Here is a 57,671-nt window from a genome sequence, read left to right on the forward strand (position 1 = left end):
ATACACAAACGTATGCCGCTTTTTTCAAACTAATAAGAGTGCATTAACCAATATTTACACGCTCACGAAGTTCTTTACCAGGTTTGAAATGTGGAACGTATTTACCTTCCAATTCCACTTTATCGCCCGTTTTAGGGTTACGACCTACGCGAGGCTCGCGGTAATGAAGAGAAAAACTACCAAAGCCACGGATCTCGATACGGTCACCGCTCTCTAGTGTAGAGGCCATGTGCTCTAAAATATCTTTTACAGCATCCTCTACCTCTTTCGCTGATAAGTGTGTTTGCTCAGCGCAGAGTCTTTCAATCAGTTCAGACTTAGTCATAGTTGCCCTCTTTGAGTATCTTTATCACTTATTATAGTAAGTAATACTAATTCCAACAAACACTTGCTGACAATTCTAGACAAATTTTATGCAAAATGCGCAATGAAGAAATGCCTTTTATTAAGATAGTTTACTGTCATTAGTATTACTACTTAAATATGACCAAATATAAAAAAGGAGCCTTGCGGCTCCTTTTTTGCTTAAGCGAGTATATTATTCGCCTTTAGCAGCTTTGAAAGCGTCAGCCATTGCGTTACCGAATGCATTGTCATCTTGCTTGTTGATAGATGCCATTGCTTCTTGCTCGTCAGCTTCGTCTTTAGCTTTGATAGATAGGTTGATTACGCGGTTCTTACGGTCTACACCTGTGAACTTCGCTTCAACAACATCACCAGCGCTTAGGATTAGAGAAGCATCTTCTACGCGATCGCGTGATACTTCAGAAGCACGGATGTAACCTTCAACGCCTTCTGCGATTTCAACAGTAGCGCCTTTAGCGTCAACAGCAGTTACAGTAGCGTTAACTAGAACACCTTTCTTGTTGTCAGCAACGTAAGCATTGAATGGGTCATTTTCCATTTGCTTGATGCCTAGAGAGATGCGCTCACGCTCAGCGTCTACTGCTAGAACAACTGCAGAGATCTCGTCGCCTTTCTTGTACTCACGTACAGCTTCTTCGCCAGCAACATTCCAAGAAATGTCAGATAGGTGAACTAGACCGTCGATGCCGCCTTCTAGACCGATGAAGATACCGAAGTCAGTGATAGACTTGATCTTACCAGTAACTTTGTCGCCTTTAGCTTGTGCTTCAGCGAATGACTGCCATGGGTTAGCTTTACACTGTTTCAGACCTAGAGAGATACGACGACGTTCTTCGTCGATTTCAAGAACCATAACCTCAACTTCGTCGCCAACATTAACAACTTTAGAAGGGTGGATGTTCTTGTTAGTCCAATCCATTTCTGAAACGTGAACTAGACCTTCAACGCCTTCTTCGATTTCAACGAAGCAGCCGTAGTCAGTTAGGTTAGTTACGCGACCAGTTAGTTTGTGACCTTCTGGGTAACGCTTAGCGATTGCTACCCATGGATCTTCGCCTAGTTGCTTAAGACCTAGTGATACGCGAGTACGCTCACGGTCGAACTTAAGAACTTTAACTTGGATCTCGTCACCAACGTTAACGATTTCAGATGGGTGCTTAACGCGCTTCCAAGCCATATCAGTGATATGTAGAAGACCGTCAACGCCACCTAGGTCAACGAACGCACCGTAGTCAGTAAGGTTCTTAACGATACCTTTAACTTCAGAACCTTCTTGTAGAGTTTCTAGAAGCTCGTCACGCTCAACGCTGTTCTCTGATTCGATAACTGCACGACGTGAAACAACTACGTTGTTACGTTTTTGGTCAAGTTTGATAACTTTGAACTCTAGCTCTTTGTTTTCTAGGTGAGCAGTGTCGCGGATTGGACGTACGTCTACTAGAGAGCCAGGAAGGAAAGCACGGATACCGTTTAGTTCAACAGTGAAACCGCCTTTAACTTTACCGTTGATGATACCAACAACAGTTTCAGCTTCTTCGTAAGCTTTCTCAAGTACGATCCAAGCTTCGTGACGCTTAGCTTTCTCACGAGAAAGTTGAGTTTCACCGAAACCATCTTCAACAGCGTCTAGAGCTACGTCTACTTCAGCGCCAACTTCTACTTCAAGTTCGCCAGCAGCGTTCTTGAACTGTTCAGCAGGGATAGCAGATTCAGACTTAAGACCAGCGTCAACAAGAACGAAACCGTTCTCGATAGCTACTACAGTACCTTTAACGATGCTGCCTTGTTGGAATTCTGTTTCGTTTAGAAACTCTTCAAAGAGTTGAGCAAAAGATTCAGTCATTTAATTAATCTTCAATAAATTAAACTTCCACGGGTATCCTACCGCATGGGGTTATTAAATTCGCCAGTCATCATCCTTGCGACCAACGCTCTTAGCCTAGTCGAGTATTATTACTCAGCTAGCTTCGATTCGATATATTGTAGTGCCTTTTCTACTACTTCGTCGATACTCATCAACGTAGAATCTAGCACAAGCGCATCCTCAGCAGGGCGTAATGGCGCCACTGGGCGGTTACGATCTCGGTCGTCACGCTCTTGGATCTCGCTTAAAAGGTCAGCAAATCTAACATCTAACCCTTTCTCTTGCAACTGTTTAAGGCGTCGATTTGCACGCTCTTCAGCACTCGCATCAAGGAAGATTTTTGCTTGCGCACTCGGGAATACAATTGTGCCCATATCACGACCATCAGCAACCAGACCCGGAGCGGTCTCAAATGCACGCTGACGACGTAGTAATGCTTCACGAACACGTGGCAAAGCCGCAACTTTAGATGCTGCCATGCCTGTTTCTTCTTTGCGAAGCTCCCCTGACACGTCTTCGCCTTCTAGAATGACCTTAACTAAGTCACCTTCCGCGATAAATTGAACGTCTAGGTGGGTTGCTAGTGGGACAAGAGCATCTTCTGACTCGGTGTCGACACCGTGGTGAATCGCAGCGAGTGCAAGTACACGATAAATTGCGCCAGAATCTAAGAGTTGGAAACCCAACTTTTTCGCCAGCAACATACATAAAGTGCCTTTACCTGCACCACTAGGTCCATCTACGGTTACAACCGGAGTTTGAGAGGACATGTTCTTCTCCACCAATAGTTTCTTTTCAGCAATTTGCTCGGTTTTCGAGGCGCACATTATACGGGTAATCAGTCTTTGGAGCGAGGAAAAATGTCGTGTAAAGCATTACACCTAATGCGTAATTGGATTCATCAATAAACATAAAGTTCAACAAAAACGGCGAGGGCTTCCGCCCTCGCCGTTTTAAATGTCATGAACTTAAGCTCGATTAAACAATCGGCTTTTGACCACGCTCAGCTAACTTTAAAATCACACTATCAGCGACTTTACCCGCCACACCTGCTAGCTTGTCGGCCAGTTTTTTCTTTTGTACATAATGCACAGAAAGTACAGTTTTATCTTTGCATGCTGCAACAACGATATCATCAGATGTACTAATGTCATCCACCAAACCAAGCTCTTTCGCTTGTGTACCGAACCAGTGCTCACCAGTGGCTACTTTGTCTAGGTCCAAACTAGGACGACGCTCACGGATGAAGTCTTTAAACAAGACATGTGTTTCTTCAAGTTCTTGCTTAAACTTATCGCGCGCTTTATCGGTATTCTCACCGAACATCGTTAGCGTGCGTTTATATTCACCCGCTGTTAGTTGTTCGTACTCAATGTCATGTTTCTTCAACAGTTTGTTGAAGTTAGGAATTTGTGCGATAACGCCAATAGACCCCACAATTGCAAATGGTGCAGAAACAATCTTATCTGCTACACATGCCATCATGTAACCGCCACTTGCCGCAACTTTGTCAACAGAGATGGTCAGAGGAAGACCTGCAGCTTTGATTCGGTCCAGTTGAGAAGAGGCAAGGCCGTAACCATGAACCATACCACCGCCAGACTCTAAGCGAAGTAACACTTCATCACCTTCACGTGCGACAGCCAAAATAGCGGTGATTTCTTCACGTAGAGACGCGACTTCTTTTGCGTCTATGCTACCGTTGAAATCAAGAACAAATAGGTGTGGTTCACGCTTGCTATCTAATGAACCGTCTTTGCTCGCTTGTTTGATTTCTTTCTCGCGAGATTTGTTCTTCTCTTTTTCTTCTTTCTTGACGGCTTTATCTCGAGCCTTGATGAAAGCATCGTCATGCAAATGATGCTCTAACTGCTCAACAGATTGTTTGTGTTGCTCTGAAAGGTTGGTAATCTCTAACTCCCCTTTCGCCGCACCCGATTTGCCACCAGCCGATTTTGCAATAATGAGCAGAACAATTATCGCAGCAACCACCGTGATAATTTTGGCCAGAAACAGACCATAATCTAATAAAAATTCCAACGAGAGCTCCTTTATCTCATTTCAGATGACGTTAGTATGTTACGCAGAAACATCAGCGAGAAGGCAGCGCGGTTTGTAACCACTTGTTCTGATTGATAGCATACCTAACGAAAGTTCTGGAATTGGTATAACACATGAATTGGTGTATTGTAACCATCTTGTCACGATTACCAAGATTTTCCATTGAGAAACAGGCGTTTTTTAGCGTCAATTAACTATCATGGACCCTCTTACAATAATAAGGATTTATCGCCGTGAACTACTCCGTTTCAGCTGATGCTCTAAAAGGTAAAGTCATTCTTGTTACTGGCGCTGGTAATGGCATCGGCCGTCAAGCCGCGCTTTCTTATGCCGAGCACGGTGCAACTGTTATTCTCTTGGGTAGAAATGTGCAAAACCTTGAATCTATCTATGATGAGATTGAAGCTGCTGGCTATCCACAAGCAGCTATCATTCCATTGGATCTCAAGGGTGCAACTCAGCAGAATTACATTGATATGGCAGAGACAATCGAAGGACAGTTTGGTCGCTTGGATGGTCTATTACACAACGCAGGTGTCTTGAGTTCGCTGTGTCCATTTGATCAAATCAAAGAGGAAGACTTCGACGATATCATGCAGATCAACGTGAAAGCCGAAGTGCTAATGACTCAAGCACTACTGCCTGTGATGCGTAAATCAGAAGCTGGGCGTATTATCTTTACCTCTTCAACCGTCGGCCACTCTGGCCGCGCATTCTGGGGGCCATACGCTATCTCTAAATTTGCCGTAGAAGGCATGATGCAAGTTTTGGCTGACGAGCTGAGTGATACACCGATCCGCGTTAACGCAATTAACCCTGGTGCCACTCGTACTCGCATGCGTGAAAAAGCATATCCGGGTGAAGATGCGAATACTCTCAAAACGCCACTGGATATCATGCCGCTATATTTGCACTTAATGGATCCTGCGGTTACCGATGTGAACGGTCAGTGCATCGACGCTCAACCGAAGCGTAAATAACTCATTCAGGTTACCTCACATAATCGATTGAAAAGGCAGCAAACGCTGCCTTTTTTCATTTCTCTCTTCATAAAAATCTTGCGACTTTCTCCCACAGAAATATACTGTATATATATACAGGTATTTATTATGCAAGATATTATTCAGAACTTAAAAAGCCAACACCTTGTTTGGCAAGCAAATTTAACGAAAGCAGATCCTCAGCAGTTGCAGACTAGTTCCGGTTTTTCTGAATTAGATGATTTGCTCGGCGGAGGCTTTCCACCTCATGGCGTAGTGGAGATGGAATCTATTGGTAGTATTGGTGAATTGCGTTTGCTCGCTCCCTATTTAAAAGCCACTCAGACCAATGGTGTGACCGCATTTATTCAACCACCTGCGCTAGTGAATTCTCTGTTTTTACACTACATCGGGTTGGATATAAACCAAGTGTGGGTCGTTACTCCAACTCACCCCAAAGACGCTCTTTGGGCTGCAGAGCAATGTCTGAAAAGTGGGGTATGCAGTAATGTTTTGTTATGGCAAGAAGAGCTTGAAATACATCAAGTGAAACGCTTACAGGTAGCAAGTGAACAAGGGAGTTGCCCTCTCTTTATGCTTAAAACAGATACTATCAACCGCTTGTCTTTGCCTGTGTCACTCAGTTTAAAACTGAAAGGCGACGAGCAAGGGATTCATGTTGAAGTGCTGAAAAGGAAAGGAGGCTGGAATAGAGGTAGCGTTAGTATCGGATTCCAACACCATTACCCGCAACTGGTGAAACCATCATCTGAAACTGTGCACTCGACTGTGGTCAACTTCCCACTGGCGAACCAAGGTTAGTGATATGTCTCTGTGGATTTACTTGCACTTCCCTCGCCTGCAGCTAGACGCACTCTTTGGTGATAACCAAGAACAACCCGTGGTGATTGTCGAAAGCCAACGTTGCCAGATTATTCAATACAACGAGATTGCCGAACAACAAGGCATTAAGCCTGGTATGGGCTTAGGCAGTGCTGCGTCCTTGTGTCGAGATTTACAAGTGCATCCTTATCATCCACAAACCGAATTAAATAAATTACAAGAGGTAGCTCAGTGGTTGTATTTGATCACATCTGACGTTGTGTTGATGCCAAACCAAGGTATTTTACTGCGTGCTACTCCAATGCTCGCTCTGTATGAAGGGCTTGAAAACTATTGGAATAAAGTCAGAGCTCACTTATCGGAGCTGAAACTGAGTTTTCAATTCGGATGTGGTTTTTCGCCTTTTGCTGCCAAATTGATGGCAATATCAGGAGCGAACGTCATCAGTGAAGACAAATCTACCATACAAAAAGTCCTATCACCATTACCGTTAACACTGGCAGATTTATCAAGCGCTACAGTAGAGAAGTTACAACGTGTAGGCGTCACCACATTGCAAAACCTGCTTGAACTGCCATTGCAAGACATCGCACGACGCTTTGATATCGATTTGGTGAACTACGTTGGTCGACTGACTGGGCAGTTTAAACACCCTGTCGACCTTTATCACCCTACCGAATCCTTCCGAGTTTATTTAGAGCTGTTGTTTGAGATCGAAAACGTTCAGTGGATTGAAAAACCGTTGGCCAAATTACTTCGTCAACTCGAAACCTTTCTTAAATTAAGAGATAAGGTCGCTTTTGAACTGTGTTTAACACTCCACCAGCGTGAGAAACAAGAGCAACACCTTCAACTCACTTCTGCGCAAGGTGATTACCTATGTCAGCGTTGGCAACAGTTAGCGAGTTTAAGCTTAGAATCACTCTCGCTTAATGGCCCAGTCACAGGGCTAACGTTAAAAGTCATCCGTCAAGGTGAGCCTCTTAGTGCATCACGCGATCTCTTTGCTGGGCAGAAAGGAAACATGAATGCTTTAGAGCTGCTCTCTTTACTGCAAGCTAAATTGGGAAAAAGTGCCGTTTTAAAACCCAATATTGCTTGCGATCCTAGACCAGAAAAGGCCAGTCAGTATCGCCCTGCTGATGCTCCGGATGAAAAGGGGCACGCCATACCATCCATACTACGCCCCGCAATGCAATTACCGACTCCCATTGTATTGCAAGAGCAAGTTTCTTTGGTCCACGGACCTGAGCGAATAGTTTCTGGGTGGTGGGATGGTGATGAGATCATGCGTGATTACTACATTGCACACACCAAGCAAGGCCGCTGGTTATGGATATTTCGCGATCAGCACAAGCACTGGTTTCTTCATGGCTATTTTTGTTAAATCGACAGTTATTTTTGTTGGGTCATTATGAGTTACGCGGAACTATTTTGTCAGTCTAACTTCTCTTTTTTGACTGGGGCTTCTCATGCAGAAGAGCTGGTACTCCAAGCTGCTTTCTATCGCTATCAAGCTCTAGCTATAACGGATGAATGTTCAGTCGCGGGCGTTGTCAAAGCCCATGCGACCATCGAACAACATAAACTCGATATCAAACAAATCGTTGGAAGTATGTTTTGGTTAAATGATGAATGCCAAATCGTACTGCTTTGCCCTTGTCGCAAGGCTTATGCCGAGTTGTGTCGTATCATCACAAACGCAAGGAGACGCAGTGAAAAAGGCAACTATCAACTGTTCGAATGGGATTTGATGTCGGTTCGACATTGTTTGGTATTGTGGCTGCCCACACATCAAGAGAGTGATCACTATTGGGGGCGCTGGCTCAATCAACACCACGTTAATCGTTTGTGGGTAGCGATTCAGCGCCATTTGAGTAACAACGATACTGAGTACATTGCGCACTGCGAGCAGTTAGCACATGAATTTCAATTACCTATAACTGCCTGCGGAGGCGTTCTCATGCATGATGTTGAACGCTTGCCATTACAGCATGTACTTACTGCTATAAAGCATGGGTGTAGCGTCGATAAACTCGGTTTTGACCGTATTTCGAATACTGAGCGAGCGCTTCGTCCTTTTAAAAAGTTGATTCGGATTTACAAACCAGAATGGCTGGAAGAAAGTACTTACATCGCCGATTTATGCGAGTTTAAGCTCTCCGATTTAAAATACGAATATCCTACCGAGCTGATCCCAGATGGTTATACACCCGACTCTTACTTACGTATGTTGGTCGAACGCGGTAAAAAGCTGCGTTTTCCTGAAGGCGTGCCAGCAGAAGTCAATCAAACCATCGAGAATGAACTGGCGCTTATTCAAGAGCTGAAATACCACTACTACTTCCTTACTATTCACGACATCGTAATGTTCGCGAAACAGCAAGGCATTCTTTACCAAGGGCGAGGTTCCGCTGCAAACTCTGTGGTGTGTTATTGCCTGGAAATTACCGCCGTCGATCCTCGACAAATCGCTGTCTTATTCGAACGATTTATCAGTAAAGAACGTAAGGAACCGCCGGATATTGATGTGGACTTTGAACACGAGCGCCGTGAAGAAGTTATCCAGTATATTTACAAAAAATATGGCCGTGAGCGTGCAGCACTTGCTGCAACAGTGATCAGCTATCGCTTTAAAAGTGCCGTGCGTGAAGTCGGTAAAGCACTAGGGATTGAAGAGACCCAATTAGATTTTTTCATTAAGAACGTTAATCGCCGAGATCGCAGCCAAGGCTGGCAAGCTCAAATTATTGAACTTGGCTTACAACCAGAATCTCTCAAAGGGCAGCAGTTTATCCAATTGGTCAACGAGATCATTGGCTTCCCACGCCATTTATCTCAGCACGTAGGTGGCTTTGTAATTTCATCTGGCCCTTTATATGAGTTGGTACCTGTTGAAAATGCCTCGATGGAAGATCGCACTATCATTCAATGGGATAAAGACGATTTAGAAAGCTTGAAGCTACTAAAAGTCGATGTACTCGCACTCGGCATGTTAAACGCCATCAAAAAGTGCTTTCAACTGGTCGAGAAACATCACCAGCGATCCCTCTCGATTTCCGAGATCACTCGCCGACAAGATGATCCACACGTGTACCGCATGATCCAAAAAGCTGACACGATAGGCGTATTCCAAATTGAATCTCGTGCACAAATGAGCATGCTTCCTCGCCTAAAGCCTGCTTGTTATTACGACTTAGTGATTCAAATTGCAATTGTTCGTCCAGGCCCTATTCAGGGTGATATGGTGCATCCTTTTTTAAAACGACGAGATCACAAAGAGCCTGTCAGTTATCCATCGGAAGAAGTAAAAAGCGTTCTGGAGCGGACTATGGGCGTCCCTATTTTCCAAGAGCAAGTCATCAAGCTAGCCATGGTAGCCGCAGGGTTTAGCGGCGGCGAGGCCGATCAACTCCGTCGAGCGATGGCATCATGGAAAAAGAATGGCGATCTCGCTAAATTCAGACCAAAACTGATCAATGGTATGCAAGAGAGAGGTTATGACTTAGCGTTTGCTGAGCGCATTTTCGATCAGATTTGCGGCTTTGGTGAGTACGGCTTCCCTGAAAGTCATTCAGCGTCTTTCGCAGTGCTGGCATATTGTTCTGCATGGTTAAAATATTATTACCCAGCCGAATTTTACACTGCATTATTGAACAGCCAACCAATGGGATTTTATAGCCCATCGCAATTAGTACAAGATGCTCGCCGACATGGCGTCGAAGTATTGCCGGTGTGCGTCAATCATTCAAAATATCAACATCATCTCGTCTCACGTCCGAATGGCAGGCTCGGCGTGCAACTTGGTTTTCGCTTGGTGAAAGGCTTTAACGCAGAAAGCGCACAAAGGCTTATTGAGCGCAAACCACTTAATGGTTACCGATCGATTCAAGAAGTAAAGCAGATATTAAGAAGCCGAAGTGACATTGAATTATTGGCTTCAGCCAATGCATTTCAGGCCTTATCGGGAAATCGTTATAACGCTCGCTGGGCAGCAATGGATTCCTTATCTGACCTACCATTGTTTCACAAGGTCGAAGAACCCAATGTTAGCTACCAGACTCAACCCTCTGAATATGAAAATTTAATTGAGGATTACGCAAGCACGGGACTATCTCTTAGCCGCCATCCAATTAAATTATTAGAAGAAACGGGCAAACTCCCTCACTTTACCCGCATGAGGCAACTGACAGAGAAACCGCATAAGTCACTGGTCACAGTGGTAGGTGTGGTAACAGGAAGACAATCTCCAGGCACCGCCGCTGGCGTGACATTTTTTACGTTAGAAGATGACACGGGCAACATTAATGTGGTCGTTTGGCAAGCGACAGCACGAGCCCAAAAGCAAGCGTATTTAGGCGCTAAAGTATTAATGGTGAAAGGCATTCTTGAAAAAGAGGGAGAAGTCACACACGTTATTGCTGGCAAGTTGATGGATTGCACGCACTACTTGAACAATCTACAAAGTAAATCTCGGGATTTCCATTAGTACAGAGGAATTAAGGAGAGAAATGTTAAAAATCAGAGAGAGGTGCGCTCCCTCTGATTTCACTAGATCTAATCATGCACTTTTAGAAAGCATCTGGCGTAACCGGTCTTGAGCAACTTCAACCAACAGATCTGGTTGGAATTTAGAGATAAAACGATCACAACCTACTTTTTGTACCATGGCTTCATTAAAACTACCGCTCAGAGAAGTGTTCAATGTGATAAACAACTTAGACATACGTGGATCTTGGCGCACTTCATGGGTCAGTTTATAACCGTCCATTTCAGGCATTTCAGCATCCGTAATCATCATCAATAGCTCTTTTTCTACATCTTTACCTTCATCACACCAACGTTTTAAAACCGTTAACGCTTCTAGCCCGTCACGACACTCGATGATATTCATACCTAATTGAGAAAGCGTATCGCGAACTTGATTACGAGCTGTAGAGGAATCATCCACAATCAGAACATTACGCCCGACCATTGCTTGGGCCAATTCTTGATCGAGAATGTCCTCCGAGATAGTCACGTCGTAATGCACGATCTCTGCTAAAACTTTTTCAACGTCAATAATTTCGACAATTTGAGAGGCATCCCCCTCTTTGATTTGCGTGATAGCCGTGAGGTAATTCGAGCGACCAGACGTGGAAGGAGGCGGCTGAATTTCAGTCCATGCCGTATTAATAATGTTTTTAACCGGACCGACTAAGAAGCCCTGCACCGTGCGGTTGTACTCTGTCACGATCAAATTTTCTTCTTCCGCTTCACCACGTAAAGCAGGAAAACCAATTGCGCCTCGTAAATCAATCACTGGTACCGCTTCACCTCGTAGAGAAGCAACCCCACGAATATTGTAGTGCGATCCTGGGAGCTTGGTTAACGGCGGAAGCTTGATGACCTCTTTCACTTTGAACACATTAATCGCAAATAATTGGCGACTATTTAAAGTGAACAGCAGAAGCTCTAGTCGATTTTCACCAACCAAGTTTGTACGCTGGTCAACCGTATTTAACACTCCGGACATACTACTACCTAAATTATGGATAATTCTTATTTTACTCGAAATCAGTACAGACACAGCAAGGTTATATAACCAAATAACCTTAAAATATTTGGCTTTTCGAGCACAGCTTTAAAGTACAACAGTTTTAGCGTATTACTTCTCTTTGCATCAGACGCAAAGTCACGCAGCACATTGAAAGCCATTTTGTTTATTTACTTGAGCTTTTTAGGAAATTACATGAATGGCGCAGATATAGCAATGCAACATAACTCAAATTCCCTTTCTAGTAATAGGCGATCAAAAAGGGTAAGCCGTTAAGTCTCACCCTAAATCACCTACAAATGCAGTCTCAACAGCCAGGCACATCATCATGTTAAAAAGTACTTAACCTTCCACAACCTTCATCAATAGTTGACCATCGTACAACGCTTGCTTAATCAACGCGGCACCAGGCATTGTGGCTTGCTTATAGAAACGAGACTCCACCAGCTCAAGATCTTGGTGATAAACAGGTAAACTCTGTTCTTCGATACAGCGACGAACCGCAGGATAAAGCACATCTTTTGCTTGGTTAATCACACCACCGATCAAGATTTTCTCAGGGTTAAATAAGTTGATCACAATAGCAATTGCAGAGCCTAAGTAGCGTCCAAGTTTTTCAATCACATCGACGGCCAAAGGATCACCGTTTGCAGCGGCTTCACAAATGCTCTCAATACTCATTTCCTCTTGTTTAGCAAGAATAGAGTCTTCGCCATCAGCGATTCGTCTTACGACTTCTTCACGAATTGCCTGAGAACTGGCAACGGTTTCCAAACAGCCTATATTGCCGCAATGACAACGTTTTCCATTTGGGTCAATTTGAATATGCCCGAGTTCACCAATGTTACCGTGACGGCCTTGCAAAACGCGCCCATCCAGAATGATGCCCGCACCTAAACCGTGGTGGATAGAGATAAGAACGGAGTTGTCATTATCTTGAGAATGACCAAAAAGCTTTTCTGCTAATGCCCAAGCTCGCGTGTCATTGGCAATGAAAACTGGCAAGCCCGTTGCTTTGTATATCTCTGGTCCAAGAGCAAGATTTTCGACATTGTAATGAGGCATCTGCAAAACGACACCTTGCTCTGAGTTCACGAGACCAGGCAGCGTAAGGGCAATACTGGTAACACGATCAAGTTGATCCGCGTAAGTCTGAAAGAATTCATCAATTTCGTAAAGCAGGCGCTCAAGCACATCGTCTTGATCAAGCTCGTGTATCTCGATTTTAGTATCGATTAGTACATCACCGCCTAACTCATGCAAAGCAATGGTTAAATAACCCCGCCCCAAACGCATTGACAAAAATTGCCAGCCTTCATTATTGACCTGCAAACCGACAGCAGGTCGACCACGACTCGTCGCTTCTTGTACTGTCGTTTCATGAATCAAGTGCGCTTCAATTAATTCTCGAGTGATTTTGGTGATACTAGCAGGAGCAAGCTCACTCTGCTTGGACAAATCAATTCGAGAAATAGGACCTTTTAGGTCAATTAGTTTATATACACGACCAGCATTGACCTGTTTGATATGATCAATATGGCCCGGTTGAGCCATGTACATCTTGCACTCCGAAATTCTATAACGGGACAATTTTTTTACTTTGCGAACTAATTGTGAAGTGAATTAATAAATCCCCGTGACAAGCATCACGTATAAACCTGTTTGTTTGTGTATTCAATCAAATAACGAAGAATCTACTCCTGTTAAATTGTTTGAAAAATAACTTATTTTTATTCACTAAATTATGAAGTAGTGCCTTTAAAGCAGCGTATTTTTATCAATAAGGCCATTGCCTGTCGAATATCTGTCTGTTTTACCGGGGTTACTCTTAATGTAAACATTCTGTGCATATACTTATATTCAAGTAGCTTTAAGGTGTGGGCTAAGCGAGGCTAACCTTGAGAGCGATTGCGTAAAGTAAGGATAGAGTTCAAGTTACCTGTACACACACATTCATCGGAGAATCTATGACTTCCAAATTAAGACGAACAAAAATTGTCACTACGCTGGGTCCTTCAACGGATAAGGACAATATACTTGAGGAGATCATCAAAGCCGGTGCAAACGTTGTCCGTATGAATTTTTCACATGGAACCAGTGAAGACCACATTCAACGTGCGAACAAAGTCCGTACCATTGCAGCAAGACTTGGGCGTCAGGTTGCAATTCTTGGTGACTTACAAGGCCCTAAAATCCGTGTATCAACGTTTAAAGACGGCCAAGTCATTTTGAATGTGGGCGATAAATTCACATTAGATAGTGATTTACCAAAAGGTGAAGGCAATCAAGAATCTGTAGGGTTAGATTATAAAGAACTACCGCAAGATGTTTCACCAAATGACATTTTATTACTCGATGATGGACGCGTTCAGCTGCAAGTTACCAAAGTAGAGGGTAATAAAGTTCATACCCGTGTGATTGTCGGTGGTCCACTGTCCAACAATAAAGGGATCAACAAAAAAGGCGGCGGATTGTCAGCCGATGCGCTCACAGAGAAAGATAAAGCCGACATTCTTACCGCCGCAGCAATTCAAGTAGACTACCTTGCTATTTCATTCCCGCGTAACGGCGAAGACATGCATTACGCTCGACGCTTAGCCAGAGATGCAGGCCTTGAAGCCATGTTAGTGGCTAAAGTCGAACGAGCAGAAACCGTCGCGACCAATGAGTCTATTGACGACATTATTCTCGCATCCGATGTAGTGATGGTTGCACGTGGTGACCTTGGTGTAGAAATCGGTGACCCTGAGCTCATAGGTGTCCAGAAAAAACTGATTCGCCGCGCACGCAGTTTAAACCGTATCGTGATTACTGCGACACAAATGATGGAGTCCATGATTACTAGCCCAATGCCAACGCGTGCTGAAGTGATGGATGTGGCCAATGCGGTTCTAGACGGCACTGACGCGGTGATGCTTTCTGGAGAGACCGCTGCAGGTAAATATCCTGTAGAAACGGTCAAATCCATGGCCGAAGTATGTGTGGGGGCAGAAAAAATGTCGGAGGCAAGTCTATCAACCTATCGCTTAGATAGAACCTTCGAAACCGCTGAAGAAACCATCGCAATGGCAACCATGTACTCTGCGAATCACATGGAAGGAATTAAAGCGATGATCTCGTTAACTGAGTCCGGCAGGACTGCGTTGATGATGTCTCGCTTAAGCTCTGGCTTGCCAATATTTGCCTTATCACGGAATGAATCGACACTAAATCGAGCAGCATTATACCGAGGCGTGACACCTGTATATTTCGAGTCAAAAAGTGATGCGGGTTTACCAACGGCTCAAGCAGCTATTACTAGCCTTAAAGAGCAAGGGTTCTTGCACAAAGGTGATTTAGTCATTATTACTCAAGGCGATGTAATGGATGTTGTTGGCTCAACCAACTGCATGCGCATTCTACAAGCGTAGTAGTTATACTTAACCGGAGTTAACCACAAGAACCCGCAAATAAGGCTCCGAAAATGGAGCCTTATTTATATGCTTTGTATATTGCGCACATCGTGAACGTAAGAAGGTTTATGCACTCTCTCTACCATCAATTTCAACATCCAGCTGGTCATAGAGTTGAACTAGGTTAAACCCAGCTTGAAGCCCAAGTTGATAGTCATGCTCTAGTGACTCTTGGTCACTTAACAAAGAAGAAGAACGAAGTCCCTCTTTAGGCGCAACTTGTAAAATAAAAGTGTCGTCAGGTGGAGCAGATATAAAGGCCTGAGTGAGCTCAAATGTTTGATAATGAATCATCAGCATGTCGGCTAAACCTGAATCAAAATTCTCACCAATCAGATGACTTAAACGATACAAGTTATCGGCACCGAACAACCAACGACCTCCATTTAACAGCATTTTCCCTGCAAGCTTCGATTGATGTGCTGCATTAATTTTTTGTTGGAAGAACGACGCCCAATCCAGCTTCCACTGATTCACTTTTTGCTGCCATGATTGCTGTACTGAGTTGATAGACTCTCGATACCATTCGACAGGCACATCCCCCACTTCACTTTGGGCTCTCGCTTCAATCTCTGAAAACGGCTCTGTGCGAATGACAATAATGTTGCGAGCATTCTGACGCCACGCTTCTTGAACAGGGATAGAGGCAGACACGCCGCCATCAACAAACTTATTGCCATTTACGTCGACAGGTCCGTGGTACAACTTGGGAATCGCACATGTCGCTAGCATAGTGTTAAACCACGAGTCATCCAAGATTGGTAGATATTGATCTGATAGCGTCTCTATATTCGTTACCGCAGCAAACGCTCCTCGTTTTCCCAATGCACTACGACCTAAATCAAGGTCAAGCTTGTATGGGAAATCTTGAATCCGTTCTAATGCCCACTCTAAACCTAAGTACTGCTGCTTTCGGATATAGCGAAACAGATTAAAAAATTCAGGAGACGTTGTCAGCTCGGTAATAAAAGCTTTGCCCATGCCATGTTGACGACACAAGTAAGAACATAAGTTAAGTGCTCCGGCAGAGGTGCCATAGAATTCATCGAAAGGATCGAAGTTGGAAAGTAAAAAGGCGTCTAAAACGCCAGCGGTAAAAATCCCTCTCTGCCCTCCACCTTGCGTGACTAAAGCAGTTTTACCATGCCTAAAGTGCTCATAAACTTTTACATCAAGCTCTGCATGGCTTTCTGTGATTATACCGCTGTTACGTATCATAGGCTCACGCCATTTTGTTAAAACGTTTGGTAAAAGTGGTTATCTTAAGCTGTTGTAATAGCAATGATGCCAAATGACAAAAGCACTGCAAAAACAGTCACCACAATGATTAATGCGGATTTTAGATCGTGTTCCATAGACACCTCCTTAATATGTAACAAATTAATAACACCGGTGTGAAATATGTTCAAGATTTGCTTAATTTAGTCGCGCAATTTTGACTAACCCATCACAATTAGCTTAGTCATAATAAGGAGATAGGGCATGAACCAAAAACTCAGCTGGCTAGTAGGAATCATGATGATGAGTACTGCTATCAATGCACAAGCGAATATCATCGTTACACCATACATAGGCTATACAGGAGGCGGCCAAGTAGAGGATGAAAGTGGTAATACATACGATCTCGACCCCGCAGTGAACTACGCTCTTTCAGTCGAGACTCCCTTAGAAAAAGGAAGGATCGGATTGTTTTACTCCAATCAATCGACGGAACTTGAAAAGCTGTCCAACTCAGCAGATATACATTATCTGCACTTCCAAAGCAGCATGTACTATCCTGTCGCAGAAAATTGGCAAACCTATATCGGTGTAGGTTTGGGCGCTTCTTATGCCGATGTGGATTGGGTAGACAAAAAATACGGATTTTCGGCTAGCGCTTTTGCAGGACTGGAATATGAATTTTCAAAGAACTTTGCATTAACAGCCCAACTGAGATGGTTAGGTACGGTCGTTGATAACGATACATCTGGCGCCTGTACTCTACCTAATGACGGCTCAAGCTGTATCATTAAGTTCGATACTGATTGGATGAACCAATTCCAATCAAATGTTTTAGTTTCCGCTTCTAATTTTTATGCATGTTCCTTTGTAGGACTCGTCACAAAGAACGCTGAACGAGTCCTGCACAGAGCCGATAAAGGATATCGTCTAAACACCATTGTTTGGCAAAGTAACGAAGCATCATCTAGATAGGTGCACAAAAGATAGCCGTACGCCCTAATTAATCAAAATAGTCTTAAACACCAAAGCAATTATTAGATCCCAGTCATTTATTCCAGACAAACAACCACCCAACCACACAAAACCACAATCAAACTCAAATTTAACAAGATTAAAACCATACAACGCATCTGAATTAACATTTAGATTCTATTGCGCTAAGTATTATTAGAAGTTAGTCTGATCAGTGAAAACAGATAAATATTTCAGTTTTATCAAACACACATTAAAATTTTAAGATTAATAATCTACTTTCTCTTACAGTAGACAGAATATAGCTCTATAAAATTATAAGAAGTTAGAATTAAGGATAGAAAAGCTGATGGATAACAGCGGTCCTTTCTTCCAACTGTTTGCGCAATTATTACTGTGTTACGTAGAGAGCTTCATTCCTCAGGGAGTCTTATAGGAGTCAAATATGAAGCGAGAACAATGGGGATCCCGGGCGGGATTCATCTTAGCAGCAGTTGGGTCTGCTATCGGTTTGGGAAACATTTGGCGTTTCCCATACATGGCCTATGAAAACGGTGGCGGCGCATTTTTTATTCCTTACATTTTTGCCATGATCACTGCCGGTATTCCATTTATGATCCTTGAGTTCAGTATGGGACAAAAATACCGAGGCTCGGCCCCAAAAACACTTGCGAAAATTCATTCTAAATTTGAATGGCTTGGCTGGTTCCAAGTTGGTGTGGCTGCAGTTATTGCCGTTTACTATGTGGCTGTTATCGGTTGGTCGATTTCTTACTTTGGGTTGTCGTTTACTCAAGGTTGGGGAACCGATACCAACGCATTTTTCTTTAGTGAATACCTAAAGCTAGGTGACAACTCACCAACAGACTTAGGCAGTATTCAATGGAAGATTGCTTTATCCATGGTGATTGCTTGGGCAATTACTTACACCGCTATTGCCAAAGGCGTGAAATCAGGAATTGAAAGAGCATCTAAAATTATGATGCCAATCCTATTCTTGATGGTGATTTTCTTAATCGGACGTATGATTTTCTTGCCAGGAGCTCTAGATGGCGTGAACTACATGTTCGAACCCGATTTCAGCAAAATTTGGGATGTGAAAGTATGGGCAGCGGCATATGGTCAGATCTTCTTTACGCTAAGTATCGGCTTCGCCATCATGCTAGCTTACTCTAGCTACCTACCAGAAAAGTCAGACATAACGAATAACGCGTTTATGACCGTGTTGATCAACTGTGGCTTCTCGATCCTAGCCGGCATCATGATCTTCTCAGTATTGGGTTACATGGCTCAAGAGCAAGGTAAGCCGTTAACAGAGGTGGTATCTGCAGGCGTTGGCTTGGCTTTTGTTACTTTACCTGCGGCAATTAACCTACTACCTGCCCCATATATTCTTGGTCCACTGTTCTTCTTTGCACTGGTGGTTGCTGGTCTAAGTTCGCATATTTCAATTATGGAAGCCGTAACTTCAGCCATTATCGACAAGCTGAAGTGGAGCCGTAAAAAAGCTGCAAATGTTGTGATTGGTATTGGCTTCGTTGTCTCTATGGCGTTTGCTACCAATGGCGGTCTGCTGCTACTCGATCTAGTAGACCACTTTGCAAACAACGTTGGCATCATGGTTGGTGGTCTGGTTGAGATTGTCTTGATGGCGTGGCTATTGAAGCGCGTGCCAGAAGTACGTAATTACGTTAACGAGCGCTCTGATTTCTCTGTTGGTCAATGGTTCGAGATCTGCTTACGCTTCGTTACACCAATCATGCTCGCCATTATCTTAGCGACCAAGCTATACGCCCTAACTACTGAAGGCTACGGTGGCTATGATCTAACTTTAGGCTGGGCACTTATCGCCGCACTCTTTATCTTTGGTCTAGTGATCAACGCAGTGAACCGCAAGGAGACAGCAAAATGACAATCAGCGCAATTATTATGATGGTTATTGGTTTAGGTATCACTTGGGGCGGCGCTGCCGTTTGCATCAAGCGAGCCATGGATAAACAATAGAACGTTAAGTTCCACATAAAAAACGCCGGTAGTTACCGGCGTTTTTTTATACATACATTAGTTCAATTCTAGAAACTGTACTTGATGCCAACGGCGCCGCCAAGTTGCAAGTCAGCACCTTTGTAAAGATCTAGCTCTGGGTGTATTTGACCATAAAGGTCCCAGCCGCGTGATAAATCCCAGTTCACGCCAAGTGGTACTCTCACACCAAACTCGTCATCCCATTCATACCAGCCACCAACGCCGACATACCAAGTCACAGGCATGTTTTGATCGAATGTTCCACGCTTAGCGATGTAATCAAACGCCATACCATCGTTTCCGATAATGCCACGATATTTGTTATCTAACTCTACAACAACACTTAATTGTTGATCGACAGCCATACCAACTGATAGATCCGTTGGTTCGCTTGCCGCCATTGCCGTACTAGAAACTAGTCCCAAAAATAAAATGAATTTGTTCTTCATACACGTTATCAATTATTCAAAAAAACATTATTCGCTATTCAAACATAATGGCATATCAATATGTCAACGATGGGTAAGCTCGATGTATGAAAAAGCTGACAAAAGTAAAGATGAGTTTAGGATCACACTAAAAAAGGAACTGTCAGTTAATAAAATAGGAACTAAAAAAGGAGGCCGAAGCCTCCTTTTATGCATTACTATGAATGACTGCGATTAACCGTGGTTACGAATCCACTCATCCATTTCAGTTTTTAGGTTATCAGACTTAGTACCGAAGATAGCCTGTACACCACCAGCTACAACTACAACACCAGCAGCGCCTAGTTGTTTTAGCTTGTCTTGGTCAACAGCAGCTGTATCTGCAACTGCTACACGTAGACGTGTGATACATGCATCTAGACCAGTAATGTTAGCTTTACCGCCAAACGCTGCAACCAGTTCACCGCCCATATCAGAGCCAGAAGTTACAGCTGCACTTTCCGTTTCATCTTCACGGCCAGGTGTTTTTAGGTCAAGCGCTGTGATTACACCACGGAACACTACGTAGTAAATTACTGCGTAAACTAGACCAACGGCAATCATTAGCACCATCTTCTGAGCGTTACCAGATAGAACTAGGAAGTCGATCAGACCGTGAGAGAAAGAAGTACCGTGTACAAAGCCTAGAGTGTTCGAAACGATGTATGCAGAACCAGCTAGTAGAGCGTGGATACCGTATAGTAGTGGAGCAACGAATAGGAATGAGAATTCGATTGGCTCAGTAATACCAGTTAGGAATGAAGTCAGTGCAGCTGACGCCATGATACCCATTACTTTTGCACGGTTTTCTGGTTTAGCACAATGAGCAATTGCGATTGCTGCAGCTGGTAGACCGAACATCTTGAACATGTAACCACCCGCTAGCTGACCGAAGCCATTACCAGCAGCACGAGATGCTTCATCAGCAACTAGGTAACAAGTTAGTACACCATTTTGAGCTTCACCGGCAGCGTTAACACAAGAACCTGCTTCGAAGAAGAACGGTACGTTCCATACGTGGTGTAGACCGAATGGGATTAGAGAACGCTCAACAACACCGTAGATACCGAATGCTAGCTGTGGGTTTTGGTGTGCAGCCCAATCAGAGAATGCAGAAATTGCACCGCCAATTGGTGGCCAGATAACAGAAAGGATAACACCTAGGATGATCGCAGCAAAACCAGTGATGATTGGCACTGCGCGCTTACCAGCGAAGAAGCCAAGGTACTCTGGAAGTTGGATTTTGAAGAAACGGTTGAATGCCCAAGCAGCCACACCACCGACAAGGATACCACCTAGTACACCTGTATCGATTTTCTCAACACCCATAACGCCCGCCATTACACCTAGCGTTGCCGTCATGATGCCGTAACCAACGATAGCTGCAAGACCTGCAACACCGTCGTTGTTAGTGAAGCCTAGAGCTACACCTACTGCAAATAGAAGTGCCATTTGGCCGAATACTGAACCACCAGCTTGTTCCATAAGATTAGAAACGATCTCTGGAATAAAGCTTAGATGGGCAGCACCCACACCTAATAAAATACCTGCAACTGGTAAAACTGATACTGGAAGCATCAGAGCCTTACCAACTTTTTGCAGGTTAGCAAAAAGGTTCTTAAACATGTTTATGCTCCTGATAAATTTATAAGTATTATTTGGGCACTAACGGCACACCCCCGTAGCCTAAAGGTTAGCACCCAATGAAAATGTAACCACAACTGCATTATATTTTCCGGCTCTAAATATATATTGATGACCCTCAAACTTTCCACACAGTTACGAAATTTAGTTTCAAAACAAGTCTTGGATCACACCCAAAAACAGCCGATGAAAAGGTTTGCATTGCACTTATGTTGCTGTTTCATAAAGAATTAATTATTTATATAATTAATTTTAAGGCGTAAATAAAATACGCCTCAATGTTATTTTTAGTAACAAAATTACATTTGTGATTTTTGAATGTTATTAAATCAACATTTTTAGTAAACATTAAACTCGTGAGCGTATCTGTTGTTTTTATCAACAAAAAAGGAGCCTAAGCTCCTTTTTTATGCTCTTATTATTTTTTTATCGCAAAAAAAGATTTCGGAAGTTTTCGGTGGTTTTTTGTGCCACTTCAGAAAGAGAGCACGATTTGAGTTGCGCAATATAAGAAGCGACTTCGACAACGTAAGCGGGTTGATTCTCTTTGCCACGATGAGGGACAGGAGCCAAGTAAGGAGAATCTGTCTCAATAAGAAGCTTCTCTAAAGGTAGAGTCTTCACCACTTCTTTTAACTCTGTAGCTTGACGGAAAGTAACAATCCCCGAGATAGAAATATAAAACCCCAGCTCCAGTGCAGCTTCAGCAAATGGAAGATCTTCTGTAAAACAGTGGATAACACCACCACATTTCTCTGCCCCACCCTTACGCAAAATATCTAGAGTATCCGCACGTGCGTTTCTGGTATGGATAATTAAAGGTTTGTTGAGCTCCACTGCAAGATCAACGTGTTGCTCAAAGCGCTCTTTCTGTAACGCGGCCGTTTCGGGCTTGTAATGATAATCTAAACCCGTTTCGCCAATAGCGACGACTTTTGCATTCGACGCATGGTGGCGCAATACGTCCATCGAAAAGTCGCTTTCAACATCAAGTGGGTGCACACCGCACGAAGCATAAACATTGTCATAAGGCTCGATCATTTCCATCATTTTCGGGAAAGAATCCAGCGTTACTCCAACAGAAAGTAGTTCAGTTACGTTTGCTTGTTTAGCTTTGTTAATAACGTCTTCCACATTGATGTGGAGATCGTCGTAATTCAATTTGTCTAAATGACAATGAGAATCTACGAACATAATGCCTCTCGTGATTCAATTAACCAATTCATTGATAGTAGCTCAAGGTTCAGGCCAGGAAAGGCTTGCACCTGAGCTTTCAGGTTCATCAGCGCCTTCGCTGATGAGTACAAACCGTTATAGTTGTCCGGTTGAAACTTTGTCGCGCCCGGAAGCATTTGAGCTTCTGATACACCAAACTGCGCTTTCTGAGCATCTGTCAGTAAATACCATGCCCAGTCTAGTGATTGCTCTGAGTGTTTAGCGATTAAAGAAGCACACTCAGAAACGTCTGAAACAGGCGAAGACATTGCCTTAATAAAACTGCGTTCAAAAGCCAAGTAAGCTTCGAGATCGCCATTATTTAACGCATCCAATGTTTTTATTGGAGAGCCCATATTCAGTTTTAAGGCATAAGTAGGAACTTGCTTCGCCCCTTGTTCGTGCATCCATTGCATCGCTTGTTCCGCTGACGGAGGCGCAACAACCCAGTGTTGGCAACGGCTACGAATCGTTGGGAGCAGACGCTCCTGATTGTGGGTAACGAGCAAAAACAAGCACTTTGCCCCAGGCTCTTCTAGCGTCTTTAACAGCGCATTCGATGCCGACTCGTTCATAGAGTCCGCCGGTTCTATTACAAATAGGCGGTAACCATTAAGCTGAGATGATTCCTGAGCAAGACGGTTACAAGCGCGAATTTGGTCCACCGTTATCGCCTTTCCTTCTTTCTCTGGCTTGATCCAGTGTAAATCAGGGTGGTTTTGAGATTGATTTAGCTGGCAGCTATGACAAAAACCGCATGCTTCACTCGCGTAATTTTGGCAAAGAAGTGCTTGGCTAAAAAACTCGATAAGTTTTTCGATGCCCAAGCCCTGCTCGCTTTGTAATAAAAGCGCACCTGGTATTCTGTCCGACTCTAACCCTACTTTGAGGTTATCCCATATTGGCTGTAGCCATGGATAATCATTTAACATGAGTCACCTAAATTTACGTTTCACTTATTGACGATCTAGCCACTCGTTTAGAGCGTCCCGAATATCACGCGACACGCCTTCAATCGTCTGTTCTGCGTTAATGATAACGATGGAAGGATCGGCATGAGCAATCTCCAAATAACGCTCACGTGTACGCTCGAAGAAACTAATATCCATCTTCTCTATACGATCTAACTCACCACGCCCACGTGCACGCTCAAGCCCAACACGAGGGTCAATATCCATATAGAGAGTGAGAGCAGGTTTAAAATCACCAAGCGTTGTATCCCGGAGATTTTTCATTAACGATGCGTCAATCTGACGGCCACCACCTTGATAAGCTTGCGACGACATATCGTGTCGGTCACCAACCACCCACTGACCGTTTTCCAAAGCTGGTTTGATCACGTTCTCAACCAACTGAACACGTGCAGCGTACAGAAGAAGCAACTCCGTCATGTCCTTAAGTTCTTCGCCTTCGTGCTCTTCTTTCACCAGAGCGCGCATTTTTTCTGCTAGCGGTGTGCCTCCTGGCTCACGGGTATTTACGATATCCTCAATACCGGCCGCTTTTAGCGTATCTAAAACGGTTTTAATCGCAGTGCTTTTACCCGCGCCTTCTAGGCCTTCAACGACAATAAAGTTTGCTTTCATCATTTGTTCTTTCTTAGTTCTCTTAAATAGGCACGAACAGCACGGTTGTGCTCAGCAAGGGATTTCGAGAATACATGTCCGCCCTTTCCACTTGCTACAAAATATAAATAGTTGCTGCTTTCTGGATTCAAAGCCGCTTCAATAGAAGCTTCACCAGCCATCGCAATCGGTGTTGGTGGCAAACCATTGATGGTATAGGTGTTATATGGTGTCGGCGTACGCAAATCTTTCTTACGAATGTTGCCATCGTAGGCGTCACCCATACCATAAATAACTGTCGGATCAGTTTGTAACCGCATACGTTTGTTCAATCGGTTGATAAACACAGAAGCGACGCGCTCACGCTCAGAATCAATAGCCGTCTCTTTCTCGATGATAGACGCGAGAATCAAGGCTTCATATTTATCCTGTAATGGCAGCTTTTCTTGACGAGCTTCCCAGCTAGCGTCCAGTATTTTATTGAGTTTTCGATGCGCTCGTTTTAATAACTGGCTTTCACTCGCACCCGCTGTGTAATGGTAGGTTTCTGCTAAAAACAACCCTTCTAGCTTTTCTCTCTCAATTCCGAGCTTCGCAGCCATTTCTTTTTCTGAAAGATCGGTTAAATCATGCTTTAAATAAGGAGCACTTTTTAGTTGATCTACCCATTCAGAAAAGCGGCTGCCTTCAACAAAAGTGATCGCAAACTGGTATTCTTTTCCAGTATTCAGATGCTCCAATGTTTGCGAAAGTGACATACCAGGCTCAAGTTGGTAAGTACCCGCTCGCACTTGCAACAATTCTGGATATAAGTGAGGAATTAAACGGATGTACTCCGATGTTTCAATCACCTCATCTTCAACTAAGGCGCGCATGACATGATGAAAGCTTGTACCACTTTCTACAGTAAACAGCTGAGGTTGTTCCAATAGAATAGGCTTTTCAACGTATTGTTTAGCCTGTGAAATTATATAAAAAACAGCTGCTGCGCCTATCACTGCGATCAGCACAACAAAAGCCAACAGTTTTTTAATCACGTAGTTAAATTCCCTTGCAGTCGTTGAGTCAATTTTCCTATAGGAAATATAGTCTTAGAGTTCGATGTCACTATGCTGCGAATAGGTGCGACACCTAATATTGAGTTACACATGAAAGCCTCGTCAGCACTAAGCAAATCTGGAAGTATAAAACGCCCCTCGATGACTTCAATATGACTTACTTTAAGTAACTCAAGCACCTTACGACGCATTACGCCCGTAACGCCTGATAAGGTCAGCTCCGGCGTAAATACTTTATTACCTTTAACCCAAAAAAGGTTGGCCATTGTAGTTTCAATGACATGGTTTTGCACATTTAACGTTATTGCATCTGCAAACTCTGTATTGTCGATTTCAGCCTTGGCTAGAATCTGCTCTAAACGGTTGTTGTGCTTATGTCCCGCAAGTAAAGGTTGAATCCCTAGACGAGTATTGCAAACGCCCAAGTCCACACCTTGTTCTTGCCAAGATGAATAATGAGAAGGAAACGCAAAATTGGAAATCGTCACGATAGGGCCTTCAATCCCATTAGGGCTATACCCTCGCCCGCCAATACCGCGGCTAACGTGAATCTTCACCCCCGCTCGTGCGTCAGATAAAACCGCTTTGCTTGCCCAATCATGCACAACTTTCCAGTCAGGTGAAGAGATCTTCAAAGCGTCAAGGCAAGCACTCATGCGCTCAGTATGTTCCTGCCAGTAAACCAACTCTCCATTTTGGGTCAGGATGGTGGTAAAGCCTCCATCACCGTATTGGAATGAGCGATCACCTAGCTCTACATGCGTTTGCGGAACTCCATTTACCCAAAACATTCACATACCTTCAAATTAGCAGACAACAAATAAAACAAAACGGCTCAATGCTAAGCATCGAGCCGTTAGAATACAAGTTTCGCTTGTCTAAATTAGGTTAGATAGTGTTACTCAGCGAACTTCTTGAAGATCAAAGAACCGTTTGTACCACCAAAGCCAAACGAGTTACAGATAGCGTACTCCATACCTTCAACTTTGCGCGCTGTATGCGGCACAAGGTCGATGTCTAGACCTTCTTCTGGATCATCAAGGTTAATGGTTGGCGGAACAATTTGGTCAACCAAAGACATAACCGTGATAATTGCTTCAACAGAGCCAGCAGCACCTAATAGGTGACCCGTCATCGACTTAGTTGAAGACACAAGAACTTGCTTCGCACCTTCTTCACCAAGAGCACGTTTCACGCCCTTGATTTCTGCAACATCACCAGCAGGAGTAGAAGTACCGTGAGCATTCACATAACCTACTTGAGTACCTGTGATGTTAGCGTCACGCATCGCCGCTTCCATCGCAAGTGCACCACCAGAGCCGTCTTCGCTTGGAGATGTCATGTGGTAAGCATCACCAGACATACCAAAACCAACCAGTTCTGCGTAAATCTTCGCGCCACGTGCTTTTGCGTGTTCGTACTCTTCAAGCACCATCATGCCAGCACCATCACCTAGAACAAAACCATCACGGCCTTTATCCCATGGGCGAGACGCTTTTTGAGGCTCTTCATTACGAGTAGATAGCGCTTTAGCTGCACCGAAGCCAGCCATGCCAAGAGGCGTAGAAGCTTTTTCTGCACCACCAGCAACCATCGCATCTGCATCGCCGTAGGCAATCATACGTGCTGCATGGCCGATATTATGCAGGCCAGTAGTACATGCGGTAGAAATCGCGATATTTGGACCACGAAGACCACGCATGATAGATAGGTTACCTGCAACCATGTTTACAATGGTCGAAGGAACAAAAAATGGGCTAACTTTGCGAGGGCCTTTGTCTACTAATGCAGTATGGCCAGTTTCGATAAGGTCAAGACCGCCAATGCCTGAGCCGATAGCAACACCAACTCGAGCCGCATTTTCTTCGGTAATTTGTAAGCCAGAGTTATCAAGAGCTTGAATACCCGCTGCAATGCCGTACTGGATGAAAAGGTCCATCTTACGAGCATCTTTTTTAGACATGTACTCTGTGCAATCGAAATCTTTAACAAGACCTGCAAAACGAGTTGAGAAGTTCGTAGTATCAAAGTGCTCGATATTTACGATACCACTTTGACCTTCTAGCAGGGCTTTCCAAGATGATTCTACTGTGTTGCCTACCGGTGACAACATACCCATGCCAGTGACAACTACACGACGCTTGGACACGATATAATTCTCCGGGAATTGAATATTTCTATGAGAGGATAGAAGAAGTTAGAAAGAACACAGGCGGTCTAGGAGACCGCCTGGGAGAGCTAATTACTGAGCGCTGTTTACGTAGTCGATTGCAGCTTGAACAGTAGTGATCTTCTCAGCTTCTTCGTCAGGAATCTCAGTGTCGAATTCCTCTTCTAGAGCCATAACTAGTTCTACAGTGTCTAGAGAATCAGCACCTAGATCGTCAACGAAAGAAGCTTCGTTTTTAACTTCTGCTTCGTCTACACCTAGCTGTTCAACAATGATTTTCTTTACGCGTTCTTCGATGTTGCTCATTTTTCTTTTCCTTTACAGATTTCGCCTAATGCGATGATTCCGTAGTTTATTCGAACTATTGAAAGTTGCAAGGGGGTCCTTGCTGGTCAAACCACAAAATTAGCGAATTTAACCGAATTTCAATACATTTTTGACTTAAATCATGCACAAATCTTGCGCATAAGCATGACAAGTTCATGACAGTTAACTGCAACTATAGGCTATTTTTCACAATGTAAAATAGCTTATTTTGCATAAACTGTCGCATTAAACCATGTACATGCCACCATTTACATGCAAAGTTTCACCAGTAATGTACGCTGCTTCAGGAGAAGCAAGGAAAACTACTGCTGATGCAATTTCACGTGGGTCACCTAAACGACCTGCTGGCACGTTCGACAATGTTGCCGCACGTTGGTCATCATTTAGTGCCTTAGTCATGTCAGTTTCGATGAAACCAGGAGCAACAGTGTTCACTGTTACACCACGAGACGCAACTTCACGAGCCATTGATTTAGTAAAACCAATCACGCCCGCTTTCGCTGCTGCGTAGTTAGTTTGACCAGCATTACCCATGGTACCAACAACAGAGCCTACGTTGATGATACGACCCGCACGTTTTTTCATCATACCGCGTAAAACCGCTTTAGACATGCGGTAGATTGGCGTTAGGTTGGTATCGATGATGTCGTTCCACTCATCATCTTTCATGCGCATCAATAGGTTGTCACGAGTAATACCAGCGTTATTCACCAGAATATCGATCACACCAAATTCTTCGTTGATCGTTTTTAATGTCGCTTCGATAGACTCGACATCAGTCACGTTAAGCGCTAAGCCTTTACCGTTATCACCAAGATACTCGCTGATAGCAGCCGCACCACTTTCAGAAGTAGCAGTACCGATAACCGTAGCACCTCGCTCGACAAGAAGTTCCGCGATCGCGCGGCCAATACCACGGCTTGCGCCGGTAACTAGCGCGATCTTACCTTCTAGATTCATCATGTTGTGTTTCCTTTTCTTATCGCAAATTTATCGCTTTATGGATTACTTCGCAGCGTCTAGCGATGCGATATCATTCACTGCTGCTGCAGTTAGCGTTTTCACGATACGTTTTGTTAGACCTGTTAAAACTTTACCAGGACCAAGCTCAAGAAGATTTTCTACGCCTTGTTCGTGCATCAGTTCAACTGTTTCAGTCCAACGAACTGGGCTATGTAGCTGACGAACAAGCGCATCTTTGATTTTTGCAGGATCTGTCTCAGCAACCACATCAACGTTGTTGATAACTGGCAGCTGTGGTGAGTTAAATTCGATAGACTCAAGAGCTACAGCAAGTTTTTCCGCTGCTGGCTTCATAAGTGCACAGTGTGAAGGTACTGAAACAGGAAGAGGAAGCGCACGCTTCGCACCAGCTTCTTTACATAGCGCACCAGCTCGCTCTACTGCGTCTTTGCTACCAGCGATAACGACTTGACCAGGCGAGTTAAAGTTTACTGGAGAGACCACTTCGCCTTGCGCTGCGTCTTCACACGCTTTTGCAATCGCATCATCAGCCAAACCGATAATCGCGTACATTGCGCCAGTACCAGCTGGTACTGCTTCTTGCATAAGTTGACCACGTAATTCAACCAGCTTGATGGCTTCTTTAAAGTCGATAACACCCGCACATACAAGTGCTGAGTACTCACCTAGGCTGTGACCGGCTAGGTTTGCTGGTTGCTCTAAGCCAAGTTCCTGCCATACACGCCAGATTGCAACAGATGAAGCTAGCAAAGCTGGTTGAGTACGGAAAGTCTCGTTTAAATCTTCTGCAGGTCCATTTTGAACAAGCGCCCATAGATCGTAACCTAGTGCGTCAGATGCTTCTGCAAATGTTTGTTTTACCACGTCATATTGTTCGCCTAGTTCTGCAAGCATACCTACAGCTTGAGAACCTTGACCTGGAAATACGATAGCAAACTTGCTCATGTTGTTTTCCTTTAAGCAAAGTAAAAAGAAATAAGATGCACCAAGTGCACCTTAAATTTTGAATTCTTGTGAAACTTAGAACTTCACAAGGGCCGAGCCCCAAGTGAATCCGCCGCCAAACGCTTCAAGAAGCAGAGTTTGACCGCGTTTAATACGACCATCACGTACCGCTTCATCTAGTGCTGTTGGCACAGTTGCAGCTGATGTGTTGCCGTGTTTATCAAGTGTAATCACGACTTGGTCTAGTGACATCGAAAGTTTCTTCGCTGTCGCTGAAATAATGCGGTAGTTCGCTTGGTGCGGCACTAGCCAGTCTAGTTCAGACTTATGCATGTTGTTGGCTTCAAGCGTATCTTTTACTAGTTTCGATAGCTGAGTTACAGCGACTTTGAATACTTCGTTCCCAGCCATATGAAGCCATTTATCCGCATCTTGCCCCCGCACAGGTACAGGTAGGCTTAGAAGCTCTCCGAATTGACCATCCGAGTATATGTGGGTAGAGATAATGCCAGGCTCTTGGCTAGCGCCTACGACAACGGCTCCGGCACCATCACCAAATAGGATGATGGTTGAACGGTCTGTCGGATCACACGTTTTAGACAAAGCATCTGAACCAATCACAAGTACGTTTTTGCACATACCAGATTTGATATGTTGGTCTGCAACAGATAATGCGTACACAAAACCAGAACAAGCAGCGGCTAAGTCAAAAGCTGGACAACCTTTAATGCCAAGCTTTGCCTGCACCTGACACGCAGATGAAGGGAAAGTATGGCTACTGCTCGTTGTGGCTACGATAATCAGGTCGATATCGTTTTTATCAATACCCGCCATATCGATAGCGTTTTCAGCTGCGTAGAATGCCATGTCTGCTACAGTTTCGTTTTCTGCAGCAATTCGACGCTCTTTAATACCCGTGCGAGCAACGATCCACTCATCACTTGTATCTACCATTTTCTCTAGATCTGCGTTTGTACGCACCTGAGATGGCAGGTAGCTGCCAGTACCTAAAATTTTGCTATACATGAAGACTAATAATGCCTCTCGAGTAAAACCGCTTCCAAACGATCGCTAATACGGCTTGGTACTTGTCGTTTGACCTCGTGTACTGCCTCGCCAAGTGCATTGACAATCGCAGATACATCCGCACTTCCATGGCTTTTTATGACAATGCCGCGCAATCCTAGCAAACTTGCGCCGTTATACTGGTCGGGGTTCAGTGTTTTTAGTTCATTAAACAGCCTAGAAAACAACTTTCTAGCTATCCAACCCTTTATCGTTGATGCCATTATGCTGGTTTTAATTTTTTCGATAAAAAGTTGAGCTGTTCCCTCACTGGCTTTTAAGCATACGTTGCCGACAAATCCATCACAAACAATGACGTCCGCAACATCATGCAAAATTTGATTACCTTCAATATAACCGACAAAGTTAATCGCATCGGTCTGAGAAAGCATTTCTGCGCAACGTTTGACTAAATCGTTACCTTTAATCTCTTCTGCGCCAATATTGAGTACAGCAACGCGAGGAGGACGACCCAAGTGTTCTTCAGCTAATGCACTGCCCATTACAGCAAATTGGAACAAGCTATCAGCATCGCACGATACATTCGCCCCCAGATCTAGCATCCAAGTGCGCTTTCCGGTAATCGTCGGTAAAGCGGAAACTAAAGCAGGACGTTCAATGCCAGGAAGTAACTTAAGAATGAAACGCGATAGTGCCATTAATGCACCGGTGTTGCCACCACTAACACAAGCATCCGCTTTCTGCTCAGAAACCAAATCGATAGCCATACGCATAGAACTATTTTGGCTATTACGTAACGCCAATGAAGGTTTTTCTGAGTTCGAGATAACTTTCTCGCTGTGAAGAATAGTCAAGCGGGAACTGGTCGAGGTACCGAGTTGAGATAATTGAGACGTGATCAGAGATTGATCACCAATAAGAATCACTTTTAGCTCTGGGAAATGAGACAGTGCCTGCACGGCGGCAGGCACTGTTACGCGTGGACCGAAATCCCCGCCCATTGCATCAAGTGCAACGGTAATACTTTGCAAAGGTTCAACCTTACTTGTTGATAACCTTTTGACCACGGTAGTAACCTTCAGCAGTTACATTGTGGCGTAGGTGAGTTTCACCAGAAGTCGCGTCTACAGATAGAGCAGCTGTAGTTAGCGCATCGTGTGAACGACGCATACCGCGCTTAGAACGAGTTTTACGGTTTTTCTGTACGGCCATTGACCCTACTCCTATACTATTGGGTTAAAAACCTGAAGAAGAATCGGCTACCACACCTATTACTTTTTCAGACTTTTCAAAACGTCGAATGGATTCGGTTTTTCTTCCTCAATTTCTTCAGGAATCTCACCAAAAACCATGTTATTTGAATCAACGCTACAATCCGCTTCATCGTGCATCGCAATTTGAGGTAATGCTAAGATGAACTCGTCTTCAACAAGTTGTATGAGGTCTAATTCACCATATTCATTTAGATCTACCAAATCATAAATTTCTGGTGCTTCCTGTTCTGTTTTCTCACCGTAGTAAGGAGTAGAAAGGAATTCAACTTCGCACTCATGTGCGAATACCTCATTACAACGCTGACACTCTAAATCGACTTCGATGTTAGCTTTACCAGAGATAACAACGAGTCGCTGTTCATCCATCCCAAATGACAATGAGACTTCTGCGTCGCGTTTTACGCCTTCAGTTGTTTCCACTAAGCGCTTGAAAAGACTAGCTTGGATGATGCCATCGTAATCCAATCGTTTCTGTGCAGCTTTAGCTGGGTCAACCGTTCGCGGTATTTTTACCTTTTGCATAGGGCGCGAATATTATCTTCCAAATCAAAATTAGTCAAAGAAAAAGGCAAAAAAGTTGTACTTTTTTACGCTTAACATACAGAGCATTAGCCAGAATCATTTTTGATCGATTATCCTATTGGAAATGCTCCCACGAATTGTAATTCAAAATGAAAAATTACCAACTGGTTTTAGCCTCAACTTCCCCTTTTCGTAAACAACTGCTTGAAAAGCTCTCACTACCATTCGTTTGTTTATCACCTGATTGCGATGAAACACCTTTTGACCAAGAAACGCCAACTGAACTTGTGCAGAGACTGGCCCAAGAGAAAGCAATATCTTGCCAGACGGATACAGCAAGTTTAGTTATCGGCAGTGACCAAGTTTGTGTCATTAATGGTGAAATCGTTGGCAAGCCTTTAAATAGAGATAACGCGATAAATCAACTTTTGGCTCAAAGTGGAAAAGTCATCACTTTCTATACTGGTCTTGCAGTACATAACACCGTCACAAACCATACAGAAGTCGGCTTTGATTCTTTCGAGGTGCACTTTAGAGATTTAACGCTTGAACAAATCGAACGCTACGTCGACAGGGAAGAACCTTTTTACTGCGCAGGCAGCTTTAAAGCCGAAGGCATGGGAATTTGTTTGTTTACGAAATTAGTTGGTAAAGACCCGAACACACTTGTCGGACTACCATTGATTGATTTGATTGATATGTTGCATGTTCAAGGACTCGATGTCCTTTAACCCAAATACGATAAAAGGGAGCCTGTGGCTCCCTTTTGCATCCGCGAGGAAAACATGGTTACGCGTTTCTTAAACCCGCCAACACTTTTTCTAGTTTCGGTTCCATCGGTGCGTTGATTTCCATCCACTCATCATTTGATGGGTGTTGGAACTTAATGTTTGCCGCGTGTAGGAACAAACGATCTAAACCAACTTGACCTGTATAAGCATCAAAGCGGCGATCACCGTAGCGATCATCCCAAGCGATTGGGTGACCAGTGTATTGCGTATGAACTCGGATTTGGTGAGTTCGACCAGTAATCGGACTCGCCTGAATCAATGTAGCTTGTTCGAACTTTTCCAAAATCTTAAAACGCGTTTCTGACGGCTTACCATTAGGGTTAACACGAACAATACTGTTCACTTCGTTTTTGAGCAGTGGCGCGTTCACAACCTTACAACTGCTTTTCCATTGCCCCATGACAAGAGCTAAGTAAAACTTCTTTACTGTCTTTTCACGAAACTGGGCTTGCAAGTGACGAAGTGCAGAACGCTTCTTAGCAACCAGCAAAATCCCTGAAGTATCACGGTCAATACGATGCACAAGTTCAAGAAAGCGAGCTTGAGGTCGCAGAGCCCTAAGCGCTTCAATCGCACCAAACTTTAAACCACTGCCACCATGCACAGCGGTGCCAGATGGTTTGTTTAGAATCAACATATGATCATCTTCGAAGATAATCATATTTTCCAACTCAGCGACTTTGTTAAGTTTCGTACTTGGTGCGACATCGTCATCTTTTTTCTCGACGGTCACCGGTGGAATACGAACGAGATCGCCTGCTTTTAACTTGTACTCTGCTTTTATACGCTTTTTATTTACGCGCACTTCGCCCTTACGCACAATTCGATAAATCATGCTTTTAGGAATGTCTTTTAATTGGTTGCGCAAAAAATTATCAATGCGCTGACCCGCCATATCTTCGTCAATGTCGACGAACTGGACTTTTGTTCTTATTTCGTTCATGAGCCGTATTGTAAACTCAATTTCGTGCGACTTCACATTATTCTTGTCGTAAAAGAAACACTCGGTGACACATACTGGTCTAAATTTCGCCAAGCTTTTGTTTAAATTATTAAAACTCTCAATCAAGTTCTCAATTTGTTTTCTGTCCTGAACAGTTTGCACATCTCAATTGCTTATGAAACAGCCAGTTATAAATTAGAAATTTTGAGTTTAGCGGCAAATTTTCTATCGTTTGCGTGAAAGCAGATTGCTGATAGCCACGCGCACTGCTATAGTTCACAGCTGCTAAGGAAGGTTTGGTTACATTTTATTCATTACCAATCATTTATCCTCAAGCAATGTGAGTAGATCGTTGAAGGTCGAGTGCAGCATTGGCGTGAGACACATCGAATTCAACACTCTTGCCACCCTACTCCTCGCATATTCACGTTGAGTACCTACCGCCCAAATAGCGGGTCACAAGTCTACGTTTCCAACAGAAACCACAAGAGGCTTGTGATGACTGAAGTGCCCGAGAGCATCCCCTTCCAGCCGGGAGGCTGCAAAATACAAGCCATGGGATCAGGCACCGTGAAAGAGCGAAAAAACAGTGGCAAGTCGACAAGAAAGATATAAAAGAAAAGACAACGAGAATTTTCAATGAAAAGAATGTTAATTAACGCAACTCAAAAAGAAGAGTTGCGTGTCGCTCTGGTTGATGGCCAGCGACTTTTCGATCTTGATATCGAGAGTCCAGGGCATGAATCTAAAAAAGCGAATATCTACAAAGGACGTATCACACGTATCGAACCAAGCTTAGAAGCCGCATTTGTTGATTACGGCGCCGAGCGTCACGGTTTCCTCCCTCTCAAAGAAATTGCCCGCGAATATTTCCCTGAAGGTTACACCTACCAAGGTCGTCCAAGCATCAAAGAAGTGCTAACGGAAGGCCAAGAAGTTATCGTTCAAGTGGAAAAAGAAGAACGTGGAAGCAAGGGCGCTGCTCTTACTACTTTCATTTCTCTTGCTGGTAGTTACCTTGTTCTGATGCCTAACAACCCTCGTGCTGGCGGTATTTCTCGTCGAATCGAAGGTGACGAGCGTACTCAACTAAAGGCCGCATTAAGTACTTTGGAACTGCCTCAGGGCATGGGCCTAATCGTACGTACTGCTGGCGTTGGCAAGAGTGCTGAAGAACTTGAGTGGGATTTGAATGTACTACTTAACCACTGGGGTGCAATCAAAGGTGCAGCGGACTCTAACCCTGCTCCATTCTTAATCCACCAAGAAAGTAACGTTATCGTTCGTGCAATCCGTGACTATTTGCGTCGTGATATTGGCGAAATCTTAATTGATAGCAACACCATCTACGAACGTGCAAAAGAGCACATTCAATTGGTGCGCCCTGATTTCCTTAACCGCGTTAAGAAATATGAAGGCGAAGTTCCACTATTCAGCCACTACCAAATCGAAAGCCAAATTGAATCGGCTTTCCAACGTGAAGTGCGTCTGCCATCTGGTGGTTCTATTGTTATTGACCCGACTGAAGCACTAACGTCTATCGATATCAACTCTGCTCGTGCAACCAAGGGCGGCGATATTGAAGAAACAGCTCTAAACACGAACCTAGAAGCAGCCGACGAAATTGCTCGCCAATTGCGTCTACGTGACTTAGGTGGCTTAGTGGTTATCGACTTTATCGATATGACCCCAGTTCGTCACCAACGAGAAGTAGAGAACCGTCTACGTGAAGCCGTTCGCCTTGACCGCGCTCGTGTACAAATCGGTCGTATTTCTCGCTTTGGTTTGTTGGAGATGTCACGCCAGCGCTTGAGCCCTTCTCTTGCAGAAGCAAGCCATCACATCTGTCCTCGCTGTAGCGGAACTGGTGTCGTTCGCGACAACGAATCTCTAGCACTTTCTGTACTTCGTTTAATTGAAGAGGAAGCGCTAAAAGACAATACAGCACAAGTACTTGCAGTCGTACCTGTGCCAATCGCCTCTTACTTATTGAACGAAAAACGTCGTTCAGTAAACCATATCGAACGCATTCAAGAAGTGAAAATTACGGTTGTTCCTAACTCTGATATGGAAACACCGCACTTTGAAGTTATCCGTGTTCGTGAAGGCGAAGAGTTCGATCTGATTTCTTACTTACTTCCTAAGAAACTGGAAGCAATGAAAGAAGCAGAAGGTAAAGAGCCAGCGGAAGTTGACGTAAAACCAAAACGAATTGAAGAGCCAGTTCTTAAAGGCTTTGCTGCTCCGTCTCAAACCGCACCTGCACCAGCAGCTAAACCAGCTCCTGAGGCGAAGAAGAAAGAACAAAACGTTGAACAAGAAGAGAAACCTGGATTGTTCAGCCGTCTGTTTAAAGCACTTGGTAGCTTCCTATTCGGTGGTTCTGAAGAAACAAAAGAAGAACAGAAACCTCAGGAAGAGAAAAAACCAAATCGCGATAATCGACGTAATAAGCGTGATCGCAACGATCGTCGTCGCAATAACAACCAGCGCGATAATCGTGATAATCGTGATAACCGCGACAATCGCGATAACCGACGTCGTCGTAAGCCTCGTGATGAGCAAGCGAATGAGCAAAACGAAGCTCAACAACAAACCAATAAACAGCAAAACCGCAACCAAAAGCGTAAGCCTAAAGCTCAACAAGCAGACAAAGCCCAAGAGCAAAAAGCAAATGCAAAAGTAGCGGAAAAAGGCCTGCAGCTAGCGGCGGAAGCTCGAACTGAAACAAAACCAGAAGAGAGCAAACCAAAGCAACAAAACGCGAAAGCAGAAAAAGTGAAGGAGCGTCGCCAACGTCGCAAACTGAACAAGTCTGTACGCGTTAAAGATCAAGAAGCGATTGAGAAGAAAGCCGAAGAAACAGCGGTTAAGACTCAAGAAACGGTTGAAACTAAAGTTGAAAAGCCAACAGAAGCAGCGGTAGAGGCACAGCAAGACAACAAGCAAGCAGAGTCTAAGCAACGTCGTAATCGTCGTTCGCCACGTCACCTGCGCGCAAGCGGCCAGCGTCGTCGCCGTGGCCGTGATCGCCGCCCGAACCCGTTCCGCCTACGTAAGGGAGGTGTCGCTTCTCCTGAAATGGCTATGGGTAAAGTAATGCCACGTTACATTCCGAAACCAGCACCTAAGAAGGAAGAGCGAGTTAAGGAAGAAGCTGTAGCAGCAGTACCTGCAATCCAAGGTGGCTTTGCTTGTCCAGAAATGGCAATGGGTAAAGTGATTATTCGTCGCGAGCAACCTGTCGTAACAGATGCGCCAGTTGTTGAACACAAGGTTCAAGAAACCGTTGAAGCGAAAGTGGAAGCTCCAGTAGTAGAAGCACCTGTTGTTGAAACAGTAATCGCAGAAAAAGCTGAATCGGCAGTAGTAGAAACAGCATCGGTAGAGCCTATCGTTGAAACTCCTGTAACTGAACATGCTGAACCGGTTGATGCCATTGTAGAAACGGCACCTGCTGAAGAGCCTATCGTTGAAGCAGCAAAAGAGATTGCAGCCGAAGCGCCAGTAGATAAACCAGAGCCTAAAGTCGAAGCCATTAAAGTTGCGGCTAAGCTAAACGCTAGCGCACCGATGACGAAAGCACCTGGCCCTCAAGAGCTACGCGAAATCACGGTTGCAGCAGCACCGTTCAAAACCGAACGTTACCAAGCTAAAGGTGCTGGTAGCCAAGTGGCTAAAAACCGTGCATCGGCAGAGATGACAAAGCCTAACTTTAACTAGGCTAAATCATTACGTTCAACTGCTTAACGGCATAAATAAATTAAAGGCTACCATCTGGTAGCCTTTTTTATCTTCATATTTGCCCAATAAATTGTTCATATAAATACCAATTCGTGATCACATTTGTACGCCATTATTCGTATCATTCTTGAACTTAATCACACTTTTCGGTAGCATGCGCCGACTCAAGTTTTCGACACCATTCTGATGCTGCTCTTTTAATACTACGGTTTACACTGCAATGTTTGATTAAAAATCAACCTTCCAGTGGCTTGTGCAAATACGAATATGTGTCGGGTTTAACTCATTGCAAAGAGAACTTAAAAACAAACATGTTCGAATTTCCCCAATTTTCTAAGCACTCCGTAAAAAATGATGTGCTATCAGGCCTAACCGTTGCGCTAGCATTGGTTCCTGAAGCTGTCGCATTTGCGTTCGTCGCAGGCGTAGATCCGATGGTCGGTCTTTACGCTGCATTCATCGTTGGTCTTATTACTTCCATTTTCGGTGGTCGTCCTGGCATGATCTCTGGTGCAACAGGTGCCATGGCAGTCGTAATGGTTTCGCTTGTCGCGACTCACGGTGTCCAGTACCTATTCGCAGCCATCATGCTCGCTGGTATTCTTCAAATTGCCGCTGGTATGTTTAAATTGGGTAAGTTCATCCGTATCGTACCTCACCCTGTGATGATCGGTTTTGTGAACGGTCTGGCTATTGTTATCTTCCTAGCTCAGTTGGGTCAGTTTAAAGCGCCAGACATCAACGGCATGCTTACTTGGCTACCACAAGACCAGATGCTGCTAATGCTTGGTTTGGTTGCGCTGACTATGGCAATCATTCACTTTCTACCAAAAATCACAACAGCTGTACCCTCTTCACTTGTTGCGATCGTAACGGTGACGGCTTTAGTGGTTGGCTTGGATCTGGAAACTCGAACTGTTGTTGACTTCCTGCGTACAATGTCTGGTGATGAAGCTGCAACACTCGCAGGTTCACTACCAACCTTCTCTATTCCTGCGGTACCATTTACACTAGAGACACTACAAATCATTCTTCCATACGCGATCATTCTCGCGGCCATTGGTCTAATTGAATCTCTACTAACACTGACAGTTTTAGATGAGATGACGAATACTCGTGGTCAATCTAACCGCGAATGTATCGGTCAAGGTATGGCAAACATGACGTGTTCTGTGTTTGGCGCAATGGGTGGTTGTGCGATGATTGGTCAGTCGATGATCAACGTAAACTCAGGTGGTCGCGGCCGTCTATCTGGTATCGTTGCGGCTATCGCTCTATTGATGTTTATCTTATTCGCTTCTTCGCTAATTGAAATGATCCCACTCGCTGCTCTGGTTGGTGTGATGTTCATGGTTGTCATTGGTACATTCGAATGGGCAACATTTAAGCTAGCACGCCGCGTACCGAAGCAAGACTTCTTCGTTATTGTTCTTGTGACCGTTGTTACTGTTCTTACTGACCTTGCTGTTGCCGTAGCGGTTGGTGTTATCGTTTCTGCATTAATGTTTGCATGGCAACACGCTAAGCACATCTATGCCGACACGTGCTTAAACGAGGAAGGTTCAAAAGAGTACAAGATTCACGGCCCTATTTTCTTTGGCTCTGCGGCTAACTTCCTGGAGTTGTTTAACGCGCCTGAAGATCCAAAAGATGTGATTGTCGATTTTGCAGACTCTCGCGTGACAGATCACTCTGCAATTGAAGCCATTGAAACACTGGCTGAGCGTTACAATGCTCAAGGTAAAACGCTGCACCTTCGTCACCTAAGCCCAGATTGTCGTAAACTTTTGGACAAAGCTGGCAGCTTGGTTGAAATTAACGTGAAGGAAGACCCAAGCTACAAAGTCGCAACCGACATACTAGCGGGTTAACACGAATAAAAAGGGATGAGCTGAGCTCATCCCTTTTTCTATTGTCTTCAAGTACGGTGATTATAGCTTCTTCAAAATTGCGTCTGATGCCTCTTCGATTAAATCAAGCACCAGTTCAAAGCCATCTTCCCCACCATAATATGGGTCCGGGACTTCGTCGTAAACTGACTCAGAATGACTTAAAAATAACGATACTTTGTGTCGATACTTCAACGGACAAATATCCAATAAATCGGCCAAATTTGCTTTATCTGCGGCTAATATAAGGTCAAACTTTTCAAAGTCATCAATGGTGACTTGGCGCGCTTGCATTCCTTTAAAAGAATAACCTCGCTGCTTTCCTGCTGCCATCGCTCTTGAATCCGGTCGGTTTCCTGCGTGGTAGCCAATTGTACCTGCCGAATCAACCTCTACTTCAACGCCTAGCTTTTGAGCTTTCGCTCTTAACACTGCCTCTCCAGTTGGTGACCGACAAATGTTTCCCATACAAACAACAAGTATTTTCTTCATTTTATTCCCTGAATTATCGGTGGTTTTTCTTCACGATATGTTGGTCTATCATAGCGAGATAAATCAATGAACCCAAATTAGCTTGGGCACAGCACGAAAAGGAATTAAGGAAGTATTATGTCTATCGAAGAAAATAAAGAAGCACGCCATAAAGCTCGCCAACAAAAAGTCAAAGAACAGGTAGACGCAAAAATCGCTGCTGCTCAAGAGGAAAAAGGTCTGCTACTGATCATTACCGGAAATGGTAAAGGTAAATCGACATCAGGATTCGGTACGATCGCACGCGCAGTGGGTCATGGTTTGAATTGTGCTGTCGCGCAGTTTATTAAAGGTACTTGGGACAACGGTGAGCGCAACCTACTTGAGAAACTCGGCGTTGAATTCCAAGTAATGGCGACCGGCTTTACATGGGAAACTCAAAACAAAGCCGCTGATACCGAAGCAGCGCAAGGCGTATGGCAAGAATGTAAACGCATGCTGCAAGACGACTCTATCGATGTCATCTTGTTTGACGAGCTAACTTATATGGTGAGCTACGGCTACATCGACTTAGACGAAGTGGTCGAAGCACTGAGCAACCGACCTAAAATGCAGTCGGTTATTATTACTGGGCGTGGCGCACATCGAACCCTGATTGAAATGGCCGATACCGTTTCTGAAGTGAAAAATGTAAAGCACGCATTTGAATCTGGCGTAAAAGCCCTCAAAGGCGTCGATTGGTAACACTCGCAGAGTAATTTAAAAAGGGTTGGCAAAATGCCAACCCTTTTGATTTTCACGCACGGTTAGTTGAAAAGATTCTTCAATAAACCATCGACCGCATCTTTGGTTTTCTCGTCTTTGATTTTGTCCGTTAGCTTCTCTACGCCACGATCGATTTCTTTCTGAGCTTTCTGCTTCAGAACATCATCGAATACGAGCTTGAATTTAGGTTCTGCCCACTTACCAGACACATTGATTGGAATCGTGATGTCTTTCAGCTCATCTATATCTTTACCGCCCTGGCCTTCTAGGCTACCTACAACTGACGTGCTGATAGTAAAGTCGACTGTTTCATTGATGTAGTTTGCGGTACCTTTACCACGAACACGTAACAATGGAGACTGAGCTTGCATATTATCCGTTGATACAACACCTTTGTTGAGTTTCAATGTCGCCGTCATCGCACTGAAGTCTGTTTTCTTAGCTTCATTGGTGCCTTCAACTTTTTGCCCTTTAAATTTCGCATAGTTTTCACGAATCAACTGAGCAACGTTGATGCCATTCACCGCACCGTCAGCAAAATTGATAACAACCGTACCAGATAGATACTTCTTGATACCGGTAGGCGTGAGACTCTTACCTGTAACATTCACATCAATGTTACCTGTCCCTTCAAGTTTGTCGTTTTCAGCAACGTCTATAAGTAGCGGTTGAACTTTCACGCCTTTGATTGACTTTTTAACACTGTAAGTCGCTGGTGATTGGCGTGCATCTAACTTCGCTGTCGCTGAGATTGAGCCTTGGTACAACTTCGAACTAAAAGATGTAAGCTCAAACACGCCACGATTTACAGTGAAGCTCGTTTTTACCGCTTCCATCTTCGCATTTGCCGCTTTGAATTTGTCGATAGTAATGTCACCCTTTACATCTAACGCTTTCAACGCAGACAAATCAGGCTCAACCTCAGGTCCGGCAGGAGCACTCTCGCCACCAGAAGCAGGCTTATTACCTTCGGCAGCTTGCTTATCTAACCCTAAGAACTCATCAAGATCGATATTGGGGCTATGGAGAGCAAAGCGTACTTTAGGAATATCACCGAGTGTCACATCTGCCTTACCATCTAGGGCGATAGCATTCGCTGTTAACTTCTCTAGAACAAAACTCAGATGGTTTTTCGTTAGGTCGAAAGACAGATCAGACACCATGTCGACTTTCATTGGGGACTGAGGTAAAGCATCACCCTCAAAAGTCGATTTAAGAGTTAACTTATCCAACTGTACTTTGCTGATAGCCTTGTCCACGCTAAGTTGACCAGCACCCTGCATATCTAACTTCATACCACCAGCGTCACCCTTAATGGCATAAGTCAGGTTATTTACTTTATCGAATTCAAACGTGTCTAAACCGATCGTTGCCGATTCAATTTTATTGGCAGGGTCAGAGTATGTCGCATCAAAGTTGATGTTCTTTAGCGCGTAGTTTGCCAAACCTTTTTCTAGCTTAAAGTCTGCCTGACCTTTCGCGGTGAACTTTTGGTCGTTCATTTCGCCCTTCACGCCAAAATCAGCCGTTGTCCAGTTGTCAAAAGCGAATTCGGAAAGGTTTAATGAAATATCATAAAGTTTGGTGTAACTACCGGCTTGCTTATCCTGCATTTCTAATGAACCGTTAGAAACCGTAACGCCAGCAAGATTAATACTCCAATCAGAACCAGAAGTTTGCGTTTCACCATTTTGCGTAGGCGCAGTATTGCTCTCTTGTTCTGCTTGTTGTGTTTGGGCTTTCGTCAATGCATCAATATTCTTGCTGCCATCTTTCTTGGTTTCAATGTAGAACTCAGCACCATCAAGCGTGACGTTTCCAATTTCAAGCTGTTGACTAAAAAGTGGCATAACAGAGATGTCTACACCAACGGTATCAACTTTGAATAAATTGGGTTTACTAAAGCCTTGCGGGTTTCGCAATTCTGTATGTCCCAACTCAAAGCCAATCGATGGGAAAAATTGCCAACTGATATCCCCTTCAATCACCAACTCTAATCCCGTTTGCTTTTGCGCTTGCTCAACAATAAGGGGTTTAAACTGATTCGGATTGACGAAGATGGTTAACGCTAAAATTGCGACCAAAATGACCACAATCGGTATTGCTAGAATTAAGAGCAGTTTCTTCATTTGTTTTTCCTTGCTCGAGTGTTTTTACAATTATAAGCGCAGACTCCATTTACCGCTGACAGTTCCACAAAAGCGTGAAAAATGTCTGGTTTTAACCTGCAACTGACTAATTTAAAAACAAAAAAAGAAGTGGCACTTAAGGTGCCACTTCTTCTCTTAAAAATAAAGCGATATAGCCGTCTATAGGCTTAAGCTTTCAAAAGTCTTGCAATGTGAGCTTTTAATACATCAATTGCGATACGGTTTTTACCACCGCGAGGAACAATAATGTCCGCATATTGCTTAGAAGGTTCGATAAACTGCATGAACATCGGACGTACTGTTTGTTGGTATTGCTTAAGAACAGACTCCATAGTTCGGCCTCGTTCTTCCACATCACGCTTAACACGGCGAAGCAAGCAAATATCTAACGGTGTGTCCATAAATACTGTCGCATGCATCAAATCACGAAGACGAGGGTCTGTAAGAAGAAGGATACCTTCTAGAATGATCACCTTTTTAGGTGTCATTGTGGTGGTGTTAATTGTTCTTGTGTGCTCAGTGTAGCTGTACTCAGGCACTTCTACTGCTTCACCACGTACCAATTTTTCTAGGTGCTCACACAGTAGGTCGTGGTCCAACGCACTCGGGTGATCGTAGTTCGTCTTTACTCGCTCTTCCATGCTTAGGTGGCTTTGGTCGTTGTAGTAACAATCTTCCGTGATGACACCGATTTGATGATCGCCTACTTTCGCGCGAAGCTCATTATAAATAGTGCTCGCGATCAGACTTTTTCCAGAAGCAGAAGCGCCAGCAATACCTACGATGACGCATTGATTATTATCAGACATTAGTTTGCACCCGATGATGATTTCTAGTCACATAAAAAGATAAACTGCCTGATTATAGGGAGTTCACCCCATAGTTACTAGTTGGAATTAGGGTTTAGTCATAAGTTTCTGCCTGCTCAGAGGATTAACCTCCGAGCAAACGTTAAAATGTGCAATTATCAACCAACAGGCATAGTAAACTTAGTTCACCATTGTAAAGCTAATCGCATCTGGTTTTGCTTTGCCTTGCCAAAACATCGTGCTACATACGCGATCGGCAAGTTGCTTATAATACCCTGCATGCTCACTTTCTGGGCGTCTTGCTACCGTTGGCACGCCAGCGTCAATATCTTCTCGCATAGAGATATGAAGCGGAACTTGTCCTAACAATGCTAAGCCAAATTCTTGCGACATTTTTTCAGCTCCGCCCATACCAAAAATATGCTCTTTCGCGCCACATTGACTACAAATGTGATAACTCATGTTTTCCACAACACCAATAACCGGGACATGGACTTTGTTAAACATTGCCGCTCCCTTCCTTGCATCGGCAAGGGCTAAATCTTGCGGTGTTGTGACTAGCACGCTACCTGTTACCGGAATTTGTTGTGACAGAGTCAATTGAATATCCCCCGTACCTGGCGGCATATCAATCACCAAATAATCCAAATCTGGCCAATCTGTTTCAGTTAATAACTGCGACAACGCTTTTGAAGCCATTGGACCGCGCCATATCGCCGCTTCTGATTTATCCACCAAATAACCGATAGAATGAGTATAGATGCCGTGAGCAAAAATGGGTTCCATCCACTTGCCATCACGAACTTCTGGTTTAGCATCTTCTTGCCCCAACATCATAGGTACAGACGGACCATAGATATCTGCATCCAACAATCCCACTTTCGCCCCAGATTGAGCAATCGCCAACGCTAAGTTAACTGCGGTAGTAGATTTACCAACGCCACCTTTCGCAGAACTGACGGCAACGATGTTCTTAACACCCTTAACCGAGTTAGCCACTTGAGTTTCTAAAGCTTTAACTCCAAGGCGAATATTAAATGGGAATTCAGCCACTTTACCCGAGGCTTGCTGCTGTTTAATCCAGTCATGCAGTACGGTTTGAAGCTCATTACTTGCGAATGGCAACGTTATATCAATAGAACCCTGTGTCGTAATCGAAATTGCGCCATGAATATCTGCCCAGTTTTCCACCAACTGTGGATGTTGGAATTGGTTAAACCAGTGACAAAAATCTTGTTTTGAAGTGAACTGATGCATAAGCCCTCCTTTTAGATGTCATGCTACCACCGTCCAGGCTCAACCAGAACCCCAAAAAAACTAAGGCATTCCGCAGTTTGACACCTTGGAGTTAGTCAGTTCATGGGGTAGTATTATCCATCAAAATTTATTTATACCTATCAAGAAAAGCGAATATTAAGTATGGCAAACGATCCAAAAAACTTTCCGTCAAGGAAAATGCTGGTAACTTGTGCCCTTCCGTACGCTAACGGTTCGATCCACCTTGGTCATATGCTTGAGCATATCCAAGCGGACATTTGGGTTCGTTACCAACGCCTACGCGGCAACACTGTAAACTTCATCTGTGCTGACGATGCTCACGGCACGCCAATCATGCTTAAAGCGCAACAGATGGGTATTACTCCTGAAGAAATGATTGCCGCAGTTAGCGAAGAGCACCAAAAAGACTTCGCTGGATTTGATATCAGCTTTGATAACTACCACAGCACACACTCAGATGAGAACCGTGAGCTAGCGTCACACATTTATCTTGAGTTGAAGAAAAATGGCTTTATCTCTAGCCGCACTATCTCTCAGCTGTTCGATCCAGAAAAAGAGATGTTCTTACCGGACCGTTTCGTAAAAGGTACCTGTCCAAAATGTAAGTCTGAAGACCAGTACGGTGACAACTGTGACAACTGTGGTGAGACTTACAGCCCAACAGAACTGATCAATCCTAAATCTGCGGTTTCTGGTGCGACGCCAGTAATGAAAGATTCAGAGCACTTCTTCTTCGACCTGCCTCAGTTTGAAAGCATGCTAAAAGAGTGGACTCGCTCTGGCTCGCTACAAGCTGAAACAGCGAACAAAATGCAAGAATGGTTCGAGTCTGGTTTGCAGCAATGGGATATCTCACGTGATGCACCATACTTTGGCTTCGAGATCCCTGGTGAGAAGAACAAATTCTTCTACGTATGGCTAGACGCGCCTATCGGCTACATGGGCTCTTTCAAAAATCTATGTGACAAGCGCGACGACCTAGATTTCGACGAGTATTGGAAAAAAGACAGCTCAGCAGAGCTGTACCACTTCATCGGTAAAGACATCGTTTACTTCCACAGCCTATTTTGGCCAGCAATGCTAGAAGGTTCTGGCTTCCGCAAGCCTAACAACGTATTCGTACACGGTTACGTAACCGTAAACGGCGCGAAAATGTCGAAGTCTAAAGGTACGTTCGTAAAAGCAAGCACTTACCTAGAGCACCTAGACCCTGAGTGTCTACGTTACTACTACGCTGCGAAGCTAAACAGCCGTATCGACGATCTAGATCTTAACCTTGAAGACTTCACTCAGCGCGTAAACGCTGACGTTGTTAACAAGATCGTTAACCTGGCATCTCGTAACGCAGGTTTCATCGCGAAACGTTTTGAAGGCAAACTGTCTGACAACTTTGCAGAGCCTGAACTTTACAACGAATTTGTTGCTGCTGCTGACCGTATCGCTGAGCTTTACGAAACGCGTGAGTTTGGTCGTGCAATCCGTGAAATCACGGCATTGGCAGACAAAGCTAACCAATACGTTGATGAAAAAGCACCGTGGGTTGTAGCAAAAGAAGAAGGCAAAGATCAGGAACTACAAGACATCTGTTCTGTCGGTATCAACCTGTTCCGCGTACTGATGACTTACCTGAAACCAGTAATGCCATCGCTAGCTGCGCGTACTGAAGCGTTCCTAAACCAAGAGCTAACTTGGGAAAACATCGCTGCTCCACTAACAGGCCACGAGATCACTAAGTTCAAAGCACTGTTCAACCGTATCGATCCGAAGAATGTTGAAGCGATGATCGAAGCGTCTAAAGAAGATGCGGCGGCAGAAATGGCGGCGAAAGAGAAAGCTGAAGCGGAAAAGAACAAGGCTAGCCAAACCGAGCTAGACAAAGAACCAATCGCTGAAGAGATTGAGTTCGACGCTTTTGCTGCAGTAGATATGCGTATCGCTCGTATCATCTCTTGTGAAGAAGTACCAAAAGCCAACAAACTGCTTAAGTTCCAATTGGACATCGGTGGTGAAACTCGTCAGGTATTCTCTGGCATCAAGTCAGCTTACAAACCTGAAGAGCTAGAAGGCAAGCTAACGGTAATGGTAGCAAACCTAAAACCTCGTAAGATGAAGTTTGGTATGTCTGAAGGTATGATCCTTGCGGCAGGCCCTGGTGGTAGCGACCTGTGGATCCTTGAGCCACACGAAGGCGCTCAACCAGGGATGCGTGTAATGTAAGTTGTAGCTTTACAATCAAATTTAAAAAGTCCTCGCCAGTTCAGCGGGGACTTTTTTGACTGAATTCACACTTTTGGGGAATTTGTGCACCAAACTTGTACAGCACCTCTCCCATCACAATCCTAAATTACTGTTTTAATAGAATTTAATTAGTGGCATCAAAACTGCAATCTTCCTTGCTAGGTCCAAACACTAACAAGGAGTTGGTTATGTTTGTTTTGATTTCCACATTATTATCTATCGCTATTTTAGCCGGAATATATCACTTATCTTCTAAACGAGAGCAGCAACACGCGCGTAAATATCAGCTGTTAACATTATTGCGAGATGTTGTTCATCTGCTGAGACGCCATCGAGCTGCGACGCACTACTCACTTCAATTTCAACAAAATAACGAACAAGAATTAGAAGTCCTTCATAACGATCTCACCAACAAGCTTCATCTTTTAGTCGAAACCTCACGGTTTGAAAACAAACCCATGTATCGCGTATTACAGATTAAAGTAGGGAAACTACTTGAACAATGGGATGACCATAGTGTTGCAAGAAACCAGATGGAGCATGGTAAGTTGATTCGTCATTGCTTGTTCTTGATGGATGAAGTAACCATCGCATGGCTAGCGGTTGAGCAAAGAGATGACTTGCATAATGAGTATCACATGAACTGGCAAAACATTATGGATAGCTTGGAGACCCTGACTCAGTTACGAATCAGCATTCAAGATTTAGGAGAACAAGGCGGAAATGAGCGTTTCAAAAACTATGCATCGGTCATGATGCGTAAGCTAAACCAACTAGCGGTTATCGCTCCACTTAGCATTACCTCTCCTGCTTCCACGCGCTCAATACAGACACTAAATGAATACGTGACAGGGAGTCATGTCGACTTAACAGAAGCAGAGCTTTATGGCGTCACATCGGACTTGTCATTGACCATCTTCAATACTTACGACCATGTCCTTTCAGATGTCGTAGAGTCATTATATCTACCGTTACCCAGACTCTCGCTAGCAGGATAAACGTTCCATGCCTTATTATTGGTGCTAGGTCCGTCGCCGACTTATAAATAAAAACAAAAAAACCGCAGGCCTAAGGCACTGCGGTTTTCGTTTATTCAACTTGTCAGCGCTTAGCTGTCGTCTTCCGTGAAGTTCGTTGGTAATTGCTTTTTCATTTCGTTCCAGATCAACGCACTTTCCATACCATAATGACGAATCACTACTGGTAGTTGCTCACGCTGGCCACTTTCACAAGTTTCGAGCAATTGATGGTAAAACTTCAGAGCTAGCTCACGAGAAGCTGGATTTGAGAAGTAGTAGCTACCGACACGATCGTAGAGCTTCTTCAAACCATTAAAGATCAAACCGTAAATTTGATTTCCTGAATGGAATGCTAGGCGCTGGAAAAGCATATAATCGTAAAAGTTGAACGTTTTAGCAATCAAGATTTCTTGACGCTTCGCTTCATCTTTCTCGTTATCTTCTTTCACATTCTGCAGAACTTTTTCGGCATACGGCGAGGAAGCGATGAATTCGTCCCAGGAAGCCGCATTCATTAAAGCTTCACAAGATTCGATTACGTTCTTAATTGTACGCTCAGAGCTCTCTTTGTTCGCTTTAAATGCATAGCGCATAAAGATAGGACTGATGTTAGTACGTGCCGCAAGCAGATCTTCTACAATGTTTGTCGCATTATCAACGTCTAGCGTCATTAAAGTATCCAAAATATGCAGACCAGAGGTCTCCATAAATTGGTTAACTTTCGTAGGTTTGCCGTGCTGGATAGTCAGCCATCCATCACGGGCTAGTCGTTGAAGAACCTCTCTTAAAGTCGTTCGAGTAACACCAATCAGTTCGGACAGCTCGCGCTCAGCAGGTAAAATTGAGCCTGGAGGAAAACGGCCGTTCCAAATGCTCTCGATAATATATTTTTCTGCGAATCCCGCAGGGCTTTTCGCCTTTATGACCATTCTACTTTTTATCCAATATTGATTTCTGAGGGTCGATACTACTCATCATACCACTACTTAGCGGTTTGAGAAAATTTACGATCAATAGTGAAAACGACTCCATAACATAGAGTTAATACTCTATATGTTGTGTCAATTTAAGAGGCTCTAACATGCGAGCGAAAGCAGTAAAATATGAATTTTCATTTAATTAAACAGCTCACAAATCTCGGAGAAATAAAGACAACCGTGTCACATTTTTATATTCAAAATATGAAAAATTACTTTGTATATCACAGTTAATATTCTTTCTTAATTTGCCTTTTCTCGTCACTGACCGTCATTTAAAATCCAAGAGGATTTTTTTAATACTTTCATGGTATAGTAACGCCGTTTTGATCGCGTTATTACATTTAAAAAGTCATTTTAGTCGGTAGCATCACGTTTTGTTATTGACTAATAAATGCCTGAGTGTAGAGTTTGCGGTCGAAAGTGAGCGGTGCTTGAGTTCAGGGGAAGTAACTTGGCAAGACTACAATAAACAAAGGATTGTTGTTTTACTAAGTTATTGTTTTTAAAGACTAGTTAATAAGTCTAACAAACAGATACTTAAGCACTATTGTAGTGTCTATTCATAATTTTGTTATAAAGAGAATTATCATGCCGATATCGCTCGGAAACGCTTTTATCAAGAACTTCCTTGGTAAAGCGCCTGATTGGTACAAAGTTGCCATTATAGCCTTCTTAATAATTAACCCGATTGTATTCTTCCTAATAAACCCATTTGTAGCTGGATGGTTGTTGGTCGCTGAATTTATTTTCACGCTAGCAATGGCATTAAAATGCTACCCATTACAACCTGGCGGTTTACTTGCTATTGAAGCCATTGCTATCGGCATGACTAGCCCTGCGCAAGTTAAGCACGAATTAGTAGCAAATATCGAAGTACTGCTACTTCTGGTATTTATGGTTGCGGGCATCTACTTCATGAAGCAGCTGTTGCTGTTCATTTTTACCAAAATTTTACTTGGCATTCGCTCTAAAACCCTTCTATCACTCGCGTTCTGCTTTGCTGCGGCATTTTTATCTGCATTTTTGGATGCCTTGACGGTTATCGCCGTTGTTATCAGCGTGGCGATCGGCTTTTACTCTATCTATCACAAAGTAGCGTCTGGTAACCCTATCGGTGACCATGACCATACACAAGATGACACGATCACTGAACTAACGCGTGATGACCTAGAAAACTATCGTGCCTTTTTGCGCTCTTTGTTGATGCATGCTGGTGTAGGTACTGCCTTAGGTGGCGTAACCACGATGGTTGGTGAACCTCAAAACTTAATTATTGCAGACCAAGCGGGTTGGTTATTTGGTGAATTCCTAATCCGTATGTCTCCAGTGACACTACCTGTATTTTTCTGTGGTCTCATCACTTGTGCTTTAGTTGAAAAGCTTAAAGTGTTTGGCTACGGCGCGAAGCTTCCTAATAACGTTCGTCAGATCCTCGTCGATTTTGACCGTGAAGAGCGTAAAACGCGAACAAATCAAGATGTCGCAAAACTCTGGGTTCAAGGTCTTATTGCGGTTTGGTTGATCGTTGCACTCGCTTTGCACTTAGCGGCTGTCGGCTTAATTGGCCTTTCTGTGATCATTTTAGCGACCGCATTTACTGGTGTCATTGAAGAGCACTCCATGGGGAAAGCGTTTGAAGAGGCCCTGCCCTTCACTGCACTGCTTGCTGTATTTTTCTCGATCGTTGCTGTAATCATTGATCAAGAGCTGTTTAAACCAGTCATCGATGCGGTGCTTGCCGTTGAAGATAAAGGTACTCAGCTAGCTCTGTTCTATGTGGCGAATGGCTTATTATCTATGGTGTCGGATAACGTGTTCGTTGGTACGGTTTACATCAATGAAGTAAAAACTGCACTCATTGAGGGCCTCATTACTCGTGATCAGTTCGACTTACTGGCGGTGGCAATCAATACTGGTACTAACCTGCCTTCTGTTGCAACGCCAAACGGTCAAGCGGCATTCCTATTCTTACTCACATCGGCTCTCGCTCCATTAATTCGTCTGTCTTACGGTCGAATGGTTATCATGGCGCTGCCTTACACCGTCGTTCTTGCGATTGTCGGTCTGATGGGAATCATGTTCTTCCTAGAGCCTGCAACAGCTTCTTTCTACGAAGCTGGTTGGATTTTACCTCATAGTGGTGATCTGACTCCCGTAGTATCCGGTGGTCACTAAAATTTGAGTTGATTAGGAAACTTATCCACGATAAAAAGCTCTGAGTATTCAGAGCTTTTTCTATTTCAGACAGGAACAAAAACGTGACTATTTTAAATTCACTTAACCAGTTTTCAAAGGGACGTTTATCGTGGCTACTGCTTCTGCTATTCGTCGTTTTCTTTGAAGCATGTGCCCTCTATTTTCAGCACGTCATGATGCTTGCACCATGTGTCATGTGTATTTATGAAAGAGTCGCGATGATGGGAGTGGGCGTCGCTGCAATGGTTGGTATATTGGCACCCAAGAACCCAATTTTCCGCTGGCTAGGTTTGATAGGCTGGGGATTAAGTGCTTACAAGGGTTTGTTACTTGCAATGCAGCACGTTGACTACCAGTTTAATCCATCACCATTCGCGACTTGCGATTTATTCGTCACATTCCCTAGCTGGGCTCCGCTCAATCAGTGGGTTCCTTGGATGTTTGAAGCATATGGTGATTGCTCTAAGGTTGTGTGGCAGCTCCTTGATTTATCAATGCCACAATGGTTAGTAGTAATTTTTGCAGGCAATTTAATCGCTTTGGCATTAATTGTAATTGCACAATTCTTCCCTGCAAAACGCGTTAATCCAATTCGTTAATCCTACTAACGCGTAAAAATTAACAAAAAGCCGACCATCTGGTCGGCTTTTTGTTAAGTGGATAGCGCGGCGATTCGCTTTAGCCGCGTGATTGACCACAGCACTGCTTGAATTTTTTTCCGCTCTCACAAGGACAGGGATCATTGCGCCCGATACCTTTGAATGGGTTTAGGCTTTGAGCTTTATTTCCTACCATCAACTCATCCGCGCCCAGCGCGACTTCACCGACCATTAAATCAAGCTGGTCGACTAAATCTGTCAGGGCCGGTGGCGTTTCAATACCTGCGTCGCGCATCTGTTGCTGCGTTGCTGGCTCATCGATAGCCAGCATCAAAGTGGTCAGTAATGCTTGCAGCATACGCTGTAATCCATCATTGAGCTCAACGTCCTGCCACTGTTCTTCAATCATTGGCCAAACAGACATAAAGCCTTCGGCAAAATCAGCAAGTTGTTCAGGTTCTTTGCCTGTTAGCTCTAGCACGGAATATTCGTTTCGTTGAATTCGGTTATGCTGCTTGTGAATTTGCTCTTCCACAGCTGGTTGAATCGCTTTGAATCCCTCACCTAATAGCGGCTCTAACCACTTTTCAGGAGCGAGTGGTTTTGTCGTCAGATTCGCAGCTAACACTGCGCCTTCGATAAATAGGCAAGATTCATCGACGTGAACTTCACCTTTTTCAATCAATGTGTATTGCATGACATCTGGTTTCCCATAAATTTGGCGGCATTATACCTCAGAGCTCAAAAGCACGTAACCTAACGTTGTGTGTTTGACTGCACTGGGCGCTTCGACTCTTTTAATGACAAACTTAACTTACATCGCTACAATCGCCCTCCTTTTTACCACCAAACTGTATTAGGCAAGCTATGCGAGTTGTACTAGGCCCAATGGAAGGCGTTTTAGATCATTTGATGCGCCAAATCCTGACCGAGATAAACGACTATGACCTGTGTGTTACGGAGTTTGTTCGCGTAATCGACCAGCTATTACCCGATCATGTATTTCACCGTTTATGCCCGGAGCTGTTGCAAGGTTCTCAGACTGCATCTGGTGTGCCAGTACATGTGCAATTGTTGGGACAAGAACCAAACTGGATGGCTGAGAACGCAATTAAAGCGGCAAATCTTGGCGCCAGAGGTATTGATATAAACTTTGGTTGCCCAGCCAAAATGGTCAACAAAAGTAAAGGTGGAGCAGCGCTACTCCAACATCCAGAGCTCATTCACCGTGTTGTTAAAGCTTGTCGAGAAGCCGTTCCAGAAGCCATTCCCGTAACTGCAAAAATTCGTCTTGGCTGGGAGAACCCTGAAGATTGCTTTGAAATTGTCGATGCCATTCAGTCTGCTGGCGCAAATGAATTGACCGTACACGCACGTACTAAACAAGGTGGTTATAAAGCTTCTGAGATAAAATGGGATTACATCAACCAAATTCGTGAACGTTTCGATATCCCACTGATAGCGAATGGTGAAATTTGGAATTATGAAGACGGTCAACGTTGCATTGAAACGACTGGCGTTAACTCTTTGATGGTGTGCCGAGGCGCTTTCAATATCCCTAACTTAGGCAATATGGTAAAACATAACCACCAGCCAATGTCATGGCCCGAGGTGGTTGAGTTGCTCATCTATTACTCCAAGTTTGAGATGAAAGGCGATAAAGGCTTGTATTACCCAAACCGCGTAAAACAATGGTTCTCTTACTTACGTCAAGCTTATCCTGAAGCAAAAGACCTATTTAGAGAAATCAGAACGTTCAACAAAGCCGCACCAATTGTTGAGCATATTCAACGCTACCGCGATGACTTAAACTCTCAGGTTGCATAATTCCCGAACAAAAAAAGGACGAATATCTCGTCCTTTTTTGTACCTAAATCCTAGTAACAGATCTTATTTTTGCCGGTACTTTTGGCTTGATATAACTTTTCATCCGCCGCTTTAAACAATTCATCAAAGTTTTCTACTCGGCTCTCTTTACTAAACACCACACCGCCAGAGATCGTAAAGCCTTCTTTCGTTACGCGTATCGAGCGCTCATCTATGGCTTTTTTTACTCTGTCTAAAATGAGTTTAATGCCTTCTGAATCTTCGTCATAAATAGCTAAAACGAACTCTTCGCCACCAAACCTTGAGGCAACATCGGTATGGCGAATATTTTCACGTATACATTTTGCAACAAGCTGAATTGCAGAATCACCGACATCATGACCATAGGTGTCGTTGATCTTCTTGAAGTTATCAATATCGAACACTGCCAAAGCAACCTGTTTTTTTGTCATCTTATTACGCCACACGGTTTGCATACCTCGACGATTCAATAAGCTGGTCATTGGGTCTCTTGCTGCCAGTTCTTTAAAGTAACGTCGCTCGCTATGCATATTCACATAGAACAAGACGACGGTACTCAGCACGTAAATAAATAGTGCGACAATAAGGCTGTATTTTTCAAAAACCGCTAGGTTCTTAGCTTCATCCCAAAGGTTGTACTCGTAGTACATGCTGTGATTCGCACTCAATCGCTCTAACTCGACTGGTTTGATTCGTGTACTGTTTGAAGGAATGGATTGTAAATTGGAAACCAAATGAAACTGACCTACAAGACCTAGCGACGAAGCCATAAGCGTATTGATGTCAAAATCAATAGACAAAACACCTTGGTGTTCTCCTTTCTCATAGACGGGGACCGTCATACTAATGACTTGACCTTCCATCGAGTCCAACACAGGCCCTGGTCCAGCCAAGGTAATGTTCACTTTATCTTGCGCGGTTTTTTGCCAAAAAGGTCGGGCTTTTAGCGTTGACAAAAGCTCTCTTGTGAAATTTTTTGCGTAGGTATCGGGGGAGGAGATAACGTAACCGCGCTTGTCAATGTAATGGATTCCAACAATGTGCGATTCAATATCGTGCAGAAATGACAATGACGGCGCAAAACCCGCCTTTTGTTCAGCTAACTGGTTAATCGTTGAACCTTGCTGACATAAGCTTTCATCCCCTACGATCATATAATCAAGGTCAACCGCAGGTAACCCTTCACTATAAACACTTTCGAGTAATAACACATCTATAGGCCAAAGATAACAAAGCCCTTCTTTGACTAAAGAATTATGTTCTTCAAACAGTGGGTTAGCGTAATTGGTATAGTTGGTGAAGCTGTAATCTAAAGCCGTGAGTACTTTAATACCGCGAGACATTGCACGCTCGATACGCGAATACTCAGAATCGATATAGCGGTTAACCGCATCATAGTAATTTTTCGTTGTCACGAGTAAAACCACTACAAATAACGCCAGAGGAAAAAAGATGACAAATGAGAGGCTAAATCGCCTTTGGTTTACCATTGAGTACCATGCATATGAAAGGTCAATAGTCTCTTATGACTGCTATTAAATTGATACTCGTTATCTGGTGACGCATGCAATGCAGCACCAGATAACAAGAGACCAAACAAATGTGTGCGCGCTGTTTGAGACCGTTTATATATTAAAGGAGTTTAATCAATATAGAGTGTGGTGTCACTTTAGTCGCCATAATTTGCAGCTCTGTGCCGACATATTGACAGAGATATGACCTTTATAATCAACCTGTTCTGTGTCATCTAACAACGATATAACTTGGCTAACCTCCAAGCCCAGTTGCCACATAGGTAAATCGATTGAACATTCATTACCACTGAGATTAATCATAACAACGACTGCTTCACGACCCAGTACACGTGCGTACGCCAACTGGCTGTTAGTGCAATGCAGCCATTGAATACAGCCCGACTGTAAAGGCTTACATTGTTTACGTATCTTGACCCATTGTTGGTAAAGCGATAGCCATTGTGAACTTTCAATTTCATTCCAAGGAAAACAACGACGATTATCCGGGTCTAGCCCTCCTTCTAGACCGACTTCACTCCCATAGTAAATACAAGGCGTGCCAACGTAAGTCATAAGCATTGCTAGCGCGATGTTCATTTTACGCTTATCACCATCAACCAATGTGATAAACCGAGCAGTATCGTGACTATCGAGTTGATTTAGCTGCGATAGCTGATTCGAAAATGGGATTTTTGCTCTGGCTTCGTCCAACCATACTTTAAACTCCAAACCATCAATGTTGATTGGATCGTACATAATGTCTTGTCGTGCGATAAAAGCTCGGACTGGATGAGCAAAACCGTAGTAGTTCATCGCCCCATCCTCTTGATCACCTTGCAACCACTGCGTTGCTTCAAAAAAGTGCTCACCTAACACATAAGCATTCGGGTTTACTGACTTAGTTGCATGACGAAACGCTGCCACATAATGAGCATTGTTTTTCGCGCCGTCCCCTTCGCCAAGCATATGGATTACATCAAACCGCCAGCCATCAACCAAGTACGGTGGCTTCAGCCAATACTTGATGACAGAATCTTCACTTTGGTAGATGTAGTCGCGCACCTGTTCATTTTCGAAGTTCAGAACCGGTAAGTTACCAATGCCTTTCCAACCAATGTAGTGATTGGTTTCGCCTTCGAAAAAGTAGTAATCACGGAGCTTTGACTGCGGATTGCCATATGCTCCTTCTCCTTTTTGTTGGATATCAAACCAAGGATGATGCACTGACGTGTGGTTAAACACCGCGTCTAAGACAATCTTCATATTCTTACCACGGATTTTCTCACACAGTTCAGCAAACTGATCGTTGGTGCCGAACATAGGGTCAACAGTGAAGTAATCAGTGGTGTCGTATTTATGATTACTTGGTGAAGAAAAGATCGGATTAAAATAAAGCGCAGTAACGCCGAGCTGTTCAAGATAGTCCAACTTTTGCTCCACACCTTTGAGGTCGCCGCCAAAGAATTCACGTGCCCCGGTATTTTGGTGAGAGCCTACCGCATCTCCCCACGCCTTGACGATCGATGCAGAATCATACTGAGCATAAGCGTGGCGAATATCAGACTCACTTTTACTAGCAGAAAAACGGTCAGGAAAGATTTGATAGAAAACTTGCTCTTGGACCCAGCTTGGTGGTTGATGCTCTACATTCAACTTAAAGTGGAACTCTTTGGGTGGAATACGCTTTTGTACGCCTCGTGCATCGAGCCAGTATTGTTGTCCGTCTTTGAGGAGCTTAAACACATAATGTGTGACATCTCGATCTTGATTTGGTCGAAACGATGCCTCCCATAGTAATAATTCACCAGCTGTTCCTACTTGAGCCATATCGACCAGATATTCTTCATTGTCCGGCTCAATACGCACATAGACGGAATCAAAATCCAATGTCTCGGTTTTCAGTCTGACTGTAACTTGCTC

Annotated in this window: 48 protein-coding genes and 1 pseudogene (1 of these 49 cut by a window edge); 17 read left to right on the plus strand and 32 right to left on the minus strand. The window is 43.9% G+C overall.

Features of this window, described 5'->3' with window-relative positions:
* Window positions 1–43: 43 nt before the first annotated feature.
* The 4 genes from ihfB to sohB all read right to left on the minus strand — a co-directional run bounded on the left by ihfB (window position 44) and on the right by sohB (window position 4,270).
* Window positions 44–325: an integration host factor subunit beta gene (gene ihfB, locus R7Z41_RS06040; RefSeq protein ID WP_005385816.1), complete on the minus strand. Its 282-nt coding sequence runs from the start codon at window positions 323–325 to the stop codon at window positions 44–46.
* 213 nt (window positions 326–538) lie between these two features.
* Window positions 539–2,209: a 30S ribosomal protein S1 gene (rpsA, locus tag R7Z41_RS06045; protein ID WP_005385817.1), complete on the minus strand. Its 1,671-nt coding sequence runs from the start codon at window positions 2,207–2,209 to the stop codon at window positions 539–541.
* Window positions 2,210–2,319: 110 nt separating this feature from the next.
* Window positions 2,320–3,000 (minus strand): (d)CMP kinase, encoded by a 681-nt coding sequence (cmk, locus tag R7Z41_RS06050; protein ID WP_172563546.1) that lies wholly within the window; start codon window positions 2,998–3,000, stop codon window positions 2,320–2,322.
* 208 nt (window positions 3,001–3,208) lie between these two features.
* Window positions 3,209–4,270: a protease SohB gene (gene sohB, locus R7Z41_RS06055; RefSeq protein WP_005385819.1), complete on the minus strand. Its 1,062-nt coding sequence runs from the start codon at window positions 4,268–4,270 to the stop codon at window positions 3,209–3,211.
* A 254-nt stretch (window positions 4,271–4,524) separates the two neighbouring features.
* Between sohB and R7Z41_RS06060 the strand changes: the two genes are divergently transcribed.
* The 4 genes from R7Z41_RS06060 (at window position 4,525) to R7Z41_RS06075 (ending at window position 10,603) form a co-directional block, all read left to right on the plus strand.
* Window positions 4,525–5,271 (plus strand): YciK family oxidoreductase, encoded by a 747-nt coding sequence (locus R7Z41_RS06060; protein ID WP_005372980.1) that lies wholly within the window; start codon window positions 4,525–4,527, stop codon window positions 5,269–5,271.
* Between the two features lie 129 nt (window positions 5,272–5,400).
* Window positions 5,401–6,093, plus strand: a complete 693-nt coding sequence (imuA, locus tag R7Z41_RS06065) for a translesion DNA synthesis-associated protein ImuA (RefSeq protein WP_017821660.1) — start codon at window positions 5,401–5,403, stop codon at window positions 6,091–6,093.
* Window positions 6,094–6,097: 4 nt separating this feature from the next.
* Complete coding sequence (locus tag R7Z41_RS06070; RefSeq protein ID WP_047103405.1) at window positions 6,098–7,501, plus strand: Y-family DNA polymerase; 1,404 nt, start codon at window positions 6,098–6,100, stop codon at window positions 7,499–7,501.
* A 27-nt stretch (window positions 7,502–7,528) separates the two neighbouring features.
* Window positions 7,529–10,603, plus strand: coding sequence for an error-prone DNA polymerase (locus R7Z41_RS06075; protein WP_225477540.1), 3,075 nt, complete (start codon window positions 7,529–7,531; stop codon window positions 10,601–10,603).
* Between the two features lie 72 nt (window positions 10,604–10,675).
* Here the strand turns inward: R7Z41_RS06075 and R7Z41_RS06080 are convergent, their stop codons facing one another.
* Both R7Z41_RS06080 and R7Z41_RS06085 read right to left on the minus strand, forming a co-directional pair.
* Window positions 10,676–11,629, minus strand: coding sequence for a chemotaxis protein CheV (locus R7Z41_RS06080; protein WP_005372976.1), 954 nt, complete (start codon window positions 11,627–11,629; stop codon window positions 10,676–10,678).
* A gap of 363 nt (window positions 11,630–11,992) precedes the next feature.
* Window positions 11,993–13,210: an ROK family protein gene (locus R7Z41_RS06085; protein WP_005385828.1), complete on the minus strand. Its 1,218-nt coding sequence runs from the start codon at window positions 13,208–13,210 to the stop codon at window positions 11,993–11,995.
* A gap of 407 nt (window positions 13,211–13,617) precedes the next feature.
* On the opposite strand from R7Z41_RS06085, the gene pyk reads away from it, so the two are divergent.
* Window positions 13,618–15,060 (plus strand): pyruvate kinase, encoded by a 1,443-nt coding sequence (gene pyk / locus R7Z41_RS06090; RefSeq protein WP_005372972.1) that lies wholly within the window; start codon window positions 13,618–13,620, stop codon window positions 15,058–15,060.
* 108 nt (window positions 15,061–15,168) lie between these two features.
* On the opposite strand, the gene R7Z41_RS06095 is transcribed toward pyk, so the two are convergent.
* Window positions 15,169–16,320, minus strand: a complete 1,152-nt coding sequence (locus R7Z41_RS06095; protein WP_005372971.1) for a patatin family protein — start codon at window positions 16,318–16,320, stop codon at window positions 15,169–15,171.
* 44 nt (window positions 16,321–16,364) lie between these two features.
* Window positions 16,365–16,457 carry a YnhF family membrane protein gene (locus R7Z41_RS06100; RefSeq protein ID WP_005372970.1) on the minus strand — a complete coding sequence of 31 codons (93 nt, stop codon included), beginning with the start codon at window positions 16,455–16,457 and terminating at the stop codon, window positions 16,365–16,367.
* 127 nt (window positions 16,458–16,584) lie between these two features.
* On the opposite strand from R7Z41_RS06100, the pseudogene R7Z41_RS06105 reads away from it, so the two are divergent.
* From R7Z41_RS06105 to R7Z41_RS06115, 3 genes and pseudogenes are all read left to right on the plus strand, one after another.
* Window positions 16,585–17,154: pseudogene (locus R7Z41_RS06105) on the plus strand (outer membrane protein); the annotation flags it as partial.
* A 586-nt stretch (window positions 17,155–17,740) separates the two neighbouring features.
* Window positions 17,741–19,207 (plus strand): sodium-dependent transporter, encoded by a 1,467-nt coding sequence (locus tag R7Z41_RS06110; protein ID WP_054574792.1) that lies wholly within the window; start codon window positions 17,741–17,743, stop codon window positions 19,205–19,207.
* Window positions 19,204–19,299, plus strand: a complete 96-nt coding sequence (locus tag R7Z41_RS06115) for a MetS family NSS transporter small subunit (protein ID WP_005372963.1) — start codon at window positions 19,204–19,206, stop codon at window positions 19,297–19,299. The genes R7Z41_RS06110 and R7Z41_RS06115 overlap by 4 nt, the downstream gene beginning before the upstream one ends.
* A 68-nt stretch (window positions 19,300–19,367) precedes the next feature.
* On the opposite strand, the gene R7Z41_RS06120 is transcribed toward R7Z41_RS06115, so the two are convergent.
* The 15 genes from R7Z41_RS06120 to yceD form a co-directional block, all read right to left on the minus strand.
* Complete coding sequence (locus R7Z41_RS06120; RefSeq protein ID WP_053349624.1) at window positions 19,368–19,769, minus strand: hypothetical protein; 402 nt, start codon at window positions 19,767–19,769, stop codon at window positions 19,368–19,370.
* Window positions 19,770–19,982: 213 nt separating this feature from the next.
* Window positions 19,983–21,413 (minus strand): PTS glucose transporter subunit IIBC, encoded by a 1,431-nt coding sequence (gene ptsG / locus R7Z41_RS06125; protein ID WP_005372959.1) that lies wholly within the window; start codon window positions 21,411–21,413, stop codon window positions 19,983–19,985.
* Window positions 21,414–21,857: 444 nt separating this feature from the next.
* Entirely contained in the window at window positions 21,858–22,625 is a 768-nt protein-coding gene (locus R7Z41_RS06130) for a TatD family hydrolase (RefSeq protein ID WP_005372957.1), read from the minus strand.
* Window positions 22,616–23,578 (minus strand): DNA polymerase III subunit delta', encoded by a 963-nt coding sequence (locus R7Z41_RS06135; protein ID WP_206970740.1) that lies wholly within the window; start codon window positions 23,576–23,578, stop codon window positions 22,616–22,618. Before R7Z41_RS06135 ends, R7Z41_RS06130 begins: the two co-directional genes overlap by 10 nt.
* Before the next feature lie 24 nt (window positions 23,579–23,602).
* Window positions 23,603–24,235 (minus strand): dTMP kinase, encoded by a 633-nt coding sequence (gene tmk / locus R7Z41_RS06140; RefSeq protein ID WP_206970741.1) that lies wholly within the window; start codon window positions 24,233–24,235, stop codon window positions 23,603–23,605.
* The gene (gene mltG / locus R7Z41_RS06145; RefSeq protein WP_005372950.1) at window positions 24,232–25,248 is read right to left on the minus strand and encodes an endolytic transglycosylase MltG; all 1,017 of its coding nucleotides are present in this window, start codon (window positions 25,246–25,248) and stop codon (window positions 24,232–24,234) included. Before mltG ends, tmk begins: the two co-directional genes overlap by 4 nt.
* Window positions 25,245–26,060, minus strand: coding sequence for an aminodeoxychorismate lyase (pabC, locus tag R7Z41_RS06150; protein WP_104975488.1), 816 nt, complete (start codon window positions 26,058–26,060; stop codon window positions 25,245–25,247). The genes mltG and pabC overlap by 4 nt, the downstream gene beginning before the upstream one ends.
* A gap of 107 nt (window positions 26,061–26,167) precedes the next feature.
* Window positions 26,168–27,418, minus strand: coding sequence for a beta-ketoacyl-ACP synthase II (fabF, locus tag R7Z41_RS06155; protein ID WP_005372948.1), 1,251 nt, complete (start codon window positions 27,416–27,418; stop codon window positions 26,168–26,170).
* Between the two features lie 93 nt (window positions 27,419–27,511).
* Complete coding sequence (gene acpP, locus R7Z41_RS06160; RefSeq protein ID WP_004406112.1) at window positions 27,512–27,745, minus strand: acyl carrier protein; 234 nt, start codon at window positions 27,743–27,745, stop codon at window positions 27,512–27,514.
* 246 nt (window positions 27,746–27,991) lie between these two features.
* Window positions 27,992–28,726 carry a 3-oxoacyl-ACP reductase FabG gene (gene fabG / locus R7Z41_RS06165; protein WP_031781117.1) on the minus strand — a complete coding sequence of 245 codons (735 nt, stop codon included), beginning with the start codon at window positions 28,724–28,726 and terminating at the stop codon, window positions 27,992–27,994.
* Between the two features lie 45 nt (window positions 28,727–28,771).
* On the minus strand, window positions 28,772–29,695 hold the full coding sequence (gene fabD, locus R7Z41_RS06170) for an ACP S-malonyltransferase (protein ID WP_005387313.1): 924 nt from the start codon (window positions 29,693–29,695) through the stop codon (window positions 28,772–28,774).
* Window positions 29,696–29,770: 75 nt separating this feature from the next.
* A complete protein-coding gene (locus R7Z41_RS06175; protein ID WP_017821385.1) occupies window positions 29,771–30,721 on the minus strand; it encodes a beta-ketoacyl-ACP synthase III in 951 nt (316 codons plus the stop codon).
* 5 nt (window positions 30,722–30,726) lie between these two features.
* Window positions 30,727–31,752: a phosphate acyltransferase PlsX gene (gene plsX / locus R7Z41_RS06180; protein ID WP_017633846.1), complete on the minus strand. Its 1,026-nt coding sequence runs from the start codon at window positions 31,750–31,752 to the stop codon at window positions 30,727–30,729.
* Window positions 31,753–31,762: 10 nt separating this feature from the next.
* Complete coding sequence (rpmF, locus tag R7Z41_RS06185) at window positions 31,763–31,933, minus strand: 50S ribosomal protein L32 (protein WP_005396978.1); 171 nt, start codon at window positions 31,931–31,933, stop codon at window positions 31,763–31,765.
* Window positions 31,934–31,992: 59 nt separating this feature from the next.
* A complete protein-coding gene (gene yceD / locus R7Z41_RS06190; RefSeq protein WP_005387307.1) occupies window positions 31,993–32,517 on the minus strand; it encodes a 23S rRNA accumulation protein YceD in 525 nt (174 codons plus the stop codon).
* A 149-nt stretch (window positions 32,518–32,666) separates the two neighbouring features.
* Here yceD and R7Z41_RS06195 point away from each other — a divergent pair, with 149 nt between their 5' ends.
* Entirely contained in the window at window positions 32,667–33,248 is a 582-nt protein-coding gene (locus tag R7Z41_RS06195; protein ID WP_170893526.1) for a Maf family protein, read from the plus strand.
* Between the two features lie 58 nt (window positions 33,249–33,306).
* Here R7Z41_RS06195 and rluC read toward each other — a convergent pair whose 3' ends face one another.
* Window positions 33,307–34,251, minus strand: a complete 945-nt coding sequence (gene rluC, locus R7Z41_RS06200; RefSeq protein ID WP_021033985.1) for a 23S rRNA pseudouridine(955/2504/2580) synthase RluC — start codon at window positions 34,249–34,251, stop codon at window positions 33,307–33,309.
* A gap of 639 nt (window positions 34,252–34,890) precedes the next feature.
* On the opposite strand from rluC, the gene rne reads away from it, so the two are divergent.
* Together rne and R7Z41_RS06210 are read left to right on the plus strand one after the other, a co-directional pair.
* Entirely contained in the window at window positions 34,891–37,974 is a 3,084-nt protein-coding gene (rne, locus tag R7Z41_RS06205; RefSeq protein ID WP_136976688.1) for a ribonuclease E, read from the plus strand.
* A 332-nt stretch (window positions 37,975–38,306) separates the two neighbouring features.
* Window positions 38,307–39,866 (plus strand): SulP family inorganic anion transporter, encoded by a 1,560-nt coding sequence (locus tag R7Z41_RS06210; protein WP_005380840.1) that lies wholly within the window; start codon window positions 38,307–38,309, stop codon window positions 39,864–39,866.
* A gap of 60 nt (window positions 39,867–39,926) precedes the next feature.
* On the opposite strand, the gene R7Z41_RS06215 is transcribed toward R7Z41_RS06210, so the two are convergent.
* The gene (locus tag R7Z41_RS06215) at window positions 39,927–40,376 is read right to left on the minus strand and encodes a low molecular weight protein-tyrosine-phosphatase (RefSeq protein ID WP_053304232.1); all 450 of its coding nucleotides are present in this window, start codon (window positions 40,374–40,376) and stop codon (window positions 39,927–39,929) included.
* Window positions 40,377–40,493: 117 nt separating this feature from the next.
* On the opposite strand from R7Z41_RS06215, the gene cobO reads away from it, so the two are divergent.
* Window positions 40,494–41,099: a cob(I)yrinic acid a,c-diamide adenosyltransferase gene (cobO, locus tag R7Z41_RS06220; RefSeq protein ID WP_005380837.1), complete on the plus strand. Its 606-nt coding sequence runs from the start codon at window positions 40,494–40,496 to the stop codon at window positions 41,097–41,099.
* 62 nt (window positions 41,100–41,161) lie between these two features.
* Here the strand turns inward: cobO and R7Z41_RS06225 are convergent, their stop codons facing one another.
* The 3 genes from R7Z41_RS06225 to apbC form a co-directional block, all read right to left on the minus strand.
* A complete protein-coding gene (locus R7Z41_RS06225; RefSeq protein ID WP_136976690.1) occupies window positions 41,162–43,249 on the minus strand; it encodes an AsmA family protein in 2,088 nt (695 codons plus the stop codon).
* A gap of 188 nt (window positions 43,250–43,437) precedes the next feature.
* Window positions 43,438–44,079, minus strand: a complete 642-nt coding sequence (gene udk, locus R7Z41_RS06230; protein WP_005380833.1) for a uridine kinase — start codon at window positions 44,077–44,079, stop codon at window positions 43,438–43,440.
* Between the two features lie 180 nt (window positions 44,080–44,259).
* Window positions 44,260–45,336, minus strand: coding sequence for an iron-sulfur cluster carrier protein ApbC (gene apbC, locus R7Z41_RS06235; protein ID WP_206970742.1), 1,077 nt, complete (start codon window positions 45,334–45,336; stop codon window positions 44,260–44,262).
* 162 nt (window positions 45,337–45,498) lie between these two features.
* Between apbC and metG the strand changes: the two genes are divergently transcribed.
* Window positions 45,499–47,574 carry a methionine--tRNA ligase gene (gene metG / locus R7Z41_RS06240; RefSeq protein WP_005387290.1) on the plus strand — a complete coding sequence of 692 codons (2,076 nt, stop codon included), beginning with the start codon at window positions 45,499–45,501 and terminating at the stop codon, window positions 47,572–47,574.
* Window positions 47,575–47,783: 209 nt separating this feature from the next.
* The gene (locus tag R7Z41_RS06245) at window positions 47,784–48,593 is read left to right on the plus strand and encodes a hypothetical protein (RefSeq protein ID WP_025767216.1); all 810 of its coding nucleotides are present in this window, start codon (window positions 47,784–47,786) and stop codon (window positions 48,591–48,593) included.
* A gap of 110 nt (window positions 48,594–48,703) precedes the next feature.
* Here R7Z41_RS06245 and fadR read toward each other — a convergent pair whose 3' ends face one another.
* On the minus strand, window positions 48,704–49,543 hold the full coding sequence (gene fadR, locus R7Z41_RS06250) for a fatty acid metabolism transcriptional regulator FadR (protein WP_005380824.1): 840 nt from the start codon (window positions 49,541–49,543) through the stop codon (window positions 48,704–48,706).
* A gap of 639 nt (window positions 49,544–50,182) precedes the next feature.
* On the opposite strand from fadR, the gene nhaB reads away from it, so the two are divergent.
* Window positions 50,183–51,769, plus strand: coding sequence for a Na(+)/H(+) antiporter NhaB (gene nhaB, locus R7Z41_RS06255; RefSeq protein ID WP_005380822.1), 1,587 nt, complete (start codon window positions 50,183–50,185; stop codon window positions 51,767–51,769).
* 83 nt (window positions 51,770–51,852) lie between these two features.
* Window positions 51,853–52,389: a disulfide bond formation protein DsbB gene (gene dsbB, locus R7Z41_RS06260; RefSeq protein ID WP_031779052.1), complete on the plus strand. Its 537-nt coding sequence runs from the start codon at window positions 51,853–51,855 to the stop codon at window positions 52,387–52,389.
* A gap of 79 nt (window positions 52,390–52,468) precedes the next feature.
* Here dsbB and R7Z41_RS06265 read toward each other — a convergent pair whose 3' ends face one another.
* Window positions 52,469–53,086, minus strand: a complete 618-nt coding sequence (locus tag R7Z41_RS06265) for a YecA family protein (protein ID WP_005380818.1) — start codon at window positions 53,084–53,086, stop codon at window positions 52,469–52,471.
* A 170-nt stretch (window positions 53,087–53,256) separates the two neighbouring features.
* Here R7Z41_RS06265 and dusC point away from each other — a divergent pair, with 170 nt between their 5' ends.
* A complete protein-coding gene (dusC, locus tag R7Z41_RS06270; RefSeq protein WP_017633856.1) occupies window positions 53,257–54,216 on the plus strand; it encodes a tRNA dihydrouridine(16) synthase DusC in 960 nt (319 codons plus the stop codon).
* 50 nt (window positions 54,217–54,266) lie between these two features.
* Here dusC and R7Z41_RS06275 read toward each other — a convergent pair whose 3' ends face one another.
* Both R7Z41_RS06275 and malZ read right to left on the minus strand, forming a co-directional pair.
* A complete protein-coding gene (locus R7Z41_RS06275; RefSeq protein ID WP_005387278.1) occupies window positions 54,267–55,727 on the minus strand; it encodes a sensor domain-containing diguanylate cyclase in 1,461 nt (486 codons plus the stop codon).
* Between the two features lie 174 nt (window positions 55,728–55,901).
* A protein-coding gene (malZ, locus tag R7Z41_RS06280; RefSeq protein ID WP_225477538.1) for a maltodextrin glucosidase crosses the window boundary here: on the minus strand, window positions 55,902–57,671 show its 3' portion. It continues 57 nt past the right edge of the window; 1,770 of the gene's 1,827 nt are visible here — the last part of the coding sequence; its start codon lies off the right edge, out of view; its stop codon occupies window positions 55,902–55,904.

The sequence above is a fragment of the Vibrio sp. 1457 genome, from assembly GCF_033340195.1.
Classification (GTDB): domain Bacteria; phylum Pseudomonadota; class Gammaproteobacteria; order Enterobacterales; family Vibrionaceae; genus Vibrio; species Vibrio alginolyticus.

What these genes read in the sequence shown, in the direction of transcription:
- pyk (WP_005372972.1), top strand. Translation starts at nt 13,618, where the DNA reads ATGACTTCCAAATTAAGACGAACAAAAATTGTCACTACGCTGGGTCCT.
- pabC (WP_104975488.1), bottom strand. Translation starts at nt 26,060, where the DNA reads ATGTTTTGGGTAAATGGAGTTCCGCAAACGCATGTAGAGCTAGGTGAT.
- R7Z41_RS06115 (WP_005372963.1), top strand. Translation starts at nt 19,204, where the DNA reads ATGACAATCAGCGCAATTATTATGATGGTTATTGGTTTAGGTATCACT.
- fabD (WP_005387313.1), bottom strand. Translation starts at nt 29,695, where the DNA reads ATGAGCAAGTTTGCTATCGTATTTCCAGGTCAAGGTTCTCAAGCTGTA.
- R7Z41_RS06075 (WP_225477540.1), top strand. Translation starts at nt 7,529, where the DNA reads ATGAGTTACGCGGAACTATTTTGTCAGTCTAACTTCTCTTTTTTGACT.
- R7Z41_RS06225 (WP_136976690.1), bottom strand. Translation starts at nt 43,249, where the DNA reads ATGAAGAAACTGCTCTTAATTCTAGCAATACCGATTGTGGTCATTTTG.
- metG (WP_005387290.1), top strand. Translation starts at nt 45,499, where the DNA reads ATGGCAAACGATCCAAAAAACTTTCCGTCAAGGAAAATGCTGGTAACT.
- R7Z41_RS06135 (WP_206970740.1), bottom strand. Translation starts at nt 23,578, where the DNA reads ATGTTAAATGATTATCCATGGCTACAGCCAATATGGGATAACCTCAAA.
- imuA (WP_017821660.1), top strand. Translation starts at nt 5,401, where the DNA reads ATGCAAGATATTATTCAGAACTTAAAAAGCCAACACCTTGTTTGGCAA.
- R7Z41_RS06070 (WP_047103405.1), top strand. Translation starts at nt 6,098, where the DNA reads ATGTCTCTGTGGATTTACTTGCACTTCCCTCGCCTGCAGCTAGACGCA.
- R7Z41_RS06215 (WP_053304232.1), bottom strand. Translation starts at nt 40,376, where the DNA reads ATGAAGAAAATACTTGTTGTTTGTATGGGAAACATTTGTCGGTCACCA.
- R7Z41_RS06195 (WP_170893526.1), top strand. Translation starts at nt 32,667, where the DNA reads ATGAAAAATTACCAACTGGTTTTAGCCTCAACTTCCCCTTTTCGTAAA.
- rpsA (WP_005385817.1), bottom strand. Translation starts at nt 2,209, where the DNA reads ATGACTGAATCTTTTGCTCAACTCTTTGAAGAGTTTCTAAACGAAACA.
- R7Z41_RS06100 (WP_005372970.1), bottom strand. Translation starts at nt 16,457, where the DNA reads ATGGAACACGATCTAAAATCCGCATTAATCATTGTGGTGACTGTTTTT.
- tmk (WP_206970741.1), bottom strand. Translation starts at nt 24,235, where the DNA reads ATGATGAAAGCAAACTTTATTGTCGTTGAAGGCCTAGAAGGCGCGGGT.
- cmk (WP_172563546.1), bottom strand. Translation starts at nt 3,000, where the DNA reads ATGTCCTCTCAAACTCCGGTTGTAACCGTAGATGGACCTAGTGGTGCA.
- dusC (WP_017633856.1), top strand. Translation starts at nt 53,257, where the DNA reads ATGCGAGTTGTACTAGGCCCAATGGAAGGCGTTTTAGATCATTTGATG.
- R7Z41_RS06085 (WP_005385828.1), bottom strand. Translation starts at nt 13,210, where the DNA reads ATGTACATGGCTCAACCGGGCCATATTGATCATATCAAACAGGTCAAT.
- rne (WP_136976688.1), top strand. Translation starts at nt 34,891, where the DNA reads ATGAAAAGAATGTTAATTAACGCAACTCAAAAAGAAGAGTTGCGTGTC.
- nhaB (WP_005380822.1), top strand. Translation starts at nt 50,183, where the DNA reads ATGCCGATATCGCTCGGAAACGCTTTTATCAAGAACTTCCTTGGTAAA.
- R7Z41_RS06265 (WP_005380818.1), bottom strand. Translation starts at nt 53,086, where the DNA reads ATGCAATACACATTGATTGAAAAAGGTGAAGTTCACGTCGATGAATCT.
- fadR (WP_005380824.1), bottom strand. Translation starts at nt 49,543, where the DNA reads ATGGTCATAAAGGCGAAAAGCCCTGCGGGATTCGCAGAAAAATATATT.
- udk (WP_005380833.1), bottom strand. Translation starts at nt 44,079, where the DNA reads ATGTCTGATAATAATCAATGCGTCATCGTAGGTATTGCTGGCGCTTCT.
- R7Z41_RS06095 (WP_005372971.1), bottom strand. Translation starts at nt 16,320, where the DNA reads ATGATACGTAACAGCGGTATAATCACAGAAAGCCATGCAGAGCTTGAT.
- R7Z41_RS06210 (WP_005380840.1), top strand. Translation starts at nt 38,307, where the DNA reads ATGTTCGAATTTCCCCAATTTTCTAAGCACTCCGTAAAAAATGATGTG.
- yceD (WP_005387307.1), bottom strand. Translation starts at nt 32,517, where the DNA reads ATGCAAAAGGTAAAAATACCGCGAACGGTTGACCCAGCTAAAGCTGCA.
- R7Z41_RS06245 (WP_025767216.1), top strand. Translation starts at nt 47,784, where the DNA reads ATGTTTGTTTTGATTTCCACATTATTATCTATCGCTATTTTAGCCGGA.
- ptsG (WP_005372959.1), bottom strand. Translation starts at nt 21,413, where the DNA reads ATGTTTAAGAACCTTTTTGCTAACCTGCAAAAAGTTGGTAAGGCTCTG.
- R7Z41_RS06120 (WP_053349624.1), bottom strand. Translation starts at nt 19,769, where the DNA reads ATGAAGAACAAATTCATTTTATTTTTGGGACTAGTTTCTAGTACGGCA.
- cobO (WP_005380837.1), top strand. Translation starts at nt 40,494, where the DNA reads ATGTCTATCGAAGAAAATAAAGAAGCACGCCATAAAGCTCGCCAACAA.
- apbC (WP_206970742.1), bottom strand. Translation starts at nt 45,336, where the DNA reads ATGCATCAGTTCACTTCAAAACAAGATTTTTGTCACTGGTTTAACCAA.
- R7Z41_RS06275 (WP_005387278.1), bottom strand. Translation starts at nt 55,727, where the DNA reads ATGGTAAACCAAAGGCGATTTAGCCTCTCATTTGTCATCTTTTTTCCT.
- R7Z41_RS06110 (WP_054574792.1), top strand. Translation starts at nt 17,741, where the DNA reads ATGAAGCGAGAACAATGGGGATCCCGGGCGGGATTCATCTTAGCAGCA.
- R7Z41_RS06130 (WP_005372957.1), bottom strand. Translation starts at nt 22,625, where the DNA reads ATGTTCGTAGATTCTCATTGTCATTTAGACAAATTGAATTACGACGAT.
- rluC (WP_021033985.1), bottom strand. Translation starts at nt 34,251, where the DNA reads ATGAACGAAATAAGAACAAAAGTCCAGTTCGTCGACATTGACGAAGAT.
- fabG (WP_031781117.1), bottom strand. Translation starts at nt 28,726, where the DNA reads ATGAATCTAGAAGGTAAGATCGCGCTAGTTACCGGCGCAAGCCGTGGT.
- acpP (WP_004406112.1), bottom strand. Translation starts at nt 27,745, where the DNA reads ATGAGCAACATCGAAGAACGCGTAAAGAAAATCATTGTTGAACAGCTA.
- R7Z41_RS06080 (WP_005372976.1), bottom strand. Translation starts at nt 11,629, where the DNA reads ATGTCCGGAGTGTTAAATACGGTTGACCAGCGTACAAACTTGGTTGGT.
- rpmF (WP_005396978.1), bottom strand. Translation starts at nt 31,933, where the DNA reads ATGGCCGTACAGAAAAACCGTAAAACTCGTTCTAAGCGCGGTATGCGT.
- ihfB (WP_005385816.1), bottom strand. Translation starts at nt 325, where the DNA reads ATGACTAAGTCTGAACTGATTGAAAGACTCTGCGCTGAGCAAACACAC.
- R7Z41_RS06175 (WP_017821385.1), bottom strand. Translation starts at nt 30,721, where the DNA reads ATGTATAGCAAAATTTTAGGTACTGGCAGCTACCTGCCATCTCAGGTG.